This window comes from Neorhizobium sp. LMR1-1-1.1 (assembly GCF_040675795.1).
GTDB lineage: Bacteria > Pseudomonadota > Alphaproteobacteria > Rhizobiales > Rhizobiaceae > Neorhizobium > Neorhizobium cellulosilyticum.
Genome location: NZ_JBEGHE010000001.1, coordinates 346,028 through 401,721, shown reverse-complemented (window position 1 = coordinate 401,721; position 55,694 = coordinate 346,028). Strand labels below are relative to the sequence as shown.

Annotated in this window: 55 protein-coding genes (2 of these 55 running past the window's edge); 33 read left to right on the top strand and 22 right to left on the bottom strand. The window is 59.7% G+C overall.

The window, feature by feature from the left end; translation table 11 throughout:
- A protein-coding gene (locus MRBLMR1_RS01725; protein ID WP_148143253.1) for an HlyD family secretion protein crosses the window boundary here: on the bottom strand, positions 1 to 1,020 show its 5' portion. It extends 186 nt beyond the left edge of the window; the window shows 1,020 of its 1,206 coding nt (coding positions 1-1,020); its start codon is at positions 1,018 to 1,020; the stop codon falls past the left edge of the window.
- Between the two features lie 133 nt (positions 1,021 to 1,153).
- On the opposite strand from MRBLMR1_RS01725, the gene MRBLMR1_RS01720 reads away from it, so the two are divergent.
- Complete coding sequence (locus MRBLMR1_RS01720) at positions 1,154 to 1,849, top strand: TetR/AcrR family transcriptional regulator (protein ID WP_148143251.1); 696 nt, start codon at positions 1,154 to 1,156, stop codon at positions 1,847 to 1,849.
- 107 nt (positions 1,850 to 1,956) lie between these two features.
- Positions 1,957 to 2,727, top strand: coding sequence for a TerC family protein (locus MRBLMR1_RS01715; RefSeq protein ID WP_148143249.1), 771 nt, complete (start codon positions 1,957 to 1,959; stop codon positions 2,725 to 2,727).
- Between the two features lie 41 nt (positions 2,728 to 2,768).
- Here MRBLMR1_RS01715 and MRBLMR1_RS01710 read toward each other — a convergent pair whose 3' ends face one another.
- The 4 genes from MRBLMR1_RS01710 to MRBLMR1_RS01695 form a co-directional block, all read right to left on the bottom strand.
- Complete coding sequence (locus tag MRBLMR1_RS01710; protein ID WP_148143247.1) at positions 2,769 to 3,311, bottom strand: glutathione peroxidase; 543 nt, start codon at positions 3,309 to 3,311, stop codon at positions 2,769 to 2,771.
- 65 nt (positions 3,312 to 3,376) lie between these two features.
- Positions 3,377 to 4,135: an ABC transporter ATP-binding protein gene (locus tag MRBLMR1_RS01705; RefSeq protein ID WP_148143246.1), complete on the bottom strand. Its 759-nt coding sequence runs from the start codon at positions 4,133 to 4,135 to the stop codon at positions 3,377 to 3,379.
- Positions 4,135 to 5,205, bottom strand: coding sequence for a FecCD family ABC transporter permease (locus MRBLMR1_RS01700; protein WP_500063523.1), 1,071 nt, complete (start codon positions 5,203 to 5,205; stop codon positions 4,135 to 4,137). The genes MRBLMR1_RS01705 and MRBLMR1_RS01700 overlap by 1 nt, the downstream gene beginning before the upstream one ends.
- 127 nt (positions 5,206 to 5,332) lie before the next feature.
- Positions 5,333 to 6,454, bottom strand: coding sequence for an ABC transporter substrate-binding protein (locus MRBLMR1_RS01695; RefSeq protein WP_500063521.1), 1,122 nt, complete (start codon positions 6,452 to 6,454; stop codon positions 5,333 to 5,335).
- 244 nt (positions 6,455 to 6,698) lie between these two features.
- Between MRBLMR1_RS01695 and MRBLMR1_RS01690 the strand changes: the two genes are divergently transcribed.
- The 3 genes from MRBLMR1_RS01690 to lysS all read left to right on the top strand — a co-directional run bounded on the left by MRBLMR1_RS01690 (position 6,699) and on the right by lysS (position 11,724).
- A complete protein-coding gene (locus MRBLMR1_RS01690; protein WP_148143242.1) occupies positions 6,699 to 8,468 on the top strand; it encodes an SLC13 family permease in 1,770 nt (589 codons plus the stop codon).
- Positions 8,469 to 8,594: 126 nt separating this feature from the next.
- Positions 8,595 to 10,052: a glutamate--tRNA ligase gene (gene gltX, locus MRBLMR1_RS01685; RefSeq protein ID WP_148143240.1), complete on the top strand. Its 1,458-nt coding sequence runs from the start codon at positions 8,595 to 8,597 to the stop codon at positions 10,050 to 10,052.
- Positions 10,053 to 10,224: 172 nt separating this feature from the next.
- Complete coding sequence (gene lysS, locus MRBLMR1_RS01680; RefSeq protein ID WP_148143238.1) at positions 10,225 to 11,724, top strand: lysine--tRNA ligase; 1,500 nt, start codon at positions 10,225 to 10,227, stop codon at positions 11,722 to 11,724.
- Between the two features lie 84 nt (positions 11,725 to 11,808).
- Here the strand turns inward: lysS and MRBLMR1_RS01675 are convergent, their stop codons facing one another.
- Positions 11,809 to 13,104, bottom strand: a complete 1,296-nt coding sequence (locus MRBLMR1_RS01675) for a hypothetical protein (protein WP_183685265.1) — start codon at positions 13,102 to 13,104, stop codon at positions 11,809 to 11,811.
- Positions 13,105 to 13,330: 226 nt separating this feature from the next.
- Here MRBLMR1_RS01675 and MRBLMR1_RS01670 point away from each other — a divergent pair, with 226 nt between their 5' ends.
- The 6 genes from MRBLMR1_RS01670 (at position 13,331) to MRBLMR1_RS01645 (ending at position 18,661) form a co-directional block, all read left to right on the top strand.
- Positions 13,331 to 14,230 (top strand): metal ABC transporter substrate-binding protein, encoded by a 900-nt coding sequence (locus MRBLMR1_RS01670; protein ID WP_500063518.1) that lies wholly within the window; start codon positions 13,331 to 13,333, stop codon positions 14,228 to 14,230.
- Positions 14,227 to 15,138 (top strand): manganese/iron ABC transporter ATP-binding protein, encoded by a 912-nt coding sequence (locus MRBLMR1_RS01665; protein WP_148143234.1) that lies wholly within the window; start codon positions 14,227 to 14,229, stop codon positions 15,136 to 15,138. The genes MRBLMR1_RS01670 and MRBLMR1_RS01665 overlap by 4 nt, the downstream gene beginning before the upstream one ends.
- Entirely contained in the window at positions 15,119 to 15,979 is an 861-nt protein-coding gene (locus MRBLMR1_RS01660; RefSeq protein ID WP_148143232.1) for a metal ABC transporter permease, read from the top strand. Before MRBLMR1_RS01665 ends, MRBLMR1_RS01660 begins: the two co-directional genes overlap by 20 nt.
- Complete coding sequence (locus tag MRBLMR1_RS01655) at positions 15,976 to 16,809, top strand: metal ABC transporter permease (protein ID WP_148143231.1); 834 nt, start codon at positions 15,976 to 15,978, stop codon at positions 16,807 to 16,809. Before MRBLMR1_RS01660 ends, MRBLMR1_RS01655 begins: the two co-directional genes overlap by 4 nt.
- Before the next feature lie 61 nt (positions 16,810 to 16,870).
- Positions 16,871 to 17,272 carry a MarR family winged helix-turn-helix transcriptional regulator gene (locus MRBLMR1_RS01650; RefSeq protein WP_148143229.1) on the top strand — a complete coding sequence of 134 codons (402 nt, stop codon included), beginning with the start codon at positions 16,871 to 16,873 and terminating at the stop codon, positions 17,270 to 17,272.
- A 93-nt stretch (positions 17,273 to 17,365) separates the two neighbouring features.
- Entirely contained in the window at positions 17,366 to 18,661 is a 1,296-nt protein-coding gene (locus MRBLMR1_RS01645; protein ID WP_148143227.1) for an MFS transporter, read from the top strand.
- Between the two features lie 4 nt (positions 18,662 to 18,665).
- On the opposite strand, the gene MRBLMR1_RS01640 is transcribed toward MRBLMR1_RS01645, so the two are convergent.
- From MRBLMR1_RS01640 to tal, 3 genes are all read right to left on the bottom strand, one after another.
- Positions 18,666 to 18,854, bottom strand: a complete 189-nt coding sequence (locus MRBLMR1_RS01640) for a hypothetical protein (protein ID WP_148143225.1) — start codon at positions 18,852 to 18,854, stop codon at positions 18,666 to 18,668.
- 101 nt (positions 18,855 to 18,955) lie between these two features.
- Complete coding sequence (locus MRBLMR1_RS01635; RefSeq protein ID WP_183685266.1) at positions 18,956 to 20,665, bottom strand: methyl-accepting chemotaxis protein; 1,710 nt, start codon at positions 20,663 to 20,665, stop codon at positions 18,956 to 18,958.
- Positions 20,666 to 20,858: 193 nt separating this feature from the next.
- Positions 20,859 to 21,824, bottom strand: coding sequence for a transaldolase (tal, locus tag MRBLMR1_RS01630; protein ID WP_148143223.1), 966 nt, complete (start codon positions 21,822 to 21,824; stop codon positions 20,859 to 20,861).
- A 198-nt stretch (positions 21,825 to 22,022) separates the two neighbouring features.
- Between tal and MRBLMR1_RS01625 the strand changes: the two genes are divergently transcribed.
- From MRBLMR1_RS01625 to MRBLMR1_RS01585, 9 genes are all read left to right on the top strand, one after another.
- Positions 22,023 to 23,027, top strand: a complete 1,005-nt coding sequence (locus MRBLMR1_RS01625; RefSeq protein WP_148143221.1) for a sugar-binding transcriptional regulator — start codon at positions 22,023 to 22,025, stop codon at positions 23,025 to 23,027.
- Between the two features lie 114 nt (positions 23,028 to 23,141).
- Positions 23,142 to 24,095, top strand: coding sequence for a sugar-binding transcriptional regulator (locus MRBLMR1_RS01620; RefSeq protein ID WP_148143219.1), 954 nt, complete (start codon positions 23,142 to 23,144; stop codon positions 24,093 to 24,095).
- A 146-nt stretch (positions 24,096 to 24,241) separates the two neighbouring features.
- The gene (locus tag MRBLMR1_RS01615) at positions 24,242 to 25,558 is read left to right on the top strand and encodes an ABC transporter substrate-binding protein (RefSeq protein WP_183685267.1); all 1,317 of its coding nucleotides are present in this window, start codon (positions 24,242 to 24,244) and stop codon (positions 25,556 to 25,558) included.
- 201 nt (positions 25,559 to 25,759) lie between these two features.
- Positions 25,760 to 26,632, top strand: a complete 873-nt coding sequence (locus MRBLMR1_RS01610; RefSeq protein WP_148143216.1) for a carbohydrate ABC transporter permease — start codon at positions 25,760 to 25,762, stop codon at positions 26,630 to 26,632.
- A gap of 11 nt (positions 26,633 to 26,643) precedes the next feature.
- Entirely contained in the window at positions 26,644 to 27,468 is an 825-nt protein-coding gene (locus MRBLMR1_RS01605) for a carbohydrate ABC transporter permease (RefSeq protein ID WP_183685268.1), read from the top strand.
- A gap of 12 nt (positions 27,469 to 27,480) precedes the next feature.
- Entirely contained in the window at positions 27,481 to 28,485 is a 1,005-nt protein-coding gene (locus MRBLMR1_RS01600; RefSeq protein ID WP_148143212.1) for an ABC transporter ATP-binding protein, read from the top strand.
- Between the two features lie 45 nt (positions 28,486 to 28,530).
- Positions 28,531 to 30,015: a mannitol dehydrogenase family protein gene (locus MRBLMR1_RS01595; protein WP_148143211.1), complete on the top strand. Its 1,485-nt coding sequence runs from the start codon at positions 28,531 to 28,533 to the stop codon at positions 30,013 to 30,015.
- A gap of 8 nt (positions 30,016 to 30,023) precedes the next feature.
- Positions 30,024 to 30,755, top strand: coding sequence for an HAD family hydrolase (locus tag MRBLMR1_RS01590; RefSeq protein ID WP_500063511.1), 732 nt, complete (start codon positions 30,024 to 30,026; stop codon positions 30,753 to 30,755).
- Positions 30,756 to 30,808: 53 nt separating this feature from the next.
- A complete protein-coding gene (locus MRBLMR1_RS01585) occupies positions 30,809 to 32,389 on the top strand; it encodes an FGGY-family carbohydrate kinase (RefSeq protein WP_148143209.1) in 1,581 nt (526 codons plus the stop codon).
- Between the two features lie 26 nt (positions 32,390 to 32,415).
- Here the strand turns inward: MRBLMR1_RS01585 and MRBLMR1_RS01580 are convergent, their stop codons facing one another.
- Both MRBLMR1_RS01580 and MRBLMR1_RS01575 read right to left on the bottom strand, forming a co-directional pair.
- Positions 32,416 to 32,817, bottom strand: a complete 402-nt coding sequence (locus MRBLMR1_RS01580; protein ID WP_148143207.1) for a nuclear transport factor 2 family protein — start codon at positions 32,815 to 32,817, stop codon at positions 32,416 to 32,418.
- A 74-nt stretch (positions 32,818 to 32,891) separates the two neighbouring features.
- Positions 32,892 to 33,644: a glucose 1-dehydrogenase gene (locus MRBLMR1_RS01575; RefSeq protein ID WP_148143205.1), complete on the bottom strand. Its 753-nt coding sequence runs from the start codon at positions 33,642 to 33,644 to the stop codon at positions 32,892 to 32,894.
- A gap of 111 nt (positions 33,645 to 33,755) precedes the next feature.
- Between MRBLMR1_RS01575 and MRBLMR1_RS01570 the strand changes: the two genes are divergently transcribed.
- On the top strand, positions 33,756 to 34,688 hold the full coding sequence (locus MRBLMR1_RS01570; RefSeq protein WP_500063508.1) for a LysR family transcriptional regulator: 933 nt from the start codon (positions 33,756 to 33,758) through the stop codon (positions 34,686 to 34,688).
- A gap of 78 nt (positions 34,689 to 34,766) precedes the next feature.
- Here the strand turns inward: MRBLMR1_RS01570 and mcpU are convergent, their stop codons facing one another.
- Positions 34,767 to 36,863, bottom strand: a complete 2,097-nt coding sequence (gene mcpU / locus MRBLMR1_RS01565; RefSeq protein ID WP_148143201.1) for a methyl-accepting chemotaxis protein McpU — start codon at positions 36,861 to 36,863, stop codon at positions 34,767 to 34,769.
- A 409-nt stretch (positions 36,864 to 37,272) separates the two neighbouring features.
- On the opposite strand from mcpU, the gene MRBLMR1_RS01560 reads away from it, so the two are divergent.
- The gene (locus MRBLMR1_RS01560) at positions 37,273 to 37,986 is read left to right on the top strand and encodes a sulfate transporter family protein (RefSeq protein WP_148143199.1); all 714 of its coding nucleotides are present in this window, start codon (positions 37,273 to 37,275) and stop codon (positions 37,984 to 37,986) included.
- Here the strand turns inward: MRBLMR1_RS01560 and MRBLMR1_RS01555 are convergent.
- Entirely contained in the window at positions 37,983 to 38,408 is a 426-nt protein-coding gene (locus MRBLMR1_RS01555; RefSeq protein ID WP_148143197.1) for a VOC family protein, read from the bottom strand. The genes MRBLMR1_RS01560 and MRBLMR1_RS01555 overlap by 4 nt on opposite strands.
- Positions 38,409 to 38,498: 90 nt before the next feature.
- On the opposite strand from MRBLMR1_RS01555, the gene MRBLMR1_RS01550 reads away from it, so the two are divergent.
- Positions 38,499 to 39,077, top strand: a complete 579-nt coding sequence (locus MRBLMR1_RS01550; protein WP_148143196.1) for a TetR/AcrR family transcriptional regulator — start codon at positions 38,499 to 38,501, stop codon at positions 39,075 to 39,077.
- Here MRBLMR1_RS01550 and nth read toward each other — a convergent pair.
- A complete protein-coding gene (nth, locus tag MRBLMR1_RS01545) occupies positions 39,055 to 39,846 on the bottom strand; it encodes an endonuclease III (RefSeq protein WP_148143194.1) in 792 nt (263 codons plus the stop codon). The two genes, MRBLMR1_RS01550 and nth, sit on opposite strands and share 23 nt — an antisense overlap.
- 21 nt (positions 39,847 to 39,867) lie before the next feature.
- Between nth and MRBLMR1_RS01540 the strand changes: the two genes are divergently transcribed.
- The 4 genes from MRBLMR1_RS01540 to MRBLMR1_RS01525 all read left to right on the top strand — a co-directional run bounded on the left by MRBLMR1_RS01540 (position 39,868) and on the right by MRBLMR1_RS01525 (position 42,395).
- Positions 39,868 to 40,365: a DUF2244 domain-containing protein gene (locus MRBLMR1_RS01540; RefSeq protein ID WP_148143192.1), complete on the top strand. Its 498-nt coding sequence runs from the start codon at positions 39,868 to 39,870 to the stop codon at positions 40,363 to 40,365.
- A 68-nt stretch (positions 40,366 to 40,433) separates the two neighbouring features.
- A complete protein-coding gene (locus tag MRBLMR1_RS01535; protein ID WP_148143190.1) occupies positions 40,434 to 41,315 on the top strand; it encodes a bifunctional helix-turn-helix domain-containing protein/methylated-DNA--[protein]-cysteine S-methyltransferase in 882 nt (293 codons plus the stop codon).
- 136 nt (positions 41,316 to 41,451) lie between these two features.
- Positions 41,452 to 41,697, top strand: coding sequence for a PilZ domain-containing protein (locus tag MRBLMR1_RS01530; protein WP_148143188.1), 246 nt, complete (start codon positions 41,452 to 41,454; stop codon positions 41,695 to 41,697).
- A gap of 98 nt (positions 41,698 to 41,795) precedes the next feature.
- Entirely contained in the window at positions 41,796 to 42,395 is a 600-nt protein-coding gene (locus MRBLMR1_RS01525; RefSeq protein ID WP_148143187.1) for a dual specificity protein phosphatase family protein, read from the top strand.
- A 16-nt stretch (positions 42,396 to 42,411) separates the two neighbouring features.
- Here the strand turns inward: MRBLMR1_RS01525 and MRBLMR1_RS01520 are convergent, their stop codons facing one another.
- Complete coding sequence (locus MRBLMR1_RS01520) at positions 42,412 to 44,259, bottom strand: ABC transporter ATP-binding protein (RefSeq protein ID WP_148143185.1); 1,848 nt, start codon at positions 44,257 to 44,259, stop codon at positions 42,412 to 42,414.
- 36 nt (positions 44,260 to 44,295) lie between these two features.
- Positions 44,296 to 45,459 (bottom strand): M20 aminoacylase family protein, encoded by a 1,164-nt coding sequence (locus MRBLMR1_RS01515; protein ID WP_148143183.1) that lies wholly within the window; start codon positions 45,457 to 45,459, stop codon positions 44,296 to 44,298.
- Positions 45,460 to 45,784: 325 nt separating this feature from the next.
- Between MRBLMR1_RS01515 and MRBLMR1_RS01510 the strand changes: the two genes are divergently transcribed.
- The 3 genes from MRBLMR1_RS01510 (at position 45,785) to MRBLMR1_RS01500 (ending at position 49,601) form a co-directional block, all read left to right on the top strand.
- Positions 45,785 to 47,494, top strand: coding sequence for a peptide ABC transporter substrate-binding protein (locus tag MRBLMR1_RS01510; RefSeq protein ID WP_148143181.1), 1,710 nt, complete (start codon positions 45,785 to 45,787; stop codon positions 47,492 to 47,494).
- 177 nt (positions 47,495 to 47,671) lie between these two features.
- Positions 47,672 to 48,682 carry an ABC transporter permease gene (locus MRBLMR1_RS01505; protein ID WP_148143179.1) on the top strand — a complete coding sequence of 337 codons (1,011 nt, stop codon included), beginning with the start codon at positions 47,672 to 47,674 and terminating at the stop codon, positions 48,680 to 48,682.
- Positions 48,675 to 49,601 (top strand): ABC transporter permease, encoded by a 927-nt coding sequence (locus MRBLMR1_RS01500; RefSeq protein WP_148143178.1) that lies wholly within the window; start codon positions 48,675 to 48,677, stop codon positions 49,599 to 49,601. The genes MRBLMR1_RS01505 and MRBLMR1_RS01500 overlap by 8 nt, the downstream gene beginning before the upstream one ends.
- Positions 49,602 to 50,003: 402 nt before the next feature.
- Here the strand turns inward: MRBLMR1_RS01500 and MRBLMR1_RS01495 are convergent, their stop codons facing one another.
- Together MRBLMR1_RS01495 and MRBLMR1_RS01490 are read right to left on the bottom strand one after the other, a co-directional pair.
- Positions 50,004 to 50,945: a sensor histidine kinase gene (locus MRBLMR1_RS01495; protein ID WP_148143176.1), complete on the bottom strand. Its 942-nt coding sequence runs from the start codon at positions 50,943 to 50,945 to the stop codon at positions 50,004 to 50,006.
- Between the two features lie 382 nt (positions 50,946 to 51,327).
- Positions 51,328 to 52,122 (bottom strand): response regulator, encoded by a 795-nt coding sequence (locus MRBLMR1_RS01490; RefSeq protein WP_148143644.1) that lies wholly within the window; start codon positions 52,120 to 52,122, stop codon positions 51,328 to 51,330.
- 165 nt (positions 52,123 to 52,287) lie between these two features.
- On the opposite strand from MRBLMR1_RS01490, the gene MRBLMR1_RS01485 reads away from it, so the two are divergent.
- Together MRBLMR1_RS01485 and MRBLMR1_RS01480 are read left to right on the top strand one after the other, a co-directional pair.
- Positions 52,288 to 52,482, top strand: coding sequence for a NepR family anti-sigma factor (locus MRBLMR1_RS01485; RefSeq protein ID WP_148143174.1), 195 nt, complete (start codon positions 52,288 to 52,290; stop codon positions 52,480 to 52,482).
- Complete coding sequence (locus MRBLMR1_RS01480) at positions 52,479 to 53,060, top strand: RNA polymerase sigma factor (RefSeq protein ID WP_148143172.1); 582 nt, start codon at positions 52,479 to 52,481, stop codon at positions 53,058 to 53,060. Before MRBLMR1_RS01485 ends, MRBLMR1_RS01480 begins: the two co-directional genes overlap by 4 nt.
- Positions 53,061 to 53,414: 354 nt before the next feature.
- Here the strand turns inward: MRBLMR1_RS01480 and MRBLMR1_RS01475 are convergent, their stop codons facing one another.
- Both MRBLMR1_RS01475 and MRBLMR1_RS01470 read right to left on the bottom strand, forming a co-directional pair.
- The gene (locus tag MRBLMR1_RS01475; protein WP_148143171.1) at positions 53,415 to 53,864 is read right to left on the bottom strand and encodes a hypothetical protein; all 450 of its coding nucleotides are present in this window, start codon (positions 53,862 to 53,864) and stop codon (positions 53,415 to 53,417) included.
- A 6-nt stretch (positions 53,865 to 53,870) separates the two neighbouring features.
- Positions 53,871 to 54,215: an ElaB/YgaM/YqjD family protein gene (locus tag MRBLMR1_RS01470; RefSeq protein WP_148143168.1), complete on the bottom strand. Its 345-nt coding sequence runs from the start codon at positions 54,213 to 54,215 to the stop codon at positions 53,871 to 53,873.
- Here MRBLMR1_RS01470 and MRBLMR1_RS01465 point away from each other — a divergent pair.
- Positions 54,214 to 54,432 (top strand): hypothetical protein, encoded by a 219-nt coding sequence (locus MRBLMR1_RS01465; protein WP_148143167.1) that lies wholly within the window; start codon positions 54,214 to 54,216, stop codon positions 54,430 to 54,432. The genes MRBLMR1_RS01470 and MRBLMR1_RS01465 overlap by 2 nt on opposite strands.
- A gap of 113 nt (positions 54,433 to 54,545) precedes the next feature.
- Here the strand turns inward: MRBLMR1_RS01465 and MRBLMR1_RS01460 are convergent, their stop codons facing one another.
- Both MRBLMR1_RS01460 and MRBLMR1_RS01455 read right to left on the bottom strand, forming a co-directional pair.
- Positions 54,546 to 55,370 carry an ABC transporter permease gene (locus MRBLMR1_RS01460; RefSeq protein ID WP_148143165.1) on the bottom strand — a complete coding sequence of 275 codons (825 nt, stop codon included), beginning with the start codon at positions 55,368 to 55,370 and terminating at the stop codon, positions 54,546 to 54,548.
- Positions 55,370 to 55,694, bottom strand: partial view of an ABC transporter permease gene (locus MRBLMR1_RS01455; RefSeq protein ID WP_148143163.1) — the 3' end only. It continues 623 nt past the right edge of the window; the window shows 325 of its 948 coding nt (coding positions 624-948); the start codon falls outside the window, past its right edge; the stop codon is at positions 55,370 to 55,372. The genes MRBLMR1_RS01460 and MRBLMR1_RS01455 overlap by 1 nt, the downstream gene beginning before the upstream one ends.

Below are 55,694 nucleotides of genomic sequence, written 5' to 3'. Positions count from 1 at the left end.
GATCGATTCCACCGTGCCGGTGATCGGGTCGTCGCTATAGGCATCGACATGCACCTTCACCTTGGAACCCGGCTCCAGATGCTGGATCTGGGTCTCCTTGAAGTTGGCATCGATATAGAGCTGGCGGGTCGGAACTAGCGCCATCAGCCGCTGGCCCGGCGAAACGAGATCGCCTTCCTGAACCGAGCGGTTACCGACAACACCGTCATAAGGAGCCTTGAGCACCGTGAAAGAGAGATCGCGGGCCGCCTTGTCACGCTGCAGTTCCAGCGTTCGGATAGAGCTTTCAGCTTCGTTGCGCTGCGCTTCGAGGATGGTGATATTGGCCTGGGCCGACTTGATCGCCGCCTCGCCACCGACAAGATTGGCATGAGCCTGATCAAGAGCCACATTGGCGCTATCGAGATCGGCAGCCGTGCCGACCGACTTGGTGGCAAGTTCCTGTTGGCGCTTCTGGGTGATCTCTGCGCCACGAACGGCGGCTTCGAGCGCTACCTTCGAAGCCTGTGCCTGTGCAAGACTGGCTTCCGCACCTTCGACCTGCGCATCGATGCGCGAGAGTGACAGCTTTTCGGTCTCGATCGCCGCGTTGGCCTGATCGAGCGCGTTCTGATAGTCACCATTGTCAAGCGTGGCCAATACGTCGCCTGCCTTCACCTGTTGGTTGGCAACCACATTCACCTTGGCAACGAAAGCCGTGACCTTCGGAGAAATCGTGGCGATGTCGCCTTCGATATAGGCGTCATCGGTCGACACCATGAAACGGCCGGTGGTCCACCATTCATAGCCATACCACGCACCACCGGCGAGAAGCGCAAGCACGACAACCGGAAGCACGAAACCGCGCTTCTTTTTCTTCGGTGCATCTGCCGTCTGGGCAGGAGCCTGCGACTGTGCCGGCGCAGCCGGACTAGCCTCAGCCGCAGCAGGGCTTGCATCGCCCTGCTCCTGCGTCTTGCTCACGTCGATGTCATCGCTTTTTACTGTGCGCAGAGCGCCGGCATTTTTAGAAGCCGTCATGGGTATAACCGTCGTTGAAGGAGGTTGAAACCAATCGAACCGATCAGTTCGGAGCGTTGACATAGAGCCTTCTTTGCCACATATCAAGTCCAGATCGAACCAACCGGTTCGAAAAAAGTTGGAAATGGAAAAAATGACGCCGAAAGGGTTAAAAAAGGTCTTGCTTAAGGAAACCGTGAAGGTATCCGGCCGCTTTGCAGCGGGCGAGGACCCCGTAAAGCGCGAGCAGATCCTCGACGGTGCCAAGCGTGTTTTCATGCGCATGGGTTTTGATGCAGCAAGCATGAATGACATTACCCGGGAGGCAGGCGTCTCAAAAGGGACGATCTATGTCTATTTTGCCAACAAGGAAGACCTCTTCGTCGCGATGGTCGAGATGGAACGCGAGGCCTTTCTCGGCTCCATGAGGACTGTGTTGGCCAAAAGCGAGAATATCGAAAAGGGCCTTTACGAATTCGGCGTCACCTTTCTCGAACACATGACCGACGAAAAGGTCGTCACCGCGATGCGCACAGTGCTCGGGGTTCGTGAACGCATGCCCGATCTCTGTTCCCGTTTTTTCCGCGGCCCACAGAACCTGAGAACGGTCCTGCACGATTATCTGGGTCAGGGCGTCGCCGCCGGCACGCTGGAGATCGACGATCTCGATCTCGCCGCCGGCCAGTTCCTTGATCTTGTCAGCGGCAGCTTCTTCAAATTCCGCCTTTTCGGTACGATGCCAGAGCCACCGTCGCGACAGGAGATTGAACGTGTTATACGCGGCGCCATCCGCGTTTTCATGGCAGCTTATGCATCGGATAACAAATCCGTGATCGCCAAGGTCGTCTGAACTAAGCAAATTGTCGTTTGATAGGCGCAACCTCCTCTTGTTTTTAGGCTGAAAGCCCCCAAATGCGGCGGGCATTTACCGCCTTTGATTGAAAACAGGAGACATGGATGGACATAGCAGCGCTCTTAGCAGACCCGGGGGCCTGGGTAGCGCTCGTAACACTCGTGGTCATGGAAGTCGTGCTCGGCATCGACAACCTGATCTTCATTTCCATCCTGACCAACAAGCTGCCGCCTGAGCATCGCGAGAAGGCACGCAAGATCGGTATCGGCCTTGCGCTTATCATGCGCCTCGGCCTGCTCGGCACGATCGCCTGGATCGTCCAGCTGACCAACCCGATCTTCGAGGTTTTCGGCCAGCCCTTCTCCTGGAAGGACCTGATCCTCATCGCCGGTGGTCTGTTCCTCGTTTACAAGGCAACCAAGGAAATCCATCACTCGGTCGACACCATCGATCACAAGGAAGACCTCGTTGGTGCCGGCGCGGAAGTGGTGAAGATGAGCTTCAGCGCGGCCATCGTGCAGATCCTGATCCTCGACCTCGTCTTCTCGATCGACAGTATCATTACTGCGGTCGGCATGACCCCGCACCTGCCGATCATGATCGTCGCCGTCGTCGCAGCCGTCACCGTCATGCTGCTTGCAGCCACCCCGCTCGCCAACTTCATCGAGCGTAACCCGACCATCGTCATGCTGGCGCTCGGCTTCCTGCTGATGATCGGTGCGACACTGATCGCAGAAGGTTTCGGCGTCCACGTGCCGAAGGGCTACATCTACGCTGCCATGGCCTTCTCGGCTCTGGTCGAGATGCTCAACATGTGGTCCAGAAACGCCAAGGCCAAAAACAAGGCCAAAGGCGGCACCAACAAACTGCATTGATCCAAGGAAAAGGGCGCCTGAGGCGCCCTTTTTTATTCCCGCTATTTTGCCAGTTCGCGATCGAGAGCCTCGACCAACCGGCTGTCATCGGCAGTCACATCCGGCGCAAAACGCCCAACCACCTTGCCGTCGCGGCCGATCAGGAATTTCTCGAAATTCCAGACGATCTCCGCGTCATCGGCAACCTCCATGCCATGACCTCTCAGCCGTTCCTTCATCGGGCCGTCGCCGGTCGTCGCGACACCTGAGCCGGTCAGCGCCTTGTAGAGCGGATGCTTGCCCTCGCCCTTCACCGAAATCTTCGAGAAGATCGGAAATTTCACGTCATAGGTCAGCTGGCAGAATTCGACGATCTCGGCATCCGTGCCGGGTTCCTGACCCTTGAAATTGTTGGCCGGGAAGGCCGTGATGACAAACCCCTTGTCCTTCTTGTCCTCATAGAGCTTTTCCAGACCTTCATACTGCTTGGTCAGCCCGCATTTGGAAGCGACGTTCACGACCAGCATGACCTGCCCCTTGTAGCTGGCAAGCGTTGTCTCGCTCCCGTCAGTACGCTTGACGGGAATGGAAAGAATCTCGGTCATGGAAAACTCCTCAAGGCAATGCAGATGCCCGCCAGCTTAATACGCGCGTCCGGCTTGTCCATCACTCATGCCACTTCGTCGATCAGCACCTGGATAAATCCGCGCGAACAGCGCTCGATACGGCCAGTAACCCCATAGACCTGGTTGAGAACATGGGGCGTCAGAGCGTGTTGCGGCTCACCATCTGAGACAACGTGGCCGCCGGACAGAAGCACCAGCCGGTCACACCAGCGGCATGCGAGACCGAGATCGTGCAGGACTGCGATAGAGATGATCCCCTGTTCCTCGGTAATCTCGCGGATCGTGCGCATGACGCGGATCTGATGGGCAACATCCAGCGCCGAGGTCGGCTCATCGAGCAGCAGCACGCGCGGCTTGCGCACCAGCGCCTGCGCAAGACTGGCAAGCTGCCGCTGGCCGCCGGAGAGCGAGTCCAGCTGCGCCATGGCAAGATTGCTGATGCCGAGCCGATCAAGAACGGCAAGCGAGCGTTTGACCGCATCCGGATCGCGCGACGAGGCGCGAAGTGCCCCGATCGTTGCCTCCAGCACCGTCAGCGCTACCCGCTGCGGCAGGGATTGCGGCATGTAGGTGATCGCCCGTGCGCGCTGCGCCGGCGATTGCCGCGTGATGTCGGCGCCATCCAGATGCAACACCCCGCCCGCCTTGTGAAGGCCCGCCAGCGAACGCAGCAGCGTCGACTTGCCGGCGCCGTTCTGGCCGAGAAACGCGGTGATCGTCCCGGCAGGCATCGCGGAAATATCGACATCTGTCAGAACCGCCTTTTTACCGTAGCCGGCAGAGAGTTTTTCGACCGAGAGCATTACGCCTTCCCCTTCGTGCTGAAAATCAGGGCAAGGAAGAACGGCACGCCAATCAGCGAGGTGACGATACCGACCGGGATCAGCACGCCCGGCACGATGATCTTGCTGGCGGCCGATGCGAGCGCCATGACCAGCGCGCCGCACAGCATGCTCGCCGGCAGGAAGAAGCGATGATCCTCGCCGACCAAAAGCCGGGCGAGATGCGGGCCGACAAGCCCGATGAACCCGATCGTGCCGACGAAGGAAACCGAGGTCGCGGCAAGAATGCTGACGCGCAGCAGCGAGAAGAAGCGCAGCCGCGTCACGTCGATGCCGAAGGAACGCGCCCGATCCTCACCGAGCCTCAACGCCGTCAGCTTCCAGCAGGCAGCCATCGAGAAAGGCACGACGCAGGCCATGACCAGCGCCATGATCTGCAGCTTCGTCCAGGTCGAGCGGGTGAGGCTCCCCATGCTCCAGAAGACGAGCTGCTGCAGCGCCTCGGCGGAGGCGACGAACTGCATGATGGCGACCAGCGCGTTGAAGATGAAAACGAGCGCAATGCCGAACAGCACGAGCGTCTCGACACCCGCACCGCGCAAGCCGGAAAGCGCCTGCAGCAACAAGACCGAACCGAAGGCGAAGATGAAAGCATTGGCGGGAATGAACCACTCCGGCGGCAAGCCGGGAATACCGAGCTGCAGCACGATGGCAAGCGCCGCGCCGAAGGATGCGGCAGACGACACGCCGAGCGTGAACGGGCTTGCCAGCGGATTGTCGAGAATGGTCTGCATCTCGGCACCGGCAAGCGACAGTGACGCGCCGACAAGCAGGGCCATCAGCGAATAGGGCAGCCGCACGTCGACGACGATTGCCCGCACACCCCGGCTGACACTCTCCGGCTGGAAGATCGCGGCCAGGACTTCACTCGGCGACAGACCGGAAGACCCGACACAGACATCGATCACTGCCGCGGCGCAAAGTGCCACGGCAAGAACGATAAGCATCATCACTTTTACGCGGATCTTGCCATGGTAGGCACGGTCCGCCTCCGCCAGCAGGACTGGCGGATTGTGTTCGGCAATAGTCACACGATGCTCCGGTGCTTGAGAGCAATTCCAGCAGGGCAAAGAACCGGTCTTGCGTCAGGAATTGCTTGGAAACAGATAGATGGAGCAGCCTCGCATTTCAAAGATCAAGCGAAGCTGCTCCAGAAAATTACTGCGTTACCGGTGCCGAGGCGCCGAGCACGACAGGTGCATCGGGAATCTTGGTGAAGGTCTTGATCAGCGTCGCATATGTTGCGGCGGGATCTAGATCCTTGAAGGCTTCCGGATACATGAAACTCGCCATGTATTCGAGGCCGACGATGTTATACGGGTGGTTGTAGAACTGGTGATAGAGACCGTAGACGCGGCCATCCTGCACCGCCTTCATCGCGGCAAAGCCGTCGCGCTGCTCCAGCTTGCCGAGTGCTGCGGAAACCTGCTGCGGCGTGACGTTGTAGCCGAACGGAGCAGCCGAGTTCTCCGGGTTCGTCCACTGCGAACCGGACATGATGTAGACATCCGGCGGGTTGGAGCCGAGCAGCGCCTCGAGCGACACGGTACCCGTCTGGCCCGGCAGCAGCTTCGAGCCGATATTGTTGCCCTTCAGCGAGGTCACCAGCTTGCCGAAGCCGGTATCGCCATGCGTGAAGCAGCACCCGTCGCCCTTGTTGCCGGCCTTCGCTTCGACGAAGACGTTCGGAAACACGGTCTGTTTGGCGATGACGTCGTTCAGGTGGTCGAGGTGCTGCTTGTAGAAGGACACGTATTCGCCGGCTTCCTTCTCGCGATCCATGACCTTGCCGAGCACTTCGACGCTCTCCGTCGTGTGACCGACCGGCTCTTCCATCACGTCCAGATAGACGACCGGGATATCGAGCGCCTTCAGCTTGTACTCGATACCGCCTTCCTTGAAGGATTTTTGCGCCCGCATCTGAGCGACGACAACATCGGGCTTGGCCGCAATGACCGCTTCCAGATCGGTTTCACCGTCCTCGGAAAGGCTCATCACCGGCGGCGCCTTGCCGAAAGCCTGATCCATCAGCTTGGCAGTGCCCGGATCCGACTTGACGAAATTAGAGCTCCAGCCAACGACACGCGCATAAGGGTTGTCACGGTCGAGCAATGCAACGGTCAGCATGTCACGCCCATCTTGCAGAATGATCCGCTCGGGCTTCTTGGCGATCGTCACGGTGCGGCCAGCGACATCGGTGATCGTTGCCGGATAGTCGGTGGCAAACGCGGTGGATGCACCAAGCGCAAGGGCAAAGGCGGAAAATACGATCGGTCTCATGGGTGTCCTCTGTGTGTCCGTTGCATCAGATCTCCTCCCGGTTGCGGACCTACGCCTATTTCCTGACCAAAACAATCAACTTTTACTTGAAAAATGGACAGATCCTGACGACCCCACCCAATTCGCAGTAGAATTGTACAAATCGGCGATATCTCGCATCCGCGTTTGAAACGATAAGGCCTCTCGGGCATTATTGCGTCACTCGAAACCGCCCACCTCGCCGTACGCATACCCCCGGAGCCGCATGACAACCCAGCAGATCCTCGCCTTCGCCGTCATCGCCGCGATGATGGCAGTGTTCATCTGGGATCGGTTTCGCTATGATGTGGTCGCCTGTTGCGCGCTGGTTCTGGCCGTGGCACTCGGTGTTGTGCCGACCGACCAGGCATTTTCCGGCTTTTCCGACGACATCGTCATCATTGTCGGTAGCGCTCTGGTCGTCTCCGCAGGTGTCGCGCGCTCAGGTATCGTCGATCTGGCGATCAAGAAGTTCTTCCCCAATCTCGACACGCTGCACACTCAGCTTGCGCTATTGATGATTGTGGTGGCGGTTCTCTCCGCCTTCATCAAGAATATTGGTGCGCTCGCCATCATGATGCCGGTCGCTTTCCAGTTCGCCAAGAAATCCGGTGCCTCGCCGTCGAAATACCTGATGCCGATGGCTTTTTCGGCGCTGCTCGGCGGGCTGATGACGCAAATCGGTACCTCGCCCAATATCGTCGTCTCACGCATCCGCGAAGAGCTGACCGGCCAGTCCTTCACCATGTTCGACTTCACCCCGATGGGCGTCATCCTCTGTCTCGTCGGCATCACCTTCCTGCTCTTTTTCCACTGGCTGGTGCCCAGCCGCACGAAGGAAAACCACTCGATCGAGGAAGCCGTCGAGATCAAGAACTACACCTCGGAAGTGATGGTGACGGCGCAATCCACCGTGCTCGAAAAACGGCTGGGCGAACTGCTGAAACTCGGCGATGGCGAAGTGATTGCCAATGCCGTGCTGCGCGGCACCGCCCGCATGGCGCCCTTCCCGGACCTGAGCCTGCGGGAAAACGACATCGTGATGCTCGAAGGCCCATCCAAGGCGCTGGACCGCATTGTCTCGAACGCCAAGCTGCAATTGTCCGGCAAGCCGCTGACCGGCGAACAGGCGCAGGGCGATATCATATCGGTCGAGGCGATCATCAGCCAGGAATCGCCTCTGAAAGGCCTGTCCGCCAAGGAACTGGCGCTCTCCTATACACGCGGCGTCAATCTTCTGGCGATCAGCCGCCACGGCGAACGCTTGAAGGAGCGCCTCGGCAGCCTGACGCTTGCGGCCGGCGACGTGATCGTGCTGCAGGGCTCGCGAAAGACCATGCCCACCATCATGCAGGATTTCTCCCTCCTGCCCCTGGCCCAGCGGGAAGTACTGCTCGGCACCCGCCGCCGCGCCTTCATTCCGCTCATCATCCTTGCGCTCGCCATGGCAGCCACCGCCGTTGGCTTCGCCCCGGTGCCAGTCGCCTTTTTCGCAGCAGCCCTCGGCATGGTCGTCTTCCGCTGCATACCGCTGACCGATTTCTACAAGTCCGTCGACGGACCGATCCTCGTCATGCTGGCAGCGCTCATTCCCGTCTCCGACAGCCTGCGCACGACAGGCGGCAGCGACCTCATCGCCGGCTGGCTTGGCGAGGTCGCGGCCACCTTGCCTGCCTGGGGCGCCCTTGGCCTCATCCTCATAACCGCCATGGCCGTCACTCCCTTCCTCAACAATGCGGCAACGGTGCTGGTCATGGGGCCGATCGCGGCAAGCTTTGCCGCCAGTCTCGGCTTCAAGCCCGAAGCCTTCCTGATGGCGGTTGCGATCGGCGCAGGCTGCGATTTCCTCACCCCCGTCGGCCACCAGTGCAACACGCTGGTTTTTGGTCCGGGCGGTTACAAATTCTCCGATTACCCCCGCCTCGGCCTGCCCCTGTCCTTCCTCATCATCCTCGTCAGCATTCCGGCCCTGCTCTATGTTTGGCCGGTCGCCTAGCCCCGAGGGGCGTCACCTTCCCAAAAACCTTGACGCTTCGGCCTGAATATGGCCTAAGCCTGCCCCAATCCCTATTCCCGGAACAGGCTTGGCGCATTCGTTTGCGCCGCGAAATAGAGCAACACAATGATCAACCCGACCCCACGCGTCCGCATCGCCCCCTCGCCCACCGGCGAGCCGCATGTCGGCACCGCCTATATCGCCCTTTTCAACTACCTCTTTGCCCAGAAGAATGGCGGCGAGTTCATCCTGCGCATCGAGGATACCGATGCCACCCGCTCGACTCTCGAATTCGAGGAGCGGGTTCTGGATGCGCTGAAATGGACGGGCCTGAAATGGTCGGAAGGCCCGGATGTCGGCGGCCCCTACGGTCCTTATCGCCAGTCCGAGCGCAAGGACATGTACCAGCCTTTCGCACAGGACCTGCTCGACAAGGGCCATGCCTTCCGCTGCTTCTGCACGCCCGAGCGGCTTGAGCAGATGCGCGAAGGCCAGCGCGCCGCCGGCAAGCCACCGAAATACGATGGTCTCTGCCTGCATCTGACTGCGGAAGAAGTCACCTCGAAAATGGCAACCGGCGAAAGCTCCGTCGTGCGCATGAAAATCCCGACCGAGGGCTCCTGCGACTTTACCGACGGCGTTTATGGCGACGTCTCGATCCCGTGGGATTCTGTTGACATGCAGGTGCTCATCAAGGGCGACGGCATGCCGACCTATCACATGGCAAACGTCATCGACGACCACCTGATGAAGATCACCCACGTCGCCCGCGGCGAGGAGTGGCTGGCATCGGTGCCGAAGCACATCCTGCTTTACCGTTATTTCGGCTGGGAAGCGCCGGTCTGGATGCACCTGTCGCTGATGCGCAATGCCGACAAGTCCAAGCTCTCCAAGCGCAAGAACCCGACCTCGATCAGCTACTACTCGGCGCTCGGCTACCTGCCGGAAGCCCTGATGAACTTCCTTGGCCTCTTCTTCGTACAGATCGCCGAAGGCGAAGAACTGCTGACCATGGAAGAACTGGCCGGAAAATTTGATCCGGAAGCCTTGTCCAAGGCGGGCGCCATCTTCGACCTGCAAAAGCTCGAATGGCTGAACGGCCGCTGGCTGCGCGAAAAGCTGACGCCGGAGGAATTCGTCGCCCGCACGCTCGAATGGGCAATGGAAAACGATCGCCTTAAGCAGGGCCTGCTGCACTCGCAGAGCCGCATCACCAAGCTCGGCGACCTGCCGAACCTTGCAGGCTTCCTGCTCGCCGCCGATGTCGGCCTGACGCCGGCATCCTTCGCCGGCCTGAAGACCTCGCCGGAAGATACACTGCTGATCATCAACACGGTCCAGGCCGACATCGAAAAGATGGTCGAGTGGAACGTGGAAGCGATCGACGCGGAACTGCGCGCCGTTGCCGACAAGCTGGAGAAGAAACTCCGCGTCGTTACCCCGCCGCTCTTCATCGCCATGTCCGGCTCGTCCCGCTCGCTGCCGCTGTTCGATAGCATGGCCATTCTCGGCCGCTCCGTCGTTCGCCAGCGCCTGAAGATCGCAGCAACCGTCGTCGCCTCCATGGTGGGCGATGGGAAGTAAGAAATTCGCGACGCGCCCCCTCCCCTTGTGGGGAGGGTTGGGGAGGGGTCTTTCTTAATTCAGCAAGAGAAACCCTCCCCGTCGCTTCGCTCCGACCCTTCCCATAAGGGGGAGGGTTAGGCCGAGCCAACCGCGCCGGCAGAACAGAACAACGAGCCCAAAGAGGCAAAACATGACCGACACGACAAAGACCGAAACCGCCCTCTCCTCCGACGTCACCGAAGTGCGCGCACAAAAGCTTGCCAAGCTGCGCGAGACCATCGGCGATGTCTATCCGGCACATTTCCACCGCACCATGACCAATGCGGAACTGGCTGCGAAATACGAGGCGCTGGAGCCGGACACGGAAACTCAGGACGTCGTCACGGTCGCCGGCCGCGTCTATTCCTCGCGCAATTCCGGCATGTTCATGGATATCCATGACGCTTCTGGCAAGATCCAGATCTTCTCCCACAAGGACGTCACGCCGGAAGAAGCGCGCAACATGCTGCCGCTGATCGATCTCGGCGACATCATCGGCGTCACCGGCACCGTGCGCCGCACCAAGCGCGGCGAGCTGTCGATCAACGCGCAGCAGATCACCATGCTGACCAAGTCGCTTCTGCCGATGCCGGAGAAGTGGAACGGCATTGCCGATATCGAGATCCGTTATCGCAAGCGCCACCTCGACATCATGAGCAACGAAGAATCGAAGCTGCGCTTTCAGCAGCGCTCGAAGATCGTTTCCGGCATCCGCCACTTCATGGAAAACGACGGCTTCTTGGAAGTCGAAACCCCGATGCTGCAGACGGTTTATGGCGGCGCCACTGCCGATCCGTTCAAGACCTTCCACAACACGCTGAAGATGGACATGTACCTGCGCATCGCGCCGGAACTGTTCCTGAAGCGCACGCTGGTCTCGGGCCTTTCCGACAAGGTGTTCGAGATCAACCGCAACTTCCGCAACGAAGGCGTCTCTACCCGGCACAATCCCGAATTCACCATGATGGAATGCTACTGGGCCTATGCCGATTACGAGGACGTCATGGACCTCGTCGAGCGCCTGTTCGAAACGCTCGCCGTTTCGATCCACGGCACCCCGGAAGTCACCTTCGGCGACAAGCAGATATCCTTCAAGGGGCCGTTCAAGCGCGTGCCCATGCCCGACGCCGTCAAGGAAGCGACCGGCATCGACTTCCTCGCAATCAAGACGGACGAGGAAGCCCGCGCTGCCGCCAAGGCTGCCGGTTTCGAAGTCGAGAAGGACTGGACCTGGGGCGAATGCCTTGCCTTCATCTTTGAAGAAAAGGTTGAGGGCACGCTGATCCAGCCGAGCCACGTCACCCACTTCCCGAAGGACATCTCGCCGTTTGCCAAGGAAGTTCCGGGCGAGCCGCGCCTCGTCGAGCGTTTCGAAACCTATTGCAACGCCTGGGAAGTCGGCAACGCGTTTTCCGAACTCAACGACCCGGAAGAACAGCGCAAGCGCATGGTCGAGCAGCTAGAGCAGGCGCACGCCCGCGGCGAGAAGGACAAGCAGCTCGACGACGAGTTCCTTGACGCGATCGACCAGGGCATGCCGCCGGCCGGCGGCCTCGGCATCGGCGTCGACCGCCTTGTCATGCTTCTGACCAACGCCCCGTCGATCCGCGACGTCATCCTCTTCCCGGCCCGCAAGGCCAAGGCGGACTGAGGAACAGGCAGACAGGCCTGAAACGACAAAAAGGCGGCTGTAAAAGCCGCCTTTTTTCATATCCACTCTTCGCTGAACTTATATTCAATCCGCTGGCGGAGCATCACTTGTCGCAGTCGCGGCCTGTTGCGCCCTGAACTTTTCCAGCCATGCGGCACCGGCCGTATCGGCTGCGCTTGCACCGGAAGCCGCAGACGGTGGCCCTCCCGCATGAGCTTCTGCTTGCGCCGCCTCGGTAGTAGCCTTCGGCTGGCCTTTACTGTCAGATGCAGTCCCGGAATGAACCTCGTCAGCAGCATCCGACTTCGACCAACCCTTGCCACCCTCGGCCGTTGTTCTCGGCTCACGCGCAGGTTCTGAGGCCTGCTTGGCCTCATCCGCTGCATCAGCCTTGGCTTCCTTCTGCGCGGGAGCGGCAGGCTCATCGGCAGAACTGCCAAGGATCATGCTCTTTGCCTGATCGAAAAAGCTTTTTTCTGCGGCAGGCTTGTCAGTGGAGGAAGTGTCTGTCTTTGCAGCCTGCGCGCCATGGTTTTCACCGGAAGGCGCGGCCGCTGCAGGAACAGCCTTTTCCTCGCCCTGACCTGCCTCATGACCGGCAGTAGCTTCTTCCTTCGCACCGAAAACCATGCCGGTAATCGAACTGAGGAAACCACCGCTTTCAACGGCGGCGACCTCTTCGCTTTTTGCTTCGCTTTCGGCGCTGGCACCTTCTGCCGCCGGCGCTGCACCATGGCCAGAAGCCTTGTCGCCGCCAGAGGCCGCCGCTCCATGTCCGGACGCCTTTGGTTCTGCCTTGGCCGCCTCGCTGCCCTCTGGCAACGACGGGTCGATGCAGTCTGCCCTGTCGGTTAGATGCGCGTCGAGATGCTCGATATCCTCCAGCGGAAGATCGACCCGCATGCCGTAGAAATGGCCGCTGGCGCTCGGTGCGCCATCGAGGTAATAGGCGGAGTAATTCTCGGTCTGCCCACCTGCCGGGATCTTGGCAGGGTTTGGAATGTAGACGACCTGCGCGGCAATCGCGCGGCCGCGCATGTCCGCTGTATCTTTGGGGCCGGCACTGTCGATCATCGCGACCTGCACGAGACCGGCCTTTTCCTTTTCCTGCACCGCCCGTGCCACGCGCAAGGCCGTCTTCAGCCGCGAAATTCCGTCACCGGCCTGGTCGCTGGTTACATATTTGCGCACCCATATGCTGCCGTCGCGGCGCATCTTCTGCGTCTGCAGCGTCGTACAGGTCAGGCCGTTTATATCTTTATAGGATGGGCCAAGGATCTTGTCGGTTCCGATCAGCACCGCTGCCGAGCCGCTCGCGCCACAAAGAACCAACGCACCGCTGAGAAGGAAGATGAATTTCTTCGACAGCCGGATCTTCATTCGCCAACACCCGGCATAGTCAACTCCAGTTACGCAATACAAGTCATGGAACAATGAGGGCATATTCGCCCAATCTTATTGAAGAAACTTTAAGCGGATTTGTCAGGCCGCCGTTCCAAATCGGGACTCCGCGCTTATTGCGAATGATTTGCAAGAGCATTGACAGGCGGATTTTTGTCGCTAGTTTAAATTGCGAATGATTTGCAACAGCAATAACGGATCACGAATGTCGTTTTTGAGAATTGCATGCCTCGGTACCGGCCTCCTCGCCGGCCTGCTCTCCCTGCCCTTTTCCGCTTCGGCTGAGGAAAAGCCCAAGGTCGTCACCACTTTCACCATCATCGCCGACATGGCGAAGAACGTCGCGGGCGATGCGGCCGAAGTCGAAAGCATCACCAAGCCCGGCGCCGAGATCCACAATTATCAGCCGACGCCGCGCGACCTCCTGCGCGCCCGTGACGCGGATCTCGTCCTGCGCAACGGCCTGAACCTCGAACTCTGGTTCGAACGTTTCCTGAAAAATCTCGGAGATGTGAAGAGCGTCACCGTCTCCGATGGCGTCACCCCCATGTCGATTGCCGGCGGTGCCTATCAGGGCAAGCCCAACCCGCATTCCTGGATGTCACCGGAAAACGCCGTCATCTATGTCGAGAACATCCGCAAGGGCCTGACCGAGATCGACCCGGCCAATGCCGAAACCTATGCCGCAAATGCAAAGGCCTATTCCGACAAGATCCGCGCACAGGCCCAGCCGATACGCGACGAGCTGGCAAAACTGCCGGAAAATCACCGTTGGCTCGCCACCAGCGAAGGCGCCTTCTCCTATCTGGCCCGCGATTTCGGCCTCAAGGAGCTGTATCTCTGGCCGGTCAATGCCGATAGCCAAGGCACACCGCAACAGGTTCGCGCCGTCATCGATGCCATGCGCGAGCATGACGTGAAGGTGATCTTTTCCGAAAGCACAGTCTCCGACAAGCCGGCAAAACAGGTCGCCTCCGAAACCGGCGCGACCTATGGCGGAGTTCTCTATGTCGACTCTTTGAGCGAAGCAGACGGCCCGGTTCCCACCTATCTCGATCTCTTGCGCATCACCTCGGAAACCATTGCAAAAGGTCTCGCGCAATGAGGATGGGCAAGACCAAGCCAGTAGCTACCGGCATCAGGCTCGACAATGTCAGCGTCGCTTATCGCAACGGCCATACGGCGCTGAAACATGCCAGTTTCGAAGTGCCCAAGGGCACGATCACCGCACTTGTCGGCGTCAATGGCGCCGGCAAGTCGACGCTGTTCAAGGCCATTATGGGCTTCGTCAGGCTGACCGAAGGCTCGGTTGAAATCCTTGGAATGCCCGCCCGTGAGGCTTTGAAAAAGAACCTCGTCGCCTATGTACCGCAATCGGAAGAGGTCGACTGGAACTTCCCGGTTCTGGTCGAGGACGTGGTGATGATGGGCCGCTACGGCCACATGAATTTTCTCCGCATCCCGTCGCGCCGCGACCACGACATGGTCACCGAGGCGCTGAAGCGGGTGAACATGCTGGAATACCGCAAGCGCCAGATCGGCGAGCTTTCCGGCGGCCAGCGAAAACGCGTCTTTCTTGCCCGCGCGCTGGCGCAGGAAGGCCAGGTCATCCTGCTCGACGAACCTTTCACCGGCGTAGACGTGACGACCGAGGAGCAGATCGTCGCACTCCTCAAGGCCCTGCGCGACGAAGGCCGCGTCATGCTGGTCTCCACCCACAATCTCGGCAGCGTGCCGGATTTCTGCGACCGCACCGTCTTCGTCAAGGGCACCGTCATCGCCTATGGCAAGACGGCAGATACGTTCAACGAGGCCAATCTGGAAAAGGCATTCGGAGGCGTGCTGCGCCATTTCATCCTCGGCGGTGCCGACCTGCATGACGACGCCGATCCGCGCCGCGTCAAGGTCATTACCGATGACGAACGCCCCTTCGTCACCTATGGCAACGGCACAGAAAAAACCAAGGTGAAAAAGAAGAAGAAGGACAGCGTCGATGCTCCAGACGCTTCTTGAACCTTTCACCTACGGTTACATGCTGAACGCCATCTGGGTCTCGGCCCTGGTCGGCGGCGTCTGCGGTTTTCTCTCCGCCTACCTGATGCTGAAAGGCTGGTCGCTGATCGGCGATGCTCTCTCCCACTCGATCGTCCCCGGCGTCGCCGGCGCCTATATGCTCGGCCTGCCCTTCTCGATCGGCGCCTTCATGTCCGGCGGCCTCGCAGCGCTTGCCATGCTGTTCCTCAACCAGCGCACGCGGCTGAAGGAAGACGCCATTATCGGCCTGATATTCACCTCCTTTTTCGGGCTTGGCCTGTTCATGGTGTCGCTCTCGCCGACCTCGGTCGATATCCAGACCATCGTCATGGGCAACGTGCTTGCCATCAGCCCCGGCGATACGCTGCAACTCGTCATCATCGGCACCGTCAGCCTCGTCGTCCTGACCTTGAAATGGAAGGACCTGATGGTCACCTTCTTCGATGAAAACCACGCCCGCACCATCGGCCTCAAGCCCGATGCGCTGAAGGTGATGTTCTTCGCCCTTCTCGCCGCTTCCACCGTCGCCGCCATGCAGACCGTCGGCGCCTTCCTCGTCATCGCCATGGTGGTGACACCTGGAGCGACCGCCTATCTGCTCACCGACCGGTTCCAGCGCGTCATTCTGCTCGCACTCGGTATCGGCGCTGCCACCAGCTTCCTCGGTGCTTATCTCTCCTATTTCCTCGATGGCGCAACCGGCGGCATCATCGTCGTGCTGCAGACGGCCATCTTCCTTATCGCTTTCGTTTTTGCACCCAAGCACGGCATGCTCGCCGCCCGCCGCCGGGTGAAGGCCTCGTTGGAGGAAGCGATATGAGCGACACGATCGACCTCCTGCTTTTCCCCTTCCAGATCGACTTCATGCGCACCGCCTTTGCGGTGACGCTGATGATCGCTCTGCCGATAGCGATCCTCTCCTGCTTCCTCATCCTCAAGGGCTGGTCGCTGATGGGCGACGCCGTCTCGCATGCCGTCCTGCCGGGCGTCGTCATCGCCTATATGCTGGCAATCCCCTTCTCGATCGGCGCCTTCATCGCCGGCATGGTCTGCGCACTGGCAACCGGTTTCCTCAAGGAAAACAGCCGCATCAAGGAAGACACGGTGCTCGGCATCGTCTTTTCAGGCATGTTCGGCCTCGGCCTCGTGCTCTACGTCAATGTCCAGGCCGATGTGCATCTCGATCATATCCTGTTCGGCGACATGCTCGGCATCCTGCCGCAGGATTTGATCGAGACGACGGTGATCGCCATCGCCGCCACCATCTTCCTCGTCATCTTCCGCAAGGACCTGCTGGTCCACGCCTTCGATGAGCAGCATGCAAAGGCGATCGGCCTGCCGACCCGCCTGCTGCATTACGGCCTGCTTGCCGTCCTTTCGCTGACGGTCGTCGGAGCCTTGAAGGCAATCGGTATCATCCTTTCCGTGGCCCTCCTGATCGCCCCCGGCGCCATCGCCTTCCTGCTGACCCGCCGTTTCACCGCCATGCTTTTGACGGCGGTCGCGGTCGCACTCGGCTGCTCCCTCGGCGGCATCTATCTGAGCTTTTTCCTCGATAGCGCCCCCGCCCCCACCATCGTGCTTTTGATGACGATAACCTTCATCGTCACCTTCATTCGCACCATGCTCGCCTCCCGCGCCGCGGCCTGATCTGGTCGCGGGCATATACCCGCTTGCGTAACGATAGATCCGGGTATATACACACATCAAGATGTCGAACGATACATGCCACTGCATCCTGTTGCGCAAGGCGACCCGCAAGGTCTCGTCCTATTATGACGAGGCGCTGGCACCGCTTGGCGTCAATATCGGCCAGTTCAGCCTGCTCAGAAACATCCGGCGTATGGAGCCGGTGTCGCTGACCGATCTGGCGCACAAGGTCGAACTTGATCGATCGACCGTCGGTCGCAATGCCAAGGTGCTGGAGCGAATGGAACTGGTCGCCATCGGCCATGGCGAGGATCAGCGCGAAGCCGTGCTGACCATCGCACCGAAAGGCCGCGAAATACTGGAAAAAGGCGCCCCCCTCTGGGATGGCGTGCAGGACGACATAGAGGCCCGCCTCGGACACGAAAAAGCCCGGCAGTTGCAGGACCTGCTCGCAGAACTCTGATTTTTTGGCCAATATACGGGCATCTACCCGCAAATATGGAAGATTACTCCCAATAGGCCGCGGCACCCCGGCAGCAAAAGAAGGAAACCACGAATGATTTCGACAGGCGTTGCCGGCTGGATGGCGGCGAGAAAACTCCATTACGGATGGGTCGTTGCAGCAACCACCTTCCTGACCATGCTGGCAACCGCTGGTGCCATGGGTTCGGCCGGCGTGATGATCCAGCCGCTGCACCAGGAATTCGGCTGGGATATCGCCGATATCTCCACCGCCATGGCCGTTCGTCTCGTGCTTTTCGGCCTGCTCGGGCCTTTCGCCGCCGCCTTCATGAACCATTTCGGCGTCCGTCAGGTCGTATCGACGGCACTCGGCATGATCATCTTCGGCATCGTCGCCTCCTTCTTCATGACCGAGGTCTGGCAGTTGCTGCTGCTCTGGGGTGTCGTCATCGGTGTCGGCACCGGCATGACGGCTCTGGTGCTTGGCGCAACCGTCGCCAGCCGCTGGTTTTCCAAGCGCCGCGGCCTCGTCATCGGCCTGATGACAGCGAGCAACGCCACCGGCCAGCTCGTATTTTTGCCCATACTCGCGGCCCTGACGGAAGCCTATGGATGGCGCACTGCCCTCACGCTGACCGTCGCCGTCCTCGCCACGACCTTCGTTCTCGTCCTGCTGCTGATGCGTGACCACCCGGCCGATGTCGGCCTGCCCGCCTATGGCGAAACCGCAGTCAACAAGGCTCCGAAGCAGGACCACAAGCTTCTCGCCACGCTTTTATCCCCGCTCATCACCCTGAAAAGCGTTTCCGGCAACCCGGTTTTCTGGGTTCTGTTCGGCACCTTCTTCGTCTGCGGCCTCTCCACCAACGGCCTCATCCAGACGCACTGGATCTCGATCTGCGGTGATTTCGGCATGGCGGCCGTCACCGCAGCCGGCACGCTTGCCGTCATCGGGATTTTCGATTTCATCGGCACGATCTTCGCCGGCTGGCTCTCCGACCGTTACGACAACCGCATCCTGCTTTTCTGGTTCTACGGACTGCGCGGCCTATCGCTGATCTACCTGTCCATGTCTGGTTTCAGCACGCTCGAACTCTCCGTCTTTGCGATCTTCTATGGTCTAGACTGGGTGGCGACCGTACCGCCGACGGTCAAGCTCGCGGCGGAAAGCTTCGGTCGCGAGAAAGCCGGCCTCGTCTTCGGCTGGGTCTTCACCGGCCACCAGCTTGGGGCCGCAACCGCAGCCTTCGGTGCCGGCTGGTTCAAGAGCGACTACGACACCTATATGCCCGCCCTGCAGATCGCAGGCGTCATGTGCATGCTCGCCGCAGTCTCGGTCATGCTGCTCCGGAAGCCGGCAAGCCCTGCCCCGCTATCCCAACCGGCCTGACTACTCAGACTCCGGGCCGGCAATCCATGCCGGCCCCTCCCCGCCGAAGCACTGTCGCTTCAATCCGGCTGTCCTTGGAATTCTTGAAGGCCTCCAGCGTCAGACTGACATAAAAGGCCACGATTATCGTCAGCAGCAACACCATCGCCGAAGCGCTGAGCAAGCCCGAATAGGCGTGGAAGGCGTCCGTCATCTGTATCTCCAATCCTGTTTTCCTGGATTGAATCTACCGATCAACATCACTCGCTGATTTCCGTTTCGTTTCAAAATATGTCTGTCGCGCCTGATGGCGTATCATGCCGCCCGTTTCGAACCGGCCTGGCCGGCCGCAGCCTCCGGTTCGCGGATGCGATTACGCCGGTTGAGCTTGAAGTGATTGACGAGTTCGACAAGCTGCGCTGCACCCGCCGCCAGCGACCGGCTGATCGTCGTCGTCTTTTCGACCATGACCGCATTCTGCTGGGTCATCCGGTCGAGCTGCGAAACCGTGCTGTTGATCTCCGAAAGGCCGGTCGCCTGCTCCTGCGCAGCCGTCGCCAATGACTGCACATTGCTGTCGATCGACGCGACGAAGGTCTCGATCTCGTGCAGCGCCGAACCGGTCTCGTCCACCAGCCGCACGCCTTCCGTCACCTCGCGGCCCGACTTATCGATCAGCGTCTTGATTTCCTTGGCGGCGGTTGCCGAGCGCTGGGCAAGCTCTCGCACTTCCTGCGCGACGACGGCAAACCCCTTGCCCGCCTCACCCGCCCGTGCGGCCTCCACGCCGGCATTGAGCGCCAGGAGATTGGTCTGGAATGCGATCTCGTCGATCACGCCGATGATCTTGGTGATCTCGCCCGACGCATCCTCGATCCGCTTCATCGCCGTGATGGTTTCCTTGACGACTGTGGACGAAGCCGTTGCAGCTTCCAGTGCATTCTTCACCAGCTTGCGCGTCTCGACGGTGTTGGCAGACGATGCGCGGATGGTCGAGGTCACCTGCTCCAATGCCGCAGAGGCCTCCTCGAGCGATACCGCCTGCTCCTTGGTGCGGGCGGACATCTGATCGGCCGCCTCGTGCATCTCCTGGCTGGAGCCGTTCAGCATGCCGGTCTGTCTCAGCACGCCCATCAGCGTTTCCTGAAACGCGCCGATGGAGGCGTTGAAGTCCCGCCGCAGCGGCTCGAACTCGGAGCTGAACGGAACATCGATCGTCTGTCGGATATTGCAGTCCGCGAGACGCCCGAGCCCTGCGCCAAGTTCCTTGACCACGGTCATGCGCTCGGAAACATCCGTGGCAAACTTCACCACCTTGAACACGCGGCCGCTGTCGTCGATGATCGGATTGTAGGAAGCCTGGATATAGATCGGCTCACCTTGTCTGTTGACCCGGGTAAACTGCCCGGTGGAGAACCGGCCTGCGCGAAGCTCGTGCCAAAATTGCTTGTATTCAGCGGAGCGCGCATAATCCGGCTCGCAGAACATCGAATGATTCCGCCCGACGATCTCGTCCAGTTGGTAGCCCAGCGCGTGGAGGAAATTCTCGTTCGCCGTGATGATCTCGCCTTCAGGCGTGAATTCGATCACCGCCTGCGCTCTAGACAGCGCTTCCAGCTTGCCGCGGTTTTCCAGCGCATCCTTGCGCGATGCCGTGATATCAGTGGCGATCTTCACCACCTTGTAGGGCTTGTTGCCCTTGAAAAGCGGATTGTAGGAAGCCTCGATCCAGACCTCGCGACCACCCTTGCCGAAACGCTTGTATTTGCCCTGGTCGAACGTGCCCTTCGCCAGCCCCGCCCAGAAATCCGCATAGTCCTTCGACGCGGCGTCCGTCGGATCGACAAAGATGCGGTGGTGCTTGCCGACGATCTCGGACAGCGAATAGCCGACCGTCCGGCAGAAATTCTCGTTGGCGGTCAGGATGATGCCGTTGAGGTCGAACTCGATGATCGCCTGCGAGCGATTGAGCGCCTCGACAAGGGCTGCGTTGGACTGCATGTGGCCGAAAGGCAAACCGACCATGGATATCTCCGCTTGGCTATTTTTGCCGGAAGGCTATCCACCTTTAATAAAGTTTAAGTTAATTAAGCACTTGATCGAATTCAACTTTACGGTGTCAACGAGCAGACTGCCTCCCGCAGATGGAAGCCTGCCTGAACATGAAAAAGGCCCGCCTTGCGGCGAGCCTCCCAATGCTTGGCGGTGGTTCTTGTGATCAGGCAGCAGCGAGCGTAAGCTCTTTCTTGACCATCTGGCGCAGAATTCCGAGGTCCTTGGCGAACAGGCGAATGCCGTCAGAAAGCTTTTCGGTCGCCATCTGGTCTTCGTTCAGCATCCAGCGGAAGGTCTTCTCGTCCATCTTGATCGGCGCAACGGCTTCGAACTTCTCCGGCGAGAGCTTGCGTTCCAGCGAGCCCTCGGCCTTGTCCAGCTCGTCAAGCAGGTTCGGCGCGATCGTCAGGCGGTCGCAACCGGCCAGCGCTTCGATCTCGCCCACGTTGCGGAACGACGCACCCATGACGATCGTGGAGATGCCGTTGGCCTTGTAGTAATTGTAGATCGAGCGAACCGAAACGACACCCGGATCGGTTTCCGCCGTGTAATCCTGGCCGGTCGACTTCTTGTACCAGTCGAGAATACGACCGACGAAGGGCGAGATAAGGAATGCCTTGGCATCTGCGCAGGCAACGGCCTGGGCATGGCTGAACAGCAATGTCAGATTGCAATCGATACCTTCGGCCTGCAGCACTTCGGCAGCCTTGATACCTTCCCAGGTGGAAGCGAGCTTGATCAGGATGCGTTCGCGCTCGATGCCACGTGCCTTGTAGGCAGCAATGATGTCATGCGCCTTCTTGATCGAGGCTTCGGTATCGAAGGAAAGGTCGGCGTCGACTTCGGTCGAGACGCGGCCCGGGACCAGACCGGCAAGCGCGGAACCGACATCGATCGCCAGGCGGTCGGCCACGGCAGCCGCAATCGCCTCATCATTGCCGCCCTGCTTCTTGCCCCAGGCAACGGCTTCCTTGAACTTTTCGGCAAATGCATCAGAGCCGATCGCCTTCAGTACGATCGACGGGTTGGTGGTGCAATCGACCGGCTTGAGACGGGCAACGGCCTCGATGTCGCCGGTGTCGGCGACGACGGTGGTCATGGAACGAAGTTGCTCTAGTTTTGACGTCATCCGAATTGTCCTCACTGATGGCTGTCGGCGCTGGAGGCACCGATTTTGCTCCTCTGGCATGTTATTTAGATAACATCCGCGGAAGGTAAAGAAGTCAAGACATTTGTCCTTCTCAATTGACATATGTTCCAATGAAGACGATATCATGACCAGACGCGCAGGAATTGCATATTCCGCATTTCGGGAGGATTGAGCGCCTTGGCCAGATTAAGACGCGAGAGCCATACGACCTATTCCGACGCGACCTCCCAGAGGCTTCGCGCCGCATGGCTTTACTACAATCAGGGCCTGACCCAGAAGGACGTCGCGGAAAAACTAGGCGTCAGCCGCTCGACCGTGATCCGCATGCTCGATGAAGCCATGAAGCGCTCCGAAGTGCAGATCTGGATCTCTGAAGGCGTCGAAAGCTGCGTCGAACTCGCAATCCGGCTGGAAAAGGCCTACGGGCTGGATGAGGCGGTCGTCGTCCCGACCCCGCGTGATAGCAGTGCCGATGCGCTTGCAGGCGCCGTCGGCCTGGCGCTCGGGCAATTCTTGTCAGATGTCATTCAGGACGACATGACCATCGGCGTCGGCTGGGGCCGCACCATGACCGCTTCCCTCTCCAGCTTCCGCCCCGCGCGCCATAACAACGTCAAGGTCGTCTCCTTGCTCGGTGGCATCGTCGCCGTTCACCAGACGAACCCGATCGACTTCACCTGGCGGTTCGCCGGTCAGCTCGGCGCCGAATGTTACATGTTCCTCGCCCCTCTTCTCGTCGATACGGTCGCCACCAAGCGTGCTCTTATCGACAAATGCGGCCTCGACACCATCTACAACCTTGCCGAGAATCTCGATCTCGCCGTCGTCAGCTGTGGCGATATCGGTCCGCATTCTACCTCGCTCTCGGAAGGCTTCATTTCGAAGAAGGAGTTGGACCGCCTGATCGCGTCAGGCTGTGTCTGCGATACCATGTTCAACTTCCTGAACGAGGAAGGTCATTCCGTCGATCAGGCGCTGAACGAACGGGTCATGTCGGTCGATCTCGATACACTGAAAAAAGCGAGACATATCGTGCTCTCGTCAGGCGGTTCCCACCGCGCGGTCGCCATCCGCGCCACCATCCGCCGTATCGGCTGCAACACGCTGATCACCGACGAAACGGCGGCAAAGGAACTGCTGCGACTGGCTGAAGAGGATACAGCCACGCCTGAAGCCGACTAGCCGGCGCGATCCCGCAAAAACAGCTTTTCATGGGACGCGCTGGAAACAGGTCTGCCAACCGTTTGACAGACACTCGGAAAAAATGGCAGCAAATTGGAGGAGGAGATTTCTGCCATGGCAAAACGGTCTGACACCCAGGGACGGCTGGATGATGCGGCGAGGGCTGGCTGGCTCTATTATGTCGCCGGTCGCACCCAGGACGAAATAGCGGCCGCCATGGGCATTTCCCGGCAATCGGCGCAGCGTCTCGTCTCGCTCGCGGTTGCCGAGCGCCTGATCAAGGTCAGGCTCGACCATCCGATCGCCGCCTGCCTGGAGCTGGCCGAAAGGCTGAAGGAAAAATACGGCCTGCGCCATGCGGAAGTCGTGCCGAGCGATCCATCCGGAGCATCATCGACGATAGGCATTGCAGAGGCAGCCGCCGCGGAGATAGAGCGCTGGCTCAGACGGCCGGAGCCGATCGTGCTTGCGGTCGGCACAGGCCGCACGCTGAAGGCCGCGGTCGATCAACTCCCGCCGATGGAATGTCCGCAACACCGCATTGTGTCGCTCACCGGCAATATCGGACCTGACGGTTCCGCCGCCTTCTACAACGTCATCTTCTCGATGGCGGATGCCATCAAGGCACGCCATTTCCCCATGCCGCTTCCCGTCCTCTGTTCCTCGGCAGAAGAGCGCGAGACTTTGCATGACCAGGCGCTTGTCCGCTCGACGCTTGCGCTCGGTGCGGAGGCAGCCGCCACCTTCGTCGGCATCGGCGAACTGGGCGTCGACGGCCCTCTCTGTGTCGACGGCTTCCTTGGCCGTGAAGAAATGCAAAGCCTTGTCGAAAGCGGTGCCGCGGGCGAAATCTGCGGATGGGTCTACGACCAGCAAGGCCGACTTCTGGACAACGCCGTCAACGAACGCGTCGCCAGCGTCCCGATCCCGTCCCGCTACACGAGCGCGGTGATTGGAATCGCGAAAGGACAGCGCAAGATCAAGGCCATCGCGGCGGCGCTTCGTGGCAAGCTGATCAACGGCATCATCACAGATGAAGCGTCCGCTGAGCAGTTGCTCCGCCTGTGAGCAAAAATTTTTACGTTCAAATTCAAGCGCTTAATACGGTTTAATCGCAGTGCAGCGACGAATCCGTGTTGACTTCCGTCAACTCCTGATAAGTAATTGCCCACGAGCAAAGCGAATGCTCGCAATCATCTTCTCGGGAGGAAGATATGACATTGAAGACTTTTTTGCTGGGCGCCTGCTCGGCCATGGCTTTTGTTGCCACCGCCGCATCGGCTGAAACCCTCACAATCGCAACCGTCAACAACGGCGACATGGTCCGCATGCAGGGCCTGACCTCGGAGTTCACCAAGGCGAACCCGGACATCCAGGTAAACTGGGTCACGCTCGAGGAAAACGTTCTTCGCGAACGCGTCACCACGGACATCGCTGCCAATGGCGGTCAGTACGACATCGTCACCATCGGCAACTACGAAGTTCCGATCTGGGCCAAGCAGAAGTGGCTCCTGCCGCTCGACGGCCTCGGCGACAAGTATGACATGGACGACCTTCTGCCGGCTATCCGCGGCGGTCTGTCCGTTGACAGCAAGCTTTACGCGGCTCCGTTCTACGGCGAATCCGCCATGATCATGTACCGCAAGGACCTGTTCGAAAAGGCCGGCCTCAAGATGCCGGAAAGCCCGACCTGGGAATTCATCGCCGATGCGGCGAAGAAGATCACCGATCGCGGCAACGACGTCTCGGGCATGTGCCTTCGCGGCAAGGCCGGCTGGGGCGAAAACATGGCCTTCGTGTCTGCGCTCAACAACTCCTTCGGCGGCCGCTGGTTCGACGAGAACTGGAAGCCCCAGTTCGATCAGCCGGAATGGAAGGCATCGCTGCAGTTCTATGCAGACCTGATGAAGGAAGCCGGCCCGGCCGGTGCTTCGTCCAACGGCTTCAACGAAAACCTGACGCTGTTCCAGCAGGGCAAGTGCGGCATGTGGATCGACGCGACCGTCGCTGCATCCTTCGTATCGAACCCGAAGGACTCGAAGGTTGCCGACAAGGTCGGTTACGCGATCTTCCCGTCCAAGGAAGGCGTGAAGAACCACGGCAACTGGCTGTGGTCTTGGAACCTTGCCGTTCCGGCATCCTCGCAGAAGGCTGAAGCCGCGCAGAAGTTCATCTCATGGGCAACCAGCAAGGAATACACGACGCTCGTCGCTTCCAAGGAAGGCTGGGCAAACGTTCCTCCGGGCACGCGCACTTCGCTCTATAAGAACGCCGACTACCAGAAGGAAGCAGCCTTCGCCGCTCCGACTCTTGCTGCCATGGACGCTGCCGACATCACCAAGCCGACCGTCAAGCCGGTGCCTTACACCGGTGGCCAGTTCGTCGCGATCCCTGAATTCCAGGCTCTCGGCACCACTGTCGGCCAGCTCTTCTCGGCTGTCATCGCCGGCCAGTCCACAGTCGACGACGCGCTTGCCGCCGCCCAGGCAACGGCAACCCGCGACATGACCCGCGCCGGCTACATCAAGTAAGGGATTTCCTCCCAAGGATAAGGGTTGTCCGGCTCCTTTGCCGGGCAGCCCGCCTCAGATGGAGACCAGAACGACCGGAAGCCGCGCCTCTCGTCGTATCCACAAGCTACCCTATAAAAACAAGATCATGCTTCCGCGCTGACGTTCCATGAGGACGCCACGACGGCAATGAGAGCCAAAGCTCCGGGGAGGTTTTTTAAGATGGCAACGCAGAACACCAGGACGTTGGCACGCCTTATGATGGCGCCCTCCGTCGTCGTTCTTCTGATCTGGATGGCCGTACCGCTCGCAATGACGCTGTACTACTCGTTCCAGAACTACAACCTGCTGACACCGATGAATGTATCGTTCGCAGGCTTCTTCAATTACCAGTATTTCTACACTGATCCGGCCTTCTTCCAGTCGATCTGGAATACGTTGCTGCTGGTTCTCGGCGTGCTGGCGATCACCGTCATCGGTGGTACCGCGATAGCGCTTCTGATCGACCAGCCGATCTTCGGCCAGGGCATCGTCCGCATCCTGGTGATCTCTCCCTTCTTCGTCATGCCGCCGGTAGCTGCATTGATCTGGAAGAACATGATCATGCATCCGGGTTATGGCGTGTTTGCCGATATCGCCAAATTCTTCGGAGTGCAGCCGATCGACTGGTTCGCCCAGTTTCCACTCTTCTCGGTCATCATCATCGTCGCCTGGCAGTGGTTGCCGTTTGCCACCCTGATCCTGCTCACCGCGCTCCAGTCGCTCGACAGCGAGCAGCGTGAAGCGGCCGAAATGGACGGTGCCAACTTCTTCAACCGCTTCATCTACCTGACGATCCCGCATCTTTCGCGTGCCGTCACGGTCGTCATCCTGATCCAGACGATCTTCCTGCTCGGCATCTACGCGGAAATCCTCGTCACCACCAATGGCGGACCGGGTTACGCATCGACCAACCTCACCTTCCTCATCTACCGCACGGCACGTCTCGGTTACGACGTCGGCGGCGGTGCGGCAGGCGGTATCATCGCAGTCGTTCTCGCCAATATCGTCGCCATCTTCCTGATGCGCGCCGTTGGCAAGAACCTGGACAAGTAGGAGAAACGATCATGGCTCGCAAAGTAACAACCGGAGCAAGGATCGGCTGGAGCATCGCCGCCTGGGTCGTGGCGCTCCTCATCTTCTTCCCCATCCTCTACGCCGTCATCACCAGCCTGAAGACCGAGCAGGAAGCCATCGCCGGCTTCTCGCTCATCCCGTCCGGCACGTTCGAGAACTACATCACCGTTCAGACGCAGCGCGATTACTTCAAGCCGTTCATGAACTCGGTGATCCTCTCGGTCGGCTCCACCATCCTGGCGCTGATCATCGCCATCCCGTCCGCCTGGGCCATGGCATTCGCCCCGACCAAGCGCACGAAGGACATCCTCATGTGGATGCTCTCGACCAAGATGATGCCTTCGGTCGCGGTTCTTCTGCCGATCTTCATCATCTTCCGCACCTTCGGCCTGCTCGACAGCCGCGTCGGCCTGACCATCATGCTGACACTGATCAACCTGCCGATCGTCATCTGGATGCTCTACACCTATTTCCGCGAAATTCCGGGCGAGATCCTGGAGGCAGCGCGGATGGACGGTGCAAGCCTCTGGAAAGAGATCGTCTACGTCCTGACCCCGATGGCCGTACCAGGCATTGCCTCGACACTGCTCTTGAACATCATCCTTGCCTGGAACGAAGCCTTCTGGACCATCCAGCTGACGACCACCAACGCGGCGCCGCTGACGGCCTTCATCGCTTCTTTCTCGTCACCGCAAGGCCTGTTCTGGGCAAAGCTCTCGGCAGCATCGACCATGGCGATTGCGCCGATCCTCATCCTCGGCTGGTTCAGCCAGAAGCAACTCGTTCGCGGCCTCACGTTTGGCGCGGTTAAGTAAGGAATTCCGATCATGGGCAGCATTACTCTCAAGAACGTCCAGAAGCATTTCGGCGAAGCCAAGGTCATTCCTTCCGTCGATCTGGAAATCAAGGAAGGCGAATTCGTCGTCTTCGTCGGTCCCTCGGGCAGCGGCAAGTCCACGCTCCTGCGCCTGATCGCCGGCCTTGAAGACCTGACCGGCGGCACGATCACCATCGACGGCAAGGATGTGACGGAAGCCGCACCTGCTGCCCGCGGTCTCGCCATGGTCTTCCAGTCATATGCGCTCTATCCTCATATGAGCGTGCGCAAGAACATCGCCTTCCCGCTCAAGATGGCGAAGATGGAACAGTCAGCGATCGACAAGAAAGTCGAGGCTGCCGCCAAGGTGCTCAACCTCACCGACTATCTGGAACGCCGCCCCTCGCAGCTTTCCGGCGGCCAGCGCCAGCGCGTCGCAATCGGCCGCGCCATCGTCCGCGAACCGTCTGCCTTCCTCTTCGACGAACCGCTCTCCAACCTCGATGCGGCCCTGCGCGGCACGATGCGCCTCGAAATCAGCGATCTTCACAACCAGCTGAAGACGACGATGATCTACGTCACCCACGACCAGATCGAGGCCATGACCATGGCCGACAAGATTGTCGTGCTCAATCGCGGCAATATCGAGCAGGTCGGTTCCCCGATGGAACTGTATCTGACCCCGCGCAACCTGTTCGTGGCGGGCTTCATCGGCTCGCCGCGGATGAACCTGATCACCGGCGATTATGCCAGGTCGAAGGGCGCCGTCACCGCCGGCATCCGTCCCGAACATCTGACGCTGTCCAAGGAGAGCGGCACCTGGAAGGGTACCGTCACCGTTGCCGAACATCTCGGCGCCGACACCTTCCTGCATCTCGATGTCGACGGCATCGGCCAGATGACCGCACGCGCCAGCGGCGAGTTCGGCGCTCATCACGGCGACACCGTCTACCTGACGCCGGATGAAACCAAACTGCATCGTTTCGACGACAAGGGCCTGGCAATTCGGGCCTGATTGATCCTACCGGCCTGACAGACAGGCCAACCGGAGTATGAGAAAATGACTGTGAAGCTTTCGTTGGCAAGCCTCAAGGATGCCGCTGCGACCGCTGGCGTGCCCAATTACGATCCGAAAAGCCTGACGCCGGGCATCATCCATTTCGGCGTAGGCAATTTCCACCGCGCCCATCAGGCCGTCTATCTCGACGACCTGTTCAACACCGGCAAGGGCCACGACTGGGCGCTGATCGGCGCCGGCGTTCTGCCCTCCGACGCCGCCATGCGCGACAAGCTCAAGGCGCAGGATTATCTGACGACCGTCGTCGAGCAGGACAACAATAAGACCGGCGCCCGCGTCACCGCCCCGATGATCGATGTCATCGCGCCTGACCAGAAAGACGCGCTGATAGAAAAGCTCGCAGATCCCGCGATCCGCATCGTCTCGATGACAATCACTGAAGGCGGTTATTTCATCGACGCCGCCGGCCACTTCAACCCGGCCCACCCCGCCATGGTCGAGGATGGCAAGAACCCGGCAGCGCCCAAGACAGTCTTCGGCCTCATCCTCGCCGGCCTGAAACTGCGCCGCGAGCGTGGCGTGCAGCCCTTCACCATCATGTCCTGCGACAACATTCCGGGTAACGGCCACGTCACCGAGAACACCGTGATCGGCCTCGCCAAAATGTCCGACCCGGCCTTTGCCGAGTGGATTCACGCCAACGTCGCCTTCCCCAACTCGATGGTCGACCGCATTACCCCGGCCACCGGCCAGCGCGAAGTCGATATTCTGAAAAACGACTTCAATATTGACGACAACTGGCCGGTATTCTGCGAAGAGTTCAAGCAGTGGGTGATGGAAGACAATTTCCCCGCCGGCCGCCCGGCGCTGGAAGAGGTCGGCGTCCAGTTCGTCCCCGACGTTGCGCCCTATGAATTGATGAAGATCCGCATCCTGAACGGCGGCCACGCGACGATCGCCTATCCGGGTGAATTGCTCGACATCCATTTCGTCCACGAGTCGATGGAACACCCGCTGATCCGCGCCTTCCTCGCCAAGCTGGAAAAGGAAGAGATCATCCCGATCGTTCCGCCGGTTCCCGACACCAATCTGGATGAGTATTTCGACCTGATCGAGCGCCGTTTCCTCAACCCTAAGATCGGCGACACCATTCCGCGCCTGGCGCAGGACGGCTCCAACCGCCAGCCGAAATTCATCCTGCCTTCAACCCGCGATCGCCTCGCCCAGGGCAAGGATATCGTCGGCCTGTCGCTGGTCTCAGCTCTCTGGTGCCGTTACTTCGCCGGCACGTCCGACAGCGGCCGCAAGATCGTCTTCAACGATGCGAGCGCCGAAAAGCTGCAGGCAGCAGCCATCAAGGCCAAGGACGATCCGGCTGCCTTCCTCGTCTTCGACGAAATCTTCGGCGAGGTTTCTGGCAACGAACTGTTCCGCAAGCGTTTCGCCCATGCCCTGAAGACGCTATGGAGCGAAGGAACTGCAAAAACCCTGCAGCTCTATCTCGACGACAAGCTGGTTCAGGAGTGAGGTGAAACGTGGCGGATAAGGTAAGCTTCAACGACGGCCCATTGGTGATCTTCGACTGCGACGGCGTGCTCGTCGACAGCGAACCGCTTTCGGTCCGGGTTCTGGTCGAAGCCTTGAACCGCCACGGCATCGACATGGCCGAGGAGGAAGCCTATCAGCGCTTCCTCGGCCGCAGCCTCGCCACCATGCGGCAGGTTATGGATGAGGAATACGATTTCCACACCGGCCCCGAATTCCTCGAAACCCTGCGTCTTGATCTCTACGACCTCTTCAAGACCGACCTCAAACCGATCGAAGGTATTGCCGAGACGCTCGATGCGCTCGCGCTTCTGAACCTGCCGCGCTGCGTTGCCTCTTCCAGTCAGCCGGAACGCATACGCCTGTCGCTCAGCATTACCGGCATTCTCGACAGGCTGGAGCCGCATATCTTCAGCGCTTCCATGGTCAAGAACGGCAAGCCTGCACCCGACCTTTTCCTCTATGCTGCAGAGCAAATGGGCATCGCGCCGCAAAACTGCATCGTCATCGAGGACAGCCCCGCAGGCATCGAGGCCGCACAGCGTGCCGGCATGTCGGTTTTCGCCTTTACCGGCGGATCGCATGCCTGCGTTCCGGGATATCGTGAACGGATCGACGCACTTTCGCCGGATCTCATATTTGACGACATGCCGGATTTGCTCCACCTTGTAAAAAACCACATGGAGGGTCGCGGAGCGACATCGTCCCAGCGGGCAATTTGACACCGTGAGGAAGATTTTGCCGCGAGCGGTACAGGGACAGGAAACAGATCTGGATGCGTGACCATCTCGTTGCGGTCGATATCGGCACGACCAGCGCGCGTGCCGGCGTTTTCGACAGCGGTGGCCGAATGCTTGCCAAGGCCAAACATCCGATCCGGATGTTCCGCCCCAAGGAAGGCCAGGCCGAACATTCCTCCGAAGATATCTGGGCCGCCACCTGCCATGCCGTGAAAGCAGCGATGACCGAGGCCGGCATCAAGTCTTCAAGTATCGCCGCGATCGGCTTCGACGCTACCTGTTCGCTCGTCATGCGCGACCGGAACGGCAACCCGCTCTCCGTCTCCACCTCCGGTCTCCCTGAACAGGATACGATCGTCTGGCACGACCATCGCGCCATCCGCGAAGCCGACGAACTCTCCGCTTCCGGCCACCATGTTCTGGATTTCTCCGGTGGCTCGCTGTCACCCGAAATGGAAATGCCGAAACTGAAATGGCTGAAGGAGAACCGGCCGGAAAGCTGGGAAAAATCCGGTTTCGTCTTCGATCTGGCCGACTTCCTCACCTGGAAGGCGACCGGGTCGACTGAGCGCTCCCGCTGCACGGTCACCGCCAAATGGAACTATCTGGCGCATGAGACGCCCGGCTGGAAAGCCGACTATCTGAAGCTTGCCGGCCTCGAAGACCTGAAAGAAAAAGCCGGCCTGCCTGAAGATACCGCCGAAGTCGGATCGAGCCTCGGTAAACTGTCGAAACAAGCGGCGGCCGAGCTTGGCCTCGATATCGAGATCGAGGTCTCCCCCGGTCTTATCGACGCCTATGCCGGTGCCTTCGGTGCGCTTGCCGGGGCCGCCAGCGACGCAAATCTCGAAACCAGCGTCGCACTTATCGGCGGAACCTCCAGCTGCATCGTCGCCTTCTCGCGCGATCCGAAACCGGGCCGCAGCCTCTGGGGGCCTTATTACGAGGCGGTCCTTCCCGAACATTGGCTGGTCGAAGGCGGCCAGTCTGCGGCCGGCGCGCTTCTCGATCATATCGTCCAGATGCATGCCGCCGGCGGCGAACCGACCACCGATCTGCATGGCCGCATCATCGCCCGCATTGCCGAGCTGCGCGCCGAAACGGAAGGCGACATAGCCCCCAACCTGCATATCCTGCCGGATTTCCACGGCAACCGCTCGCCACTTGCCGATCCGCATGTGCGCGGCGTCATTACAGGGCTTACCCTCGACACATCCTTTGATGGCCTGTGCCGCCGCTACTGGCGCAGCTGCGTGGCGATCGCGCTCGGCATCCGCCATATCCTCGATACCATGGTCGGTTTCGGTTATCGGTTCGAAACCCTGCATGTCACCGGCGGCCATGTGAACAATCCGCTGCTCGTTGAGCTATACGCCGATGTCACCGGCTGCCGGGTCGTCGTGCCGCAGACGAATGACGCAGTCCTGCTCGGCACCGCGATGACCGCCGCCGTGGCCGGTGGCCTGCATTCATCCCTGTTTGCCGCAAGCTCGGCGATGCAGGCAGGCGGCACCGAATATCTCCCCGATCCGGCCCGCAAGGCAGCCTACGACCGCGATTACCGCCGCTTCCTCACCATGGTCCGCCATCGTGAGGAATTACGGGAAATGGCCTGAGCCACCACCCGACGAAGCCAGTCCGGTTACGTCCGAGTCTTGTCCTGCGACAAATCCCCCTCGCCCGGCAGCGGATCGAAAAACAGATAAATCGCGCTGATCCGCCCGTCGCGGGCGATGATGAAGTCGGTTCCCGCATAGGCCGGTGGCTCACCGGGCGCACCGGAAACCCACCGCACTCTGCCCGCGGTTTCATGAAGCACCTCGGCCGGACCAAGTTCACGATACTGGAAATCCGGATGCGACGCCCGGATCACGCCCGCAATTCGGGCGATCTCTGCAGGGCCACGAAAAACTCCGTGCGGTTCGTGAAATTCTGCATCCGACGCAAAAATCTCAGCCGCAACCGCCTGGCGGCGCACATCGTCAGCCTCGCCAAAAACCTCCTGCAGATTGCGCTTCAGCAATGTCGCAATGTCGTAAGTCATCGTCAGTCTCCTTGAGAAAGCCACGCGTCCCTCAAGGACGCGCGGACGAGCTTCAACGTAGAAATCCGATCATCTCAGATCTGGACTTGGCCACCATCGACAAACAGCTCGACGCCATTGATGAAGCTTGCATCATCGGAGGCGAGGAACAACACGGCCTTGGCGATCTCTTCCGGCTGGCCGACGCGACCTGCTGGGATGAGGCCGGCAAGATAATCCTTCGTGCCTTCCGCCTGCGCACCACCGCCGAACAGCTCGTTCAGGCCTGCCGTGTCGGTGACCCCGGGGCTGATGGCATTGACGCGAATATGCCGGTCCTTCAGGTCGAGGATCCAGTTGCGGGCAAAGCTGCGGATCGCCGCTTTGGTGGCGGAATAGACGCTGAAGGCCGGCGTGCCCGAAATGCTGGTCGTCGAGGAGGTCAGCACGATCGAGCCGCCATCGCGCATCAGCGGCAGCGCCTTCTGCACGGTAAACAGCACACCCTTCACATTGCTGTCGAAGGTCGACTGGTAATGTTCCTCCGTGATCGAGCCGAGTGCCGCAAATTCACCACCACCGGCATTGGCGAAAACGACATCGATATGCCCGTGCTTTTGCTGCACGGCATCATAAAGCCGGTCGATATCGGCAAGCTTGCCCATATCGCCCCGCACGCCGGTCACCCGGCCACCAACTGCCTTCACCGCAGCATCGAGTGCTTCCTGGCGACGGCCGGTAATGAACACCGAGGCCCCCTCGCCCGCAAAGGCCTTTGCGGTGGCAAGCCCGATACCGCTCGTGCCGCCGGTAACGATGACGACCTTGTTTTCAAATCTTGCAGCCATTGTCTTTCTCCTTTGATCTTGCGGTTTGTTTTCCGCTGGATGAAAGATGCATTCGGAACGCTGCGACCGAAAGTCGGCAATATCGACACTCATCGTTCCACATGGAGAACGATGATGCGGCTTGATCTGAATGACCTTGTCTATTTCGCCGAAGTGGTTGCCCATGGCGGCTTCGCCCCGGCAGGGCGGGCGCTGCGCGAACCGAAATCCAAGCTCAGCCGCCGCGTGGCAGGACTGGAGACACGGCTTGGCGTGCGCCTGATCGAACGATCGAGCCGCCGTTTTAGGGTAACCGATGTCGGGCAGGTCTTTTATCAACGCTGCAAGGCGATGCTTGCCGAGGCGGAGCTTGCACAGGCGCTGGTGGCGGAAGCCAAATCGGAACCGGACGGCCTTGTGCGCTTCAGTTGCCCGACCGGACTGGTCGAACCCATATCGGATCTAGTCACCACATTCCTCGACCGCTATCCCAAGGTTCAACTGCAACTCGTGGCTGTCGACCGGCCGGTCGATCTCATCGAGGAACGGATCGATATCGCACTGCGTGTCCGCACCACGATCGACAGCGACGCCTCGCTCACCATGCGCTCGCTCGGCAAATCGATCCGGATCCTCGTTGCAAGCCCGCAACTCGCCAGCCGGATCGCCGATATCGAACAGCTCGCCTCATTGCCGACACTGGCAACGAGCGACGACGCAAGCGAACTGGAATGGCATTTGGAAACCGAGGACGGCAGAAAGCACATTTTCCGCCACGCCCCGCGCATGGGCTGCGCCGATTTTTCAGCCGTTCGCGCCGCGGCGATTGCGGGCCTCGGCGTCGCCATCCTGCCTGATCACACCTGCCGCCAGGCGCTGGAAGATGGAACGCTTGTCCGCATCCTGCCCGCCTGGCGCGGCATTACCGGCATCGTGCATCTGGTCTTCACCACGCGTCGCGGCCTGCCGCCGGCGGTTCGGAAATTCATCGATCACCTGGCTGCGAATTTTCCGAAAGATGCACTGGATGATCCGCGATTTCGCAACCGCCTGCCCGCTGCGTGACATTGCGTATGGCCATCAAAGCAAATGAGGCGACCGATGGGCCGCCTCATTCATGTTTACGGATGAAACTGCTGCCGCTCAGGCAGCGCGGCTATAGCTTCCGCGCTCGCTCGAAGTGGCCACTCCACCAAGACGGAACTGCGAAAGCAGGGTCTTCAGAGCCGTCGCTTCGGCTGCAAGGCCATGGCTGGCGGCCGTCTGTTCCTCGACCATCGCCGCGTTCTGCTGCGTGCCCTGGTCCATCGTGTTGACGGCGGTGTTGATCTCGTTCAGGCCCGTCGACTGTTCGCGGGTTGCCGTTACGATCGCCTGGATGTGGCCGTTGATCTCCTGCACTTCGGCAACGATGGCCTCCAGCCTGGTGCCTGTCTCGCCAACCCGCATCACGCCCTGCTGAACCAGATTGCCGGATGCGTTGATCAGTTCCTTGATCTCCTTGGCGGCCTGGGCGGAACGCTGCGCCAGTTCGCGCACTTCCTGCGCGACGACGGCAAAGCCCTTGCCCGCTTCACCGGCACGCGCTGCCTCGACACCCGCATTCAGTGCAAGCAGGTTGGTCTGGAAGGCGATCTCGTCGATGACGCCGATGATCTTGGAGATCTCCGAAGACGACCGTTCGATGTCTTCCATGGTGCGCACCGCTTCACGCACGATGCCGCCGGAATTCTCGGCATTCGAGCGGGTGCGGTTGACGAGGCGGCCGACTTCCTCGGCGCGATGGGCACTGTCGCGCACCGTCGTGGTGATCTCTTCAAGCGCCGCAGCGGTCTCCTCGACAGAGGCGGCCTGCTGCTCCGTACGTCGGGCCAGATCGTCGGCCGCATGGCGAATCTCGGAAGCGCCGGCATCGATATTGCGAGCATTGTCGCCCACCTTCGTCAGCGCGCTGTTCAGCTTGCCGATCGAGGTGTTGAAGTCTTCGCGCAATCGGTCGAGTTCGGCCACGAAAGGCGAATTGATGCGGTATTGCAGGTCGCCATCGGAAAGATGCGACAGGCCCTTCGCCAGTTCATCCACGGCAAAGCGCACATCCGCCGCATTGCGGGCGGCAACCCGCTCGCGTTCGCCGCGCTCGCGCTCAGAAAGCGTACGCGTCTCCTGTGCATCCCCCTCGAGGCGCAGGCGCTCGATCGCATTCGTGCGGAACACGGCGACGGCTGCGGCCATGGAGCCGATCTGGTCGCTGCGGTCCTGGCCGGGAATGGTCGTGTCGAGATTGCCGCTCGCAAGCTTTTCCATGGCAGCCGTCATCGCGGTCACCGGCGAGATAACGATCCGGCTAAGCAAGGTCGCCAGGAAAACCATCATGGCGACAACGGCAAGCAGCGTCGCAATCGCGGCAGCGAGGCGGAATTCGCGCGTCGCCGCATAGGCATTGTCCTTGTCGACAACGAAACCAAGGCTCCAGTCGGCACCCGGAAGACCACTGACCGGCACAAAGCTGACCAGCTTGCCCTTGTCGCCGATTGCGGTTTCCGCAACCTGCGAACCGATGCTCGGCGTATCTGTCGGGAAAAGGTCGGCAAGCGTCTTGTTGACGAAGGCCGCATCGGGATGGATCAGGATCTTGCCTGCCTTGTTGACGAGGAAGGCATGGCCCCCAGGACCAGCATCGACCGACTTGATCGCCGACACCAGCGTGTCTAGCGAAAAATCGCTGGCGGCAACGCCGACAAACTTGCCATCCTTGTTCACCGGAACGGCGGCCGTGATCATCAGCTTTTTGTCGGATGCGGAAACATAGGGTTCGGTCAGCACCGCTGCCTTTGCGGCAACCGTCTGCTTGTACCAGCCGCGCTGGCGCGGGTCATAACCGGCCGGCAAGGGCAGGTTCGGCCACTGCGTCATCTCGCCATCGGCTTCACCGCCGAAATAGGTGGAGACGAACTGGTCGGCAAGGACCTCGTTCTGCAGGATGGCAGAGCGTGAGGCGACGTCCGTGCTCTTCTCCATGGCCTTGGCGACGGAGTCAGTCAACATGAAGCGGCCGTTGAGCCAGTTGGCAATGCTCTGCGATGCCTGTTTGCCGGTGGATTCTATGTTGTGTGAAACGGACTGGGCAACGCCATCGCGCTGGAGGCTATCGATGTAGATCGAAAAGGCGCCGAAGGCAGCCGCGACAAGCAGCGACGCGGCAAGCAGGATGCGCGTCATGAGGTTTGATCTTTTGGTCAAACGGGGTGTTCCTCTGATGAACGCCGGTGGACCCGGCTGATCGTTGGCATGGTTCTAATTGGGGGAGACATGCCGCGAGGCGAAGGCGGGACGCATCATGCGACCGTGACGCGGCCGAAACCGCAAGCATCGGCACGAATAAAACAGAAATCTAAACTTTGATTAAAAATGGATAACCCATAAAGCGCTCGCGAAGATTGCAACGAAAGAGCATACATCGCAAAATTGCTTAAAACTGCGAATACCCACAAGAATAGACGGCACAAACTCCGCATTTAGTCATACTTTTACTTGGGTAAGCGATCTATCCCCACATGTTTTAAGACAACCATGACGTCATGCCGCGGGACTGCTTGTCGCGCCACGCATCGCCACCTACATCTGACCGGCCAACCGCCGGAGACCATTCATGATCCTCGACGCCGCTCGCCTTGCGCTCGTCAACCTTTTCGCCTCGGAAACCCGCTCCGCCTTCTGGAAGATGCTGGGGCTCACCCTGCTCATCCTCGTCGGCCTGTGGTTCGCGCTCAGGGAGACTTTCGCCTATTACATCTGGCCGTGGTTTGCAGCCTTTCTGCCGACGATGCCGGAATGGACCGGCTGGCTGACGCTGATTGCGGCGATTGCCGCCAGCATCGGCCTAGCGCTCGGATTGGCGCTTCTGATCGCCCCGATCACCGCGCTGATCGCCGGCCTGTTTCTCGATGATGTCGCAGCCGTCGTTGAAAAACGCGATTACCCGAATGATCCACCCGGCAAGGAACTGCCGCTCGGTCAGGCGGTTGCCGGTTCGATAAAGTTCCTGGGCGTCGTCATCGTCTTCAACTTTATCGCGCTTCTTCTCCTCTTCATTCCGGGCGTCAACCTGATCGCCTTCTTCATGGTCAACGGCTACCTGCTTGGCCGCGAATTCTTTGAATTTGCCGCCATGCGTTTTCGCTCACCGGAAGAGGCCCGCGCCTTCCGCGCAAAACACGCTTCCACGGTTCTGCTTGCCGGCATGCTGATCGCCGGTTTCCTGGCGATCCCGTTCGTCAACCTGCTGACCCCGCTCTTTGCCGCGGGGCTGATGGTGCACCTTCACAAGGCGCTGTCCAAACGCGATCCGGGCTTCAAGGCTTAGCCCGGAAGCGCCGACGCCTCATATTGGGCGGCAAACTCCGCGCTCGGCAGGATCGGCTTGATGATATCGATCAGCACGCCATTCGGATCGGCGGTAATGAAATGCCGCTGGCCGAAATCCTCGTCGCGGAGATCCAGCCTTATCGGCAGCCCCGCCGCCTTCAGCCGTTCATAGACAGCATCGACATCTTCGACTTCGAAATTCAGCAACAGGCCTGACACTTGGCCGCGCGCACCTTCCGGGATCGTCTCATGGCTGCCGTCGAGAATGGCGAGCGTCACATGCTCGCTCTCCTTCGATTGCAGGTGAACATACCAGTCTGCGGTAAACAGCGCTTCGAAGCCGAAATGCCGGGTATAGAACGCCGCCGTCCCTGTGACGTCCTTGGTCATGATGACGGGATAATAGCTGACTGCTTTCATCTCTTTTCCTCCGTTGAAATCCAAGATACATTCAGCCTGTATGTTTTCTTATAAATACATTCTGTATGTATGTAAATAGAGGATAGTCGCATGCCGCGCAGCAACCGCGAACGCACCGATGCCACCCGCACCGCCCTTCTGGATGCCGCACGGACCTTGTTCGTCGAAAAGGGCTATGCCGAAACGGCAACCCCGGACATCGTCGCCGCAGCTGAGGTCACGCGCGGCGCACTCTACCATCACTTTGCAGACAAAAAGGCGCTGTTCTGGGCCGTAATCGAAAGCGAAGCCAAGGATGTAGCAGCCGATATTGACGCCCGCTCGGCGGATGCCTCGTCGGCACGCGAGGCGCTGTTGCAGGGTGCATCCGCCTATTTCGATGCGATGGCAGTGCCGGGCCGCACAAAGCTGCTCTTGAAAGAAGCCCCGGCGCAGCATGCGATCGATAGCGGTGAAGGAGAAGACCCGGCCGAAGAGGGCCTGAAGATCGGCCTGTCACACCTGCTTTCTGGATCAGAAAACCTCAAGCTCCTCGATCCGTTGACATCGCTGATCTCGTCGGCCTTCGAAAAGGCCGCGATCGCAATCAACTGTGGTGCAAACCGCGCTGATTACGAAGCCGCAATCGCGGCCCTGCTGGATGGACTTACAGTGCAGCCCCGCCGATGATCTGAGGCGGCAGCTCCACCAGCGGCGCCGGTATGTCGAACGTCTTTTCCGGCGAGCGACAGAGATCGGCAATGACGCAATGCTCGCATTCCGGCTTGCGCGCCTTGCAGGTATAGCGCCCATGCAGGATCAGCCAGTGATGAGCATGGAAGAGATATTCTTCCGGAATGACCTTGAGGAACTGCTCCTCCACCTCATCCGGTGTCTTTCCCGGTGCCATCAGGCAGCGGTTGCCGATGCGGAAGACATGCGTATCGACAGCAAGCGTCGGAATGCCGAAAGCCATGGACATCACTACATTGGCGGTCTTGCGCCCCACGCCCGGCAGCCGTACCAGCTCCTCACGCGTCTTTGGAACGTGGCTGCCGAATTCGTCGATCAGCATGCGACAGAGCGCAATCACATTCTTTGCCTTGTTGCGATAAAGCCCGATCGTCTTGATATGGGAAATCACACCCTCTTCGCCCAGCGCCAGCATCTTTTCCGGCGTATCGGCTATTTGGAACAGTGCCCGCGTCGCCTTGTTGACCCCGGCATCGGTCGCCTGGGCCGATAGCGCCACCGCAACTACAAGCGTGAACGGGTTCACATGCTCGAGCTCGCCCTTTGGCTCCGGCCGCTGGATCGAGAAGCGGCGAAAGATCTCCACCATCTCGTCCTTCGAATAGGCGGATTTGAAGCGTTTCGTCTTCGTCGCACCCGTCTTTGCAGGCGTCCGATTTGACTTTTGCAAGGAAGCGGTGCTGGATCGGGATTTGGAAATGGCCATCAGCCTGTATAGTCACGCCCCATGACGGAAAGCAACGCGCACATAGTGGAGGAGCGGCCTGTCTTTGCCGCCGAACTCACACCCTACCGGTCGCTGGGGCGAACGGGATTCAAGCTGGTGCTTGCGCTCTCCGGCGCCGTCTGCGCCTTTTACGGCATCTTCTTCACCGTAACCGGCGCCTGGCCGATCGGCCTGTTTCTCGGGGCGGATTTCCTGCTTCTCTATTTCGCGCTGAAGATGAGCTACCGTTCAGGCCGCCAGCGCGAGGAAGTCAGCGTATCGCAAACCCATATCCTGATCCGCAAATTCTCTCCGACGGGCAGGATGATCGAGCATCGTTTCAATCCCTTCTGGGCGCGTTTCCGCATCAATCGGCACGAGGAATTCGGCATCACCTCTATGTTCGTCAGCGGCGAGGGTCGGGCAACGGATGTCGGTTCCTTTCTCAATCCGGACGACCGGGAGAGCTTTGCCAACGCCTTCCGCAATGCGCTCGCAACCGTAACCCGCCGCCTGTGAGAAAGCCGCAAGAAACGGGTGGTATCGATGAAGCGGAGAATGCAAATATGAGCGAAAGGAGACAGACCATGAATGCTCTCGCTCAGTTTTCAACGCCCGCGATCGACGTGACGCCGGAAGGCTCTGATTACGAGACCGTGCGCCGGGTGATCGAAATGATCACGCTCGACTACCGCGACCAGCCTTCGCTCGAAGCCATCGCTGCCGAGATCGGCCAGTCGCCAACGCAGTTGCAGAAACTGTTCACCCGCTGGGCCGGCCTGTCTCCGAAGGCCTTCCTGCAGGCGGTTACGATCGACCATGCCAAGCGCCTGCTCGGCACCGAAGGCTTGCCGCTTCTGGAAACTTCCTATGAGGTTGGCCTTTCCGGCCCCGGCCGCCTGCATGATCTCTTCGTCACCCATGAGGCGATGTCGCCCGGCGAATGGAAGGCCAAGGGCGGTGGCCTGACGATCCGCTACGGCTTTCACCCCTCCCCATTCGGTCTGGCGCTTGTCATGGCCACCGATCGCGGCCTGTCCGGCCTTGCCTTTGCCGATGAAGGCCGCGAACAGGAGGCGCTGGACGACATGACCCGCCGCTGGCCGAACGCAACTTACGTGGAAGACAAAGCCGCAACCGAACCCTATGTCGGCCGCGTTTTCGACCGCTCCAAATGGCTCTGCGACCGGCCCTTGCGGGTCGTGCTGATCGGCACCGACTTCCAGATGCGCGTCTGGCAGAGCCTGTTGAAGATCCCATACGGCAAGGCCGTCACCTATTCGGATGTCGCCAACGATATCGGCCAGCCGTCCGCAAGCAGGGCGGTAGGAGCAGCCGTCGGCGCCAACCCGATCTCTTTTGTCGTTCCCTGCCATCGCGCTGTCGCAAAGAATGGCGCCCTGACCGGCTATCATTGGGGCCTCACCCGCAAGCGCGCCATGCTCGGCTGGGAAACGGGCGGAGCGTAACGCCCTGATTCTGACCGGCTATCAGAAACCTCATCTGCCAATCTACCCGAAGAAGTTACGGGGTTTTTTGCAGGGTTTTCCGACATTGGCTCGGAACGCTACAGGATTTCCAATCGAACCTTGGAGATCCAGCCGGGTGCAAGAACGTAAATTTCCGCGATCGAGGGCCTTCCTCGGCGCAAAAATCCTGTTCAACGATCATCGTTCGGCTTTTGACGGCATCGTCAAGGAAATGTCGGAAGGCGGCGCGATGATCCGGACCGAAAGCGCCATGTCCGTCCCTGAAAACTTCACGCTCCAGCTTTCCGATGGACGCCAGTTCGAATGTGACGTCCGCTGGCGCCGCATCAACGCAATCGGCGTCGAGTTCCGCACCGCCTGACATCGAAGTCCCGTCTTCAGGTGACAGTCAGCTTAAAGGCAGATGCCACCGGACAACGACAGATGAAATCTGTCCTGTTCAGCAAGGTGGATCGGCGAATGGCAGTTACATTCAAGCGGAAGTGGCTTCGCAACGGAGCGGCAGCCATTGGTATCGCAGCGCTCAGCATCGGCGCCTATCTGGGCTTCCTTCAGCTTTCCGGCAACTTCCACACCGTCATCGCCGGTGAACTCTACCGGTCAGCCCAACCGACAGCCGGCCAGATCGAGGAATATGCGCGCAATTACGGTATTCGCACCATCGTTAACCTGCGCGGCCCCTCCAAAAACGCCGCATGGTATACCGATGAAGTGGCGACAACGCAGCGGCTTGGAATAAAGCATATCGACTTCCGCATGGTCTCCTCCAGAGAGCTCACAGCAGAACAGGCGGACCAGCTCGTCGCCTTGCTGAAAGATGCGCCGAAACCGATCCTGATCCACTGCCAGGCAGGTGCCGACCGCACAGGCCTCGTATCCGTCATCTACAGCCATCAGATAGCCGGCGTCCCCACCGAGAAGGCGGAACAGCAACTGTCGCTTTATTTCGGCCATGTCGGCCTGCCGCTCGTCTCAAAAGCCTATGCCATGGACAGGACATGGGAAATGCTGGAGCGCCACTACGGCCTTTCCCGGGAACCGTTCACGGCCCCCATCTGAAAAGACATCCTTCCTTTTATGCCACCTGCACGATATGCCCCTCGGAGACCTCACGGTATTGCCGCACCGGCGGCACATAATCCACCGAGCGCACGGGGCTCTTGATCTCGTCGGTCGCCATGTTGCGCTTGATCGACCGGCGTGCAGGGTCCGGCACGGGAACCGCCGACATCAGCTTTTTCGTATAAGGATGCTGCGGGTTTTCGAACACAGCAGCCCGCGGCCCTATCTCGACGATCTCGCCGAGATACATCACCGCCACCCGGTGGCTCACTCGCTCAACCACAGCCATGTCGTGGGAAATGAACAGATAGGCGAGCTTCAGGCTCTGCTGCAGGTCGAGCAGCAGATTGCACACCTGCGCTTTGATCGAGACGTCGAGCGCCGATACTGCCTCGTCCGCGACAATCACTTTCGGATCGAGCATCAGCGCACGCGCAATCGCGATACGCTGCCGCTGGCCGCCGGAAAACTCGTGCGGAAAACGCTTCATCATGTCAGCTGACAATCCGACCTTTTCAAGCAGTGCCGCCGCCTTGTCACGCGCCTGGGCCTTCGTGCCGAGGGCATGCTCGACAAACGGCTCCATCACCGCAGACCCGATGCTCATACGCGGATTGAGCGATGCGAACGGATCCTGAAAGATCATCTGAACCGACCGGCGCATGCGGCGAAGCGAAGGCTGATCGAGCTTCATCACTTCATAGCCATCAAGCACGACATTGCCGCTTGTCGGGTTGATCAACCGCGTTACCGAACGACCGGTCGTCGACTTTCCGCAACCGGATTCTCCGACAAGCGACAGCGTCTCGCCCTCCTGCAGGCTGAACGACACGTTTTCCACTGCATGCACGGCACCGGTTTTGCGACCGAGCAGGCCTGAATGGATGTCGAAACGCGTTGTCAGGTCACGAACTTCGAGGATCGGCGTCTTACCCTTCGCCACCGTGTCGGTGACGTCGGCGAGCTTCTGCTGTTCACCGGTCTTGACGTCGATGATCGGAAACCGCAGCGGCAGTTTGCGCTCGCCCATCGACCCCAGCCGTGGCACAGCCGAAAGCAGCGCCCGCGTATACGGATGCTTGCCGCGATGAAAGATATCGGCGGTCGCACCCGTCTCCACCTGGTCGCCACGGAACATCACGATCGTCCGGTCGGCCACTTCCGCCACCACGCCCATGTCATGGGTGATGAACAGAACCGACATGCCCTCCTCGTCCTGCAACTGCTTGATCAGGTCGAGGATCTGCCCCTGGATCGTTACGTCGAGCGCCGTCGTCGGCTCGTCGGCGATCAGCAGCTTTGGCCTCGACGCCAGCGCCATGGCGATCATTACGCGCTGGCGCATGCCGCCGGAAAACTGATGCGGATATTCGTCGAACCTGCCTTTTGCGTTCGGGATACGGACTTTCTCGAGAAGTCGCAAAACTTCCGCCTTGGCCTCTGCCTTGGAAATATCCGTGTGAACCGTCAGTGCCTCGGCGATCTGCTTTCCGATCGGAAAGATCGGATTGAGCGATGTCATCGGCTCCTGGAAGATCATCGAGATATCGTTGCCGCGCACCCGCCGCATCTGCTCTTCCGGCAGGGATACCAGTTCCTTGCCCTGCAGGAACACCTGTCCCTCGATCCTGCTCGTCTTCTTCGGCAACAGCCGCATGATCGACAGCGACGTCACCGATTTGCCCGACCCGCTTTCGCCGACGATCGCCACCGTTTCCCGCGGCGCGACATCGAACGAGATGTTGCGCACTACGGTCTTCCACTCGTCGCCGACTCGAAACGAGGTCGAGAGGTTTTTCACCGAAAGGACGGGAGTGACGGAGCCGCCCCCATGTTCCATGTCATTTCCGGAAAGCAGCATCGGGTTCCCCTTTTTATCTCGATGAACTTGCCCGGATCAGGCCGCGAGCGCGGTTTCCGCCAACGTCACCCAATAGCTGACGCCATAGGGGATCGCCTCGTCATTGAAGTCGTAGGCTGCATTATGCAGGCTCGCCGTATCGCCATTGCCGATGAAGATGAATGCACCGGGACGCTGTTCCAGCATGTAGGAAAAATCCTCCGCGCCCATATGCGGATTGACCTCGCCGTTGACCGCTTTCGGACCGGCTACCTTGCCGGCAATACCGATGGCGAATTCGGTTTCCGCCTCGTGATTGAACGTCACCGGATATCCGCGACGATAGACGACCTCGGCGGTCGCCCCATGCGCAATCGCGGTTGTCTCGGCAACAGCCGTCAGGCGCTTCTGGGCAAAATCGCGTGTCTCAGGCAACAGTGTTCGCACAGTGCCGACAAGCTTTACCGTATCGGGAATGACATTGTTTGCTTCCCCACCATGGATCGCTGCAATAGTGACAACCAGCGACTTCAACGGGTCGGTTTCGCGCGAAACGATCGACTGCAGCGCAATCACGATATGCGATGCGGCAAGCACCGGATCGATAGAGTTATGCGGCTGTGCGGCATGGCTGCCACGGCCGTTGACGGTGATCTCGAACACGTCGGCCGCCGCCATGATGCCGCCCTTGCGGATGGCGAAATTGCCCACGGCAAGCCGCGGCTCGTTATGCATGCCGTAGACTTCGTTGATGCCGAACTTGTCGATGAAACCGTCTTCAATCATCGCCAGCGCTCCAGCGCCGCCCTCTTCGGCGGGCTGGAAGATCACCGCAACCGATCCCTTGAAGTTGCGCGTCTCGGCCAGATACTGGGCAGCCCCGAGAAGCATGGCCGTGTGGCCGTCATGGCCGCATGAATGCGCCTTGCCCGGCGTCTTCGATGCCCACGGCTTGCCAGAGGTCTCGAAGATCGGCAGCGCATCCATGTCGGCGCGGAACCCGATCACCGGTCCATCACCGTGTTTACCCTTGATGATGCCGACGACACCGGTCTTGCCGATGCCGGTTTCGACCACATCGCAACCGAAGGAGTTAAGCTTCTCCGCAACAAAGCGTGATGTCTCGTGAACATCGTAAAGCAGCTCCGGATTCTGGTGCAGATGGCGACGCCATTCGGCGACCTGTTCCTGCATCTCGGCTACGCGATTGATCACTGGCATTCCGGCACCTCGTTGATTTTTCTCAAGTTCCCATGCGGGTTGAAGCGGATATTGCGACGCTTATGCAAGCTTTTGCAAGCTTCAATTTTCGCTCTTGAACGAAAAATAGGCTTGTGCTTTGATGGCTCAAAATTTGGTCAAACACGCCAGACGTGAAGGAATGGACGTGTCATAAATAGACTGAACACAGAACTTGCGGGCAGCATCATTGGCACCCCTCGGGAAGGTTGACAGGCTAAAAAGCCGCAACCAGGGAGCCCCGACCGGAACCGCCCGCCACCAATCACCAAAACTCGTAAAGAGAACCACAAAGGGGAACAGCAGCATGCATAGATTGAAACTTCTGTTGGCCGGCACGGTTGCCGCCATGGCGCTTTCAAGCGCCACGGCACATGCCGAGCGCGGCACGGATGGTGACTTGAAGATCCTGTTCTGGCAGGCCGTCTCCACCATGAACCCGTTCTTGTCCGGCGGCACGAAAGAAGTCTTCGCGTCTTCGATGGTCATCGAGCCTCTGGCCCGTACCGACGAAAACGGAAAGCTGGTCGCTTATCTGGCAACCGAAATTCCGACTTTGGAAAACGGCGGCCTGGCCAAGGATCTGCTGAGCCTGACCTGGAAGCTGAAGCCTGACGTCAAATGGTCGGACGGCTCTCCCTTCACTGCAGAAGACGTGATCTTCACCTGGAAATACTGCACGGCGCCGGACGGCGGCTGCGCCCAGAAGGCACAGTATGAAGGCGTCAAGGACGTCGAAGCCATAGACCCGCACACCGTCAAGGTCACCTTCACCGAACCGAAACCCTACCCCTATTCCGCCTTTGTCGGCTCTCAGTCGCCGATCATCCAGGCCAAGCAGTTCGCCGATTGCGTCGGCGCCAAGGCGCCCGGCTGCACCGCTGCCAATTTCGGCCCGATCGGCACCGGCGCCTTCGTCGTCGCCGACTTCAAGCCGAACGACGTGATCACCTTCAAGGCCAATCCGAATTACCGGGATCCGGCCAAGCCCGCCTTTGCTTCGGTCACCCTCAAGGGTGGTGGCGATGCTGCATCGGCCGCCCGTGCCGTGCTGGAAACCGGCGAATATGACTATGCCTGGAACACCATGGTCGAGCCGGAAGTGCTGCAGACGATGCTGGCCGCTGGTAAAGGCCGGCTTGAATCGGCCTTCGGCACGAATGTCGAGCGCATCAATCTCAACTGGACGAACCCCGATCCGGCTCTTGGCGACAAGCGCTCCACCACGGAAGCAGGTCCGCATCCGGCCTTGAAGGACCCGGCGGTGCGCCGCGCCCTCTCGCTCGCCATTGACCGCGACATCATCGTCGAGGCCGGTTACGGCGCTGCCGGCAAGGCCACCTGCAATATCGTTCCGGCACCGGAAGCTGTCGCTTCGACCAAGAATGACAGCTGGTGCCTGAAGCAGGACCTCGAAGCCGCCAACAAGCTGCTCGATGATGCAGGCTGGGTAAAGGGTTCGGACGGCATCCGCGCCAAGGAAGGCGTCAAACTTAACTTCCTCTATTCCACCTCGACCAACTCGGTCCGCCAGGCGACCCAGGAACTGGTCAAGTCCATGTGGGCCGAAATCGGTGTCGGTGCGGAACTGCGCAACGCCTCCGCATCGGTCTTCTTCGGCGGTGACCCGGCAAGCCCGGACACGTTCCAGAAATTCTATGCCGACGTTGAAATGTACACCAACAACTTCGACGGCACCGACCCGGAAAAATATCTGGCGGAATGGCTGTGCAACCAGATGCCCGGCCCGTCCAACGGCTGGCAGGGTCAGAACATCCCGCGTTATTGCAACCCGGAATATGACAAGATGGTCGGCGTCCTTTCCAAGACCGCGGACCCGGAAAAGCGCGCCGAGCTTGCCAAGCAGCTGAACGACATGCTGACGGAAGAAGGCGCTCATATCCCGCTCGTTCACCGCGGCGACCTCTCCGCTTTTGCCGTTTCTCTGGAGGGCGTCAGGATGAACTCCTGGGACAGCCAGCTCTGGAACGTCGCTGACTGGTATCGCAAGAAGTGATCCGCAAGGCCGGGCGGCCCGAAATCCGCCCGGCCTTGTCCTTCTGCGAGAAGATCAAAACCCGCCCTGCCCTCCGGCGGGGCAGGTTTGCCAGCATAGATAATTCTGCGCCCCATAGCCCGCGCCGTCGGTCGCCCGCAGCCAGGCCTTAGGATGTGCAGCCGGAGAAAATTCCAGATGTTCACATTCACATTGCGACGATTGTTCTTCGCAATCCCGACCTTGCTGGTAATCAGCTTCGTCATTTTCGCGCTTCTCGACCTGGCCCCGAACGATCCGACCGGCGACCTGCCGCTGACGATCCCGCCGGAAGTGCGCGAGCAGATCCGCGCCTCGCTGGGTCTCGATCAGCCCTTCTTCTTCCGATATCTGGCCTGGCTACGGCAGTTTTTCATCAACGAGCCGCTCAACATCATTGAAAGCCTCACCGGCTGGCAGTTTGGCGATGGCGAACGCATGCGCGTCCTGTCATGGGCAACGCGCAGCCCGGTTGTCGATCTCATCGTCCAGCGCCTGCCGCAGACACTCTGGGTCGTCGGCCTCGCCTATCTCTTCGGCATCCTGATCGCCATCCCGATCGGCGTCATTTCCGCCTACAAGCAATATTCCATCTTCGACCAGATCGGCACCTTCATCTCGATGGTCGGTTATTCGGTCCCGACCTTCTTCACCGGCGTGCTGCTGGTGGTGATTTTCTCTTCCCACCTGCAGTGGTTCCCTTCGGTCTACGATACCAACCTGCGGGTCACGGACTTTTCCAGCTTCATCGCGCAGGTAAAGCAGATGGTTCTGCCGGTCGCCGTTCTGTCGCTTTATAACGCCTCGCAGATCGCCCGTTTCGTCCGCGCCTCGATGCTCGACAATCTGCATCAGGATTATGTCCGCACCGCCCGCGCCAAGGGCGTGAAGGAAAAGGCCGTGCTGCTCGTCCACGTACTGCGCAACAGCCTCATTCCGGTCGTCACCGTCATCGCCCTCGGCGTGCCGACCATCTTTTCCGGCGCCATCATTACCGAACAGATTTTTCGCGTGAATGGGCTTGGCCAGTTGCTGATAACCGCCGTTCAGGGCGCGGATATCCCGCTCGTGCAGACGCTCACCTTCATTTTCGCGGTGCTGATCGTCCTCTTCAACCTGATTGCCGACGTGCTTTACGGCATTCTTGACCCGAGGATCCGTTATGACTGACGCAACAGTGACATCCTCTGCACCGGTGACAGCCTCCACTCCGGCTCGTTCGGCATTCGCCGACATGTGGAAACAGTTTCGTGCCCACAAGGGCGGCGTTGCCGGTCTCGTCGTCTTCACCTTCATCGTGCTCGCCGTCTATGTCGGCCCCTATATTCATCGTGTCGCGCCGAACCAGATCAATATCCGCGACAAGAACCAGTGGCCGTCGCTGGCGCATCCCTTCGGCACCGACAATCTCGGCAAGGACATGCTGGCGCAGGTTCTGGCCGGCGGGCGCATCTCGCTCGCAGTCGGCATCACCGCCATGCTGCTTGCGCTTTTCCTCGGCACGCTGGTCGGTGTCCTGTCAGGATATTTCCGCCGCCTCGACGGCCCGCTGATGCGCCTGACCGACCTTTTCCTGGCGCTGCCGCTCTTGCCGCTGCTGCTCGTCATCCTGCTTCTGTTTCGCGATACGCTGCGCGCTGCCTTCGGCCCCGAGACCGGCATCTTCATCCTGATCGTGGTGGTCATCGGCATTACCAGCTGGATGCATACCGCCCGCATCGTCCGCGGCGACGTTCTTGCCGTCAAAAGCCAGGAGTTCGTTCTGGCGGCAAAATCGAGCGGCATGCGTGAATACCGCATCGTGCTGAGGCACATTCTCCCGAACGTGCTCTCCTCGATCATGGTCTCGGCAACCCTCGGAATCGCCTCGGCCATCATCACGGAATCGTCGCTTTCCTTCCTTGGTCTCGGCTTCCCATCGGACTTTCCGACCTGGGGCCGGCTGCTGTTCGATGGCGCCAACTTTCTGCAGCTAACGCCCTCGCGCGTGCTCTGGCCGGGCCTTGCCATCTCACTGACGGTTCTGAGCGTCAACTACATGGGCGACGCGATCCGCGACGCTCTGGATCCTCGCGCCGTCAAGCGTTGAGAAAGTCGATGCCTCAAATAGCAAACGGCGGCGCAAGCCGCCGTTTGCTGTTATGAAGATACAGAATTTTTCGTGAAAAAGTTGGAACCTTCTTTTTCGTCGTCCGTTATTCGAGTGTCCGAAGGCGACCCCCCGTCCCCCGCCCTACAAAAGCTTTCGGACAAACTCTTCAATCCCCCTCGAAGAGACGAGCCGGCTCGGTTTCCCAAGGAAACCGAGCCGGATCTGTTTCGGCAACATGCCTTCGCCTACATGTCTCCCGAAAATGGTCACCGGTTTCGGGAGACATGCTTAAGAACAAAGAGCTAAAGCGCGGCAAGCAAATCTGAAAGATCGCGGCGCGCTTCAGGGCGATGCTCCCGTTTGATTACTCCCGGAAGATTTCTTGAAATTGGCCCGGCGTCACTCGCCGCCGTGATCAAGCGGAAAACGCAGCTTGTAGCTGATGCCCTGACTGGAGATCACATATTGAGCCTTGCCGTTGACGGAAGCTGGCACGACACGCTCCAGGACCGTGCTGCCGAAATGAGCCTTCAGCCCTTCCTCCGTGCCATCCCGATCGTTGGAGCCGCTCAACATCTCTTCCCAGTTTAGCTCAAGGTAATCATGTCCATCGGCATTCACCCGCGTCGAAGTGATGTCGATCGGCTTTCCGTTACGCAACATCGAACCGTGGCTCACGGCATTGACGACCAGCTCATGCAGCGCCAGCCCCAGATGCAGCGAGGCATTGGGCGAAAGCAGCACATTGTCGCCAGAGATTTTCACCATATGCCGGTTATCCGGCATATATTTCTCCGTCTGTTGCCGCACCAGATCGAACAGATAGGCGCCACGCCAGCTGGAATCGGTGATCAGGTCCTGGCTTTGCGAAAGCGAATAAAGCCGGCCCCGGAACTTATGGAGGAAGAGATCGAGCGAGCCGGAATAACGCGCTGTTTGCAGCGCGATACTCTGGATGATCGCGAGCAGGTTCTTCGAGCGATGGCTCACCTCGCGCAACAACGCGCGCAACAGCCTCTCGCGATGCCGTTCTTCCGAACGATCGATGATCGTCGTCACGAGATGCAGCCCACCGGATTGGAACTCTACTGCCTGAACGCGAAATTCAAAGATCTGGTCGGAACCGACAGTAACCTCGATATGCCCTTTTTTGCCGCTTTCCGCCATGCCTTGTTTTAGGATGAGCAGCTTTGCCGCAACTTCATCACCGAAGAGCGCGGCATCCGAAGGGCTCAGAATATCTTCAGGAGCCCATACCTCGGGTAAATTGGCGAAGTAGAGATAGTCCAGCGCCTTGTTCTGAATAATGATACTCGCGCCAAGGTCGATGAGCGCGGGCATGAAAAATTCCCGCAGCTTGTCATCACTCTGACCAGCGTGCTGCCATGTCAGCGGATGCGCCAATCTTGCCACTCCATCTACCGCTTCATCCTGTGACGCCCCAATGGCAGCGCCAGATGCTCGTGTTTCTCTCTTAGGACCGCCCGGCTGCCACGGCAATCGAACATGTCCAAATGCTTCGCGTGATGAAGACGGACAGGTGCCTTTACTTCGTACGCGCTGGTCCGGTGCCTAAAGCACCGGAACCTGCAATGTCAGACCATCATTAAGAATAGGCACAGGACAACTAAAACAAGGGGTGCCATGCCGCGTGAGCCGACTTGCCACAACACTATCCTGATAATTTTGTTCCTGAAGCATAAAGATCAAAAGATCGAGCCGCTCACGCAGCCGCCTTCACCGCCTCGTTGAAGAACAGCGCCTGGCTGATCAATGCTTTCACCATATCCGGATTGAACGGCTTGGTAACGAGGAAGGCAGGCTCAGGCCGTTCGCCGGTGAGCAGCCGTTCTGGGAAGGCCGTGATGAAAATGACCGGCACGCTGGACGTCTTGAGAATCTCGTTGACCGCGTCGATGCCAGAACTGCCATCGGCCAGCTGGATATCGGCAAGCACCATCTTCGGCTGCGACGACTGGAAAAGCGACACCGCCTCTTTGTGGGTGCGGGCAATTCCTGTCACGCGGTGGCCGAGATCCTGAACCATCTGTTCAATGTCGAGCGCGATCAGCGGCTCGTCCTCGATGATCATGATATCGGTCGCCACCTGTCGCGAGATTTCGCGGGACGCTTCGTCGAGCAGCTTGTTGACTTCAGCTACACTGACATCCAGCACCTCTGCAGCTTCCTCAGGCGTAAAGCCCTCGACGGAAATCAGCAGGAAAGCATGACGTGCCTGGGAAGGAATGTTCGATAGATTGACAGCCGCACGCTGTTCCCACGCGAACGGGGATTCGATCGGCCTGATCTCTATGGATGTGGAACCAAAAATCGCGACGAATAGTTTATAAAGCGAAACGCGATCCTTTGAGCTTTCCGGAAAGATGGAAACATCGGCGATCAGCGCTTCAAGAACGGCGGCCACATAAGCGTCTCCTGACGTCTGCGATCCGGTTACCGCTCGGGCATACCGACGCAGGTAAGGAAGGTGTGACGCAACGCGCGTGGTGAGTGACATGCAAATTCTCCCCTGGACCCTGTTGGGCAATTGACTTGGGTTTAACGTGGCGATGCAAAATAAGTTCCGCAAGACGGAACTTTTTTTAAACTCGGGCATTTTCCACCCGACAATTTGATAGCAGGCGCCCGCGTTATGAGTGACGAGATCAGAAAAAATCATGATATGACCACAGCCGAAACCTCACAAATCAAGCCAGGAACCATAGCTCCGAATGCTTCCATCTCGCGGAAGTTGAAGGAGTTTTATGATGCCGTGCAGGAAGAAGGCATTCCGGATCGCTTTCTCGATCTCCTCGAACGGTTGGAAGCTGCTGAAAACGCTCAAAAAACAAACGCCAAGGCGGTGGATGCAAAATGAGCGCACAGGCTGAATCCACCAAGGCAGATGCGGATGACCGCGTCTTCAAGCGAGACCTGCTCGCGTCGCTACCCAACCTGCGTGCCTTTGCCGTGTCCCTGACCGGTCGCCACGACAAGGCGGACGACCTCGTTCAGGATACGATCATGAAGGCCTGGGCGAACCAGAAAAGCTTCACGGCAGGCACCAACATGCGTGCGTGGCTGTTCACCATTCTTCGCAATGAATTCTACAGCCAGATGCGCAAGCGTGGCCGCGAAGTGCAGGACAGTGACGGCCTGTTTTCCGAACGTTTTTCCGTTCACCCCGAACAATATGGCCGTCTCGACCTGCAGGACTTCCGCCAGGCGCTCGACAAGCTTCCGGAAGACCAGCGCGAAGCAATCGTGCTCGTTGGCGCTGCCGGTTTTGCCTATGAGGAAGCCGCTGAAATCTGCGGCTGCGCCGTCGGCACGATCAAGAGCCGCGTCTCGCGCGCCCGCACCCGCCTGCAGGAACTGCTCGGCGTTTCCGGCGAAAGCGACTACGGCCCGGATGCGGGTGATGCCGCAATCACGGCAAGAGCGTTTGGTAGTTGATTGCACAGCCCATCACCATCGAGAAAGGCCGCCTCCGGGCGGCTTTTTATTTGACTGACTTCTCTTTTAGAGATCAACGCGCGGCCTCTCATATGCGGCCTGCCCCTCACCCTAACCCTCTCCCCGCATGCGGGGAGAGGGGACGTGCCCTGCTGGACGTTAGAGAGGAACGGAAACGTTGCGGCTTGCGTCCTTCTCCCCCGCCCGCGGGGAGAAGGTGCCGGCAGGCGGATGAGGGGCAGGCGGCAGACTCGAAGCTTTTCCAAAAGCTGGATCACTGAACCATCACCAACAAACAAAAAAGCCGCCCGAAATTTCCGAGCGGCCTTTCATCTCACAAACCCTGCAAAAACCTTACTCCGCCGGCGGTGGCCCCTGCCTCGATCCGCCACCCTTCGTCGCAAGGAAACCAAGGCCCCCGGCAACGGCAAGCAACATCAACGGTTTCGACTTCATCAGAAACGGCAACGCCGAAACAGCCGCGGTCATTGCAAGAGCCCGCTGGCTGTTGGCAGCCGCCTCACGCCTCTTGCGCCGCTCCTCGGCAGCGTTGAGCATCATCACGATGGCAATGATGAACAGTGCCATGACGATCATGCCGCCAGCAATGACCAGCATCGCAATAGGAAGCCCCCATCGTTCACCGAGATGAATGGCGAGTGCAGCCACGAGCAAACCGTAGGCGGTCCACAAAAACGCAGCCGCGATCCCGTAAAGGATCGCGTTGCGCCTGATCTTTCGTTTCATCGCTGCCACATCCATTGCGATGAAGGATGCGACCAGCGGCCCCAGTGCTGTCAGCATCGAGGATCAGCGGCGCGAGAGGAGCGCAAACAGGAAACCGACGCCGGCCGCAATTGCAACCGACTGAAGCGGATTGGCACGGATTTGGCCTTCGAGATCACGCTCCCAGGTCAACGCCTGATTCTTTGCGGCCTCGGCGATCTGGTAGGATGCATCACTCGCGTCGGCTGCGGCACGCTTCGCCTTGCTCTTCATCTCAGAAGCCTTTTCGTTGCCGACAGCTGCAACAGTCTTGGCCAGCGCCGCGATATCTTCACGCAGCTGCTCCAGCTGCAGTTCGATATCCTTGGTCGAAGCTGCAGAACCGGTGCGCGGAAATTCGGTCGTCGTCGTCGAGGTCGATGCTGGCATGACGGTCTCCTGTTTGATTACGTTCGTTTTGGCTGCGGGCAATGCTTTGGCTTTGCGCGAGGCACGATTTGCTGTCGCCTTTTCGGGAGCATTAGCCGCGCGCTTCGGCGCGGCCTTGGACGAAGTCACAGTGGCGGATGCCTCAGCCGGCTGGGCGGATAGCTTTCTACGCGATCTCGTCGCCTTTGGCTTTTCTGCAGCGTCGTTCAATCGATAACTCCCCTACCCATGGTTCAAGGCAAGACAAAACCTGCATGCCAATGACTGCACGCGAACAACGTCAGAGGTGTGGGTTTGTTCCAATCATGAACGGCAAAAACTGAGAAAGTCTCAGCCCGCGTTGGTTTTCGGATCGAGCATGTCGCGTAGCCCGTCTCCGAGCATGTTCAGGCCTAGAACGGCAACCGCGATTGCCATGCCCGGCAGGATGGCAAGCCACGGCGCCTGGCCGAAAAACGTCTGGCTGTCTGCGAGCATCCGCCCCCAGGTCGGCGCCGGCGGCGGCATGCCGAGCCCCAGAAACGAGAGCCCGGCCTCTGTCAAAATTGCCAGACCGAGCTGGATCGTCACCTGTACGATGATCTGGTTGGAAATATTCGGCAGGATATGCACGAGCGTGATCTTCGCCTTCGATCGGCCGATCCCGACCGCCGCTGTCACATAATCCCGCGCCCAAATCTGCTTCGCCCCGGCGAGTGTGAGCCGCGCAAAGACCGGCACCATGAACACCGCAATCGCAATGATCGCCGTAAACCGGCCCGATCCGAGAAAGGCGCCGAGCATCATCGCCGACAGAATGGGCGGTACCGCAAAGATGATGTCGCAGCCGCGCATCACGATCAGCTCCAGCCACCCGCGCTGCATGGCCACGATGACGCCCACGGCCGAACCGACCATCGCACCGATCGCAACGGCCAGGAACGAGGTCGAGAGCGAATTCCACGCCCCTACCATCAGCATCGAGGCGACATCGCGGCCGAACTGATCCGTACCGAGCAACCCACCCGGCCCGAGCGGTGGCTTCAACCGCTGCACGATATTCATCTTCGACGGCAAGGACGGCGTCCAGACGAGCGAAAAAAGCGCGACGGCGACAAGCGCCAGCGTCACGACAAGCCCGATCAGCAGCACGGGACGACGAAAGATCCCGGCCATCACGTCGCCACCCGCAGTCTCGGGTCGATCACCAGATAGGCGAGATCGACAAGGAAATTCATCACGATCACGAGCGCGGAAAAGAACAGCACTACGTCCTGCATCACGATGATATCGCGCTGCGACAAAGCCTGCAGTGCCAGCCGCCCCAGGCCCGGCAGGTTAAAAACGTTTTCCACCAGCACCGCGCCTGCGATCAGGAAAGTGAACTGCAACCCGATCATGGTCACGACCGGGATCAGCGCATTCGGCAGCGCATGCCGCCAGACCGCCGCCTTGTCGCTCAAACCCTTGGCTCGGGCGGTGCGCACGAAATCCTCGCCC

Bases quoted from the DNA above. Each gene is read 5' to 3' on its own strand.
- MRBLMR1_RS01655 (WP_148143231.1), top strand. From the start codon at position 15,976: ATGAGCGACACGATCGACCTCCTGCTTTTCCCCTTCCAGATCGACTTC.
- MRBLMR1_RS01475 (WP_148143171.1), bottom strand. From the start codon at position 53,864: ATGCTGACAGCACTGGGGCCGCTGGTCGCATCCTTCATCGCAATGGAT.
- gltX (WP_148143240.1), top strand. From the start codon at position 8,595: ATGATCAACCCGACCCCACGCGTCCGCATCGCCCCCTCGCCCACCGGC.
- lysS (WP_148143238.1), top strand. From the start codon at position 10,225: ATGACCGACACGACAAAGACCGAAACCGCCCTCTCCTCCGACGTCACC.
- MRBLMR1_RS01665 (WP_148143234.1), top strand. From the start codon at position 14,227: ATGAGGATGGGCAAGACCAAGCCAGTAGCTACCGGCATCAGGCTCGAC.
- MRBLMR1_RS01570 (WP_500063508.1), top strand. From the start codon at position 33,756: ATGATGCGGCTTGATCTGAATGACCTTGTCTATTTCGCCGAAGTGGTT.
- MRBLMR1_RS01535 (WP_148143190.1), top strand. From the start codon at position 40,434: ATGAATGCTCTCGCTCAGTTTTCAACGCCCGCGATCGACGTGACGCCG.
- MRBLMR1_RS01620 (WP_148143219.1), top strand. From the start codon at position 23,142: ATGGCAAAACGGTCTGACACCCAGGGACGGCTGGATGATGCGGCGAGG.
- MRBLMR1_RS01595 (WP_148143211.1), top strand. From the start codon at position 28,531: ATGACTGTGAAGCTTTCGTTGGCAAGCCTCAAGGATGCCGCTGCGACC.
- MRBLMR1_RS01675 (WP_183685265.1), bottom strand. From the start codon at position 13,104: ATGAAGATCCGGCTGTCGAAGAAATTCATCTTCCTTCTCAGCGGTGCG.
- MRBLMR1_RS01555 (WP_148143197.1), bottom strand. From the start codon at position 38,408: ATGAAAGCAGTCAGCTATTATCCCGTCATCATGACCAAGGACGTCACA.
- MRBLMR1_RS01560 (WP_148143199.1), top strand. From the start codon at position 37,273: ATGATCCTCGACGCCGCTCGCCTTGCGCTCGTCAACCTTTTCGCCTCG.
- MRBLMR1_RS01500 (WP_148143178.1), top strand. From the start codon at position 48,675: ATGACTGACGCAACAGTGACATCCTCTGCACCGGTGACAGCCTCCACT.
- MRBLMR1_RS01600 (WP_148143212.1), top strand. From the start codon at position 27,481: ATGGGCAGCATTACTCTCAAGAACGTCCAGAAGCATTTCGGCGAAGCC.
- MRBLMR1_RS01505 (WP_148143179.1), top strand. From the start codon at position 47,672: ATGTTCACATTCACATTGCGACGATTGTTCTTCGCAATCCCGACCTTG.
- MRBLMR1_RS01650 (WP_148143229.1), top strand. From the start codon at position 16,871: ATGTCGAACGATACATGCCACTGCATCCTGTTGCGCAAGGCGACCCGC.
- MRBLMR1_RS01615 (WP_183685267.1), top strand. From the start codon at position 24,242: ATGACATTGAAGACTTTTTTGCTGGGCGCCTGCTCGGCCATGGCTTTT.
- MRBLMR1_RS01610 (WP_148143216.1), top strand. From the start codon at position 25,760: ATGGCAACGCAGAACACCAGGACGTTGGCACGCCTTATGATGGCGCCC.
- MRBLMR1_RS01525 (WP_148143187.1), top strand. From the start codon at position 41,796: ATGGCAGTTACATTCAAGCGGAAGTGGCTTCGCAACGGAGCGGCAGCC.
- MRBLMR1_RS01460 (WP_148143165.1), bottom strand. From the start codon at position 55,370: ATGGCCGGGATCTTTCGTCGTCCCGTGCTGCTGATCGGGCTTGTCGTG.
- MRBLMR1_RS01645 (WP_148143227.1), top strand. From the start codon at position 17,366: ATGATTTCGACAGGCGTTGCCGGCTGGATGGCGGCGAGAAAACTCCAT.
- tal (WP_148143223.1), bottom strand. From the start codon at position 21,824: ATGACGTCAAAACTAGAGCAACTTCGTTCCATGACCACCGTCGTCGCC.
- MRBLMR1_RS01705 (WP_148143246.1), bottom strand. From the start codon at position 4,135: ATGCTCTCGGTCGAAAAACTCTCTGCCGGCTACGGTAAAAAGGCGGTT.
- MRBLMR1_RS01670 (WP_500063518.1), top strand. From the start codon at position 13,331: ATGTCGTTTTTGAGAATTGCATGCCTCGGTACCGGCCTCCTCGCCGGC.
- MRBLMR1_RS01510 (WP_148143181.1), top strand. From the start codon at position 45,785: ATGCATAGATTGAAACTTCTGTTGGCCGGCACGGTTGCCGCCATGGCG.
- MRBLMR1_RS01660 (WP_148143232.1), top strand. From the start codon at position 15,119: ATGCTCCAGACGCTTCTTGAACCTTTCACCTACGGTTACATGCTGAAC.
- MRBLMR1_RS01635 (WP_183685266.1), bottom strand. From the start codon at position 20,665: ATGGTCGGTTTGCCTTTCGGCCACATGCAGTCCAACGCAGCCCTTGTC.
- MRBLMR1_RS01580 (WP_148143207.1), bottom strand. From the start codon at position 32,817: ATGACTTACGACATTGCGACATTGCTGAAGCGCAATCTGCAGGAGGTT.
- MRBLMR1_RS01485 (WP_148143174.1), top strand. From the start codon at position 52,288: ATGACCACAGCCGAAACCTCACAAATCAAGCCAGGAACCATAGCTCCG.
- MRBLMR1_RS01540 (WP_148143192.1), top strand. From the start codon at position 39,868: ATGACGGAAAGCAACGCGCACATAGTGGAGGAGCGGCCTGTCTTTGCC.
- MRBLMR1_RS01640 (WP_148143225.1), bottom strand. From the start codon at position 18,854: ATGACGGACGCCTTCCACGCCTATTCGGGCTTGCTCAGCGCTTCGGCG.
- MRBLMR1_RS01710 (WP_148143247.1), bottom strand. From the start codon at position 3,311: ATGACCGAGATTCTTTCCATTCCCGTCAAGCGTACTGACGGGAGCGAG.
- MRBLMR1_RS01490 (WP_148143644.1), bottom strand. From the start codon at position 52,122: ATGTCACTCACCACGCGCGTTGCGTCACACCTTCCTTACCTGCGTCGG.
- MRBLMR1_RS01695 (WP_500063521.1), bottom strand. From the start codon at position 6,454: ATGAGACCGATCGTATTTTCCGCCTTTGCCCTTGCGCTTGGTGCATCC.
- MRBLMR1_RS01585 (WP_148143209.1), top strand. From the start codon at position 30,809: ATGCGTGACCATCTCGTTGCGGTCGATATCGGCACGACCAGCGCGCGT.
- MRBLMR1_RS01605 (WP_183685268.1), top strand. From the start codon at position 26,644: ATGGCTCGCAAAGTAACAACCGGAGCAAGGATCGGCTGGAGCATCGCC.
- MRBLMR1_RS01470 (WP_148143168.1), bottom strand. From the start codon at position 54,215: ATGCCAGCATCGACCTCGACGACGACGACCGAATTTCCGCGCACCGGT.
- MRBLMR1_RS01690 (WP_148143242.1), top strand. From the start codon at position 6,699: ATGACAACCCAGCAGATCCTCGCCTTCGCCGTCATCGCCGCGATGATG.
- MRBLMR1_RS01575 (WP_148143205.1), bottom strand. From the start codon at position 33,644: ATGGCTGCAAGATTTGAAAACAAGGTCGTCATCGTTACCGGCGGCACG.
- MRBLMR1_RS01465 (WP_148143167.1), top strand. From the start codon at position 54,214: ATGACGGTCTCCTGTTTGATTACGTTCGTTTTGGCTGCGGGCAATGCT.
- MRBLMR1_RS01520 (WP_148143185.1), bottom strand. From the start codon at position 44,259: ATGCTGCTTTCCGGAAATGACATGGAACATGGGGGCGGCTCCGTCACT.
- MRBLMR1_RS01495 (WP_148143176.1), bottom strand. From the start codon at position 50,945: ATGCCCGCGCTCATCGACCTTGGCGCGAGTATCATTATTCAGAACAAG.
- MRBLMR1_RS01720 (WP_148143251.1), top strand. From the start codon at position 1,154: ATGACGCCGAAAGGGTTAAAAAAGGTCTTGCTTAAGGAAACCGTGAAG.
- nth (WP_148143194.1), bottom strand. From the start codon at position 39,846: ATGGCCATTTCCAAATCCCGATCCAGCACCGCTTCCTTGCAAAAGTCA.
- MRBLMR1_RS01480 (WP_148143172.1), top strand. From the start codon at position 52,479: ATGAGCGCACAGGCTGAATCCACCAAGGCAGATGCGGATGACCGCGTC.
- MRBLMR1_RS01550 (WP_148143196.1), top strand. From the start codon at position 38,499: ATGCCGCGCAGCAACCGCGAACGCACCGATGCCACCCGCACCGCCCTT.
- MRBLMR1_RS01715 (WP_148143249.1), top strand. From the start codon at position 1,957: ATGGACATAGCAGCGCTCTTAGCAGACCCGGGGGCCTGGGTAGCGCTC.
- MRBLMR1_RS01515 (WP_148143183.1), bottom strand. From the start codon at position 45,459: ATGCCAGTGATCAATCGCGTAGCCGAGATGCAGGAACAGGTCGCCGAA.